Origin of the sequence: Thiomicrorhabdus marina (assembly GCF_017571465.1) — a bacterium.
Classification (GTDB): domain Bacteria; phylum Pseudomonadota; class Gammaproteobacteria; order Thiomicrospirales; family Thiomicrospiraceae; genus Thiomicrorhabdus; species Thiomicrorhabdus marina.
In genome coordinates this window covers 1-57671 of sequence record NZ_JAGETV010000005.1, presented here as the reverse complement: position 1 = coordinate 57671, position 57671 = coordinate 1, and the positions used below count along the sequence as shown (strand labels likewise).

53 protein-coding genes and 1 other RNA gene (1 of these 54 running past the window's edge) are annotated in these 57671 nt (G+C 43.6%); 18 read left to right on the top strand and 36 right to left on the bottom strand.

Features of this window, described 5'->3' with window-relative positions:
* The 3 genes from lepA to J3998_RS04280 form a co-directional block, all read right to left on the bottom strand.
* Positions 1 to 338, bottom strand: the beginning of a protein-coding gene (lepA, locus tag J3998_RS04290) for a translation elongation factor 4 (protein WP_208148234.1). Its footprint begins 1468 nt before the window's first position; only the first 338 of its 1806 coding nucleotides appear in the window; the start codon lies at positions 336 to 338; its stop codon lies off the left edge, out of view.
* 269 nt (positions 339 to 607) lie between these two features.
* A complete protein-coding gene (locus J3998_RS04285) occupies positions 608 to 2056 on the bottom strand; it encodes a DegQ family serine endoprotease (RefSeq protein ID WP_208148233.1) in 1449 nt (482 codons plus the stop codon).
* A gap of 75 nt (positions 2057 to 2131) precedes the next feature.
* Positions 2132 to 2665, bottom strand: a complete 534-nt coding sequence (locus J3998_RS04280; protein WP_208148232.1) for a SoxR reducing system RseC family protein — start codon at positions 2663 to 2665, stop codon at positions 2132 to 2134.
* 172 nt (positions 2666 to 2837) lie between these two features.
* Here J3998_RS04280 and nadB point away from each other — a divergent pair, with 172 nt between their 5' ends.
* Positions 2838 to 4463 carry an L-aspartate oxidase gene (gene nadB / locus J3998_RS04275; protein ID WP_208148231.1) on the top strand — a complete coding sequence of 542 codons (1626 nt, stop codon included), beginning with the start codon at positions 2838 to 2840 and terminating at the stop codon, positions 4461 to 4463.
* 50 nt (positions 4464 to 4513) lie between these two features.
* Here the strand turns inward: nadB and J3998_RS04270 are convergent, their stop codons facing one another.
* Positions 4514 to 5059 (bottom strand): chemotaxis protein CheW, encoded by a 546-nt coding sequence (locus J3998_RS04270; RefSeq protein WP_208148322.1) that lies wholly within the window; start codon positions 5057 to 5059, stop codon positions 4514 to 4516.
* Between the two features lie 243 nt (positions 5060 to 5302).
* On the opposite strand from J3998_RS04270, the gene ygfZ reads away from it, so the two are divergent.
* From ygfZ to J3998_RS04255, 3 genes are all read left to right on the top strand, one after another.
* Positions 5303 to 6388 (top strand): CAF17-like 4Fe-4S cluster assembly/insertion protein YgfZ, encoded by a 1086-nt coding sequence (gene ygfZ / locus J3998_RS04265; RefSeq protein ID WP_208148230.1) that lies wholly within the window; start codon positions 5303 to 5305, stop codon positions 6386 to 6388.
* A gap of 190 nt (positions 6389 to 6578) precedes the next feature.
* Positions 6579 to 9665: a hybrid sensor histidine kinase/response regulator gene (locus J3998_RS04260; protein WP_208148229.1), complete on the top strand. Its 3087-nt coding sequence runs from the start codon at positions 6579 to 6581 to the stop codon at positions 9663 to 9665.
* Between the two features lie 167 nt (positions 9666 to 9832).
* The gene (locus tag J3998_RS04255) at positions 9833 to 11029 is read left to right on the top strand and encodes an EAL domain-containing response regulator (RefSeq protein ID WP_208148228.1); all 1197 of its coding nucleotides are present in this window, start codon (positions 9833 to 9835) and stop codon (positions 11027 to 11029) included.
* Positions 11030 to 11114: 85 nt separating this feature from the next.
* Here J3998_RS04255 and lysS read toward each other — a convergent pair whose 3' ends face one another.
* Together lysS and prfB are read right to left on the bottom strand one after the other, a co-directional pair.
* Entirely contained in the window at positions 11115 to 12626 is a 1512-nt protein-coding gene (gene lysS, locus J3998_RS04250) for a lysine--tRNA ligase (RefSeq protein ID WP_208148227.1), read from the bottom strand.
* A gap of 122 nt (positions 12627 to 12748) precedes the next feature.
* Positions 12749 to 13844 (bottom strand): peptide chain release factor 2 gene (gene prfB / locus J3998_RS04245; RefSeq protein ID WP_208148226.1). Its coding sequence is split into 2 segments (ribosomal slippage): positions 12749 to 13771 and positions 13773 to 13844, totalling 1095 coding nucleotides; the frame shifts between segments, so codons are not numbered across the junction.
* A gap of 256 nt (positions 13845 to 14100) precedes the next feature.
* Here prfB and J3998_RS04240 point away from each other — a divergent pair.
* Positions 14101 to 14820 (top strand): DUF5610 domain-containing protein, encoded by a 720-nt coding sequence (locus J3998_RS04240; protein WP_208148225.1) that lies wholly within the window; start codon positions 14101 to 14103, stop codon positions 14818 to 14820.
* Positions 14821 to 15201: 381 nt separating this feature from the next.
* On the opposite strand, the gene J3998_RS04235 is transcribed toward J3998_RS04240, so the two are convergent.
* Positions 15202 to 15849 carry a response regulator gene (locus J3998_RS04235; protein ID WP_208148224.1) on the bottom strand — a complete coding sequence of 216 codons (648 nt, stop codon included), beginning with the start codon at positions 15847 to 15849 and terminating at the stop codon, positions 15202 to 15204.
* 442 nt (positions 15850 to 16291) lie between these two features.
* On the opposite strand from J3998_RS04235, the gene J3998_RS04230 reads away from it, so the two are divergent.
* The 3 genes from J3998_RS04230 (at position 16292) to J3998_RS04220 (ending at position 19208) form a co-directional block, all read left to right on the top strand.
* Positions 16292 to 17683 (top strand): class II fumarate hydratase, encoded by a 1392-nt coding sequence (locus J3998_RS04230; RefSeq protein WP_208148223.1) that lies wholly within the window; start codon positions 16292 to 16294, stop codon positions 17681 to 17683.
* A gap of 84 nt (positions 17684 to 17767) precedes the next feature.
* A complete protein-coding gene (trxA, locus tag J3998_RS04225; protein ID WP_208148222.1) occupies positions 17768 to 18142 on the top strand; it encodes a thioredoxin in 375 nt (124 codons plus the stop codon).
* Between the two features lie 205 nt (positions 18143 to 18347).
* Entirely contained in the window at positions 18348 to 19208 is an 861-nt protein-coding gene (locus tag J3998_RS04220; protein WP_208148221.1) for an SDR family oxidoreductase, read from the top strand.
* Here J3998_RS04220 and J3998_RS04215 read toward each other — a convergent pair.
* From J3998_RS04215 to J3998_RS04195, 5 genes are all read right to left on the bottom strand, one after another.
* The gene (locus J3998_RS04215; protein ID WP_208148220.1) at positions 19205 to 20287 is read right to left on the bottom strand and encodes an MBL fold metallo-hydrolase; all 1083 of its coding nucleotides are present in this window, start codon (positions 20285 to 20287) and stop codon (positions 19205 to 19207) included. The genes J3998_RS04220 and J3998_RS04215 overlap by 4 nt on opposite strands.
* Positions 20288 to 20298: 11 nt before the next feature.
* The gene (locus J3998_RS04210) at positions 20299 to 22473 is read right to left on the bottom strand and encodes a xanthine dehydrogenase family protein molybdopterin-binding subunit (RefSeq protein WP_208148219.1); all 2175 of its coding nucleotides are present in this window, start codon (positions 22471 to 22473) and stop codon (positions 20299 to 20301) included.
* 2 nt (positions 22474 to 22475) lie between these two features.
* Positions 22476 to 22934 carry a (2Fe-2S)-binding protein gene (locus J3998_RS04205; protein WP_208148218.1) on the bottom strand — a complete coding sequence of 153 codons (459 nt, stop codon included), beginning with the start codon at positions 22932 to 22934 and terminating at the stop codon, positions 22476 to 22478.
* Positions 22935 to 23047: 113 nt separating this feature from the next.
* The gene (locus J3998_RS13360; protein ID WP_208148217.1) at positions 23048 to 23521 is read right to left on the bottom strand and encodes a helix-turn-helix domain-containing protein; all 474 of its coding nucleotides are present in this window, start codon (positions 23519 to 23521) and stop codon (positions 23048 to 23050) included.
* Positions 23446 to 23937 (bottom strand): AraC family transcriptional regulator N-terminal domain-containing protein, encoded by a 492-nt coding sequence (locus J3998_RS04195; RefSeq protein ID WP_208148216.1) that lies wholly within the window; start codon positions 23935 to 23937, stop codon positions 23446 to 23448. The genes J3998_RS13360 and J3998_RS04195 overlap by 76 nt, the downstream gene beginning before the upstream one ends.
* Before the next feature lie 206 nt (positions 23938 to 24143).
* On the opposite strand from J3998_RS04195, the gene J3998_RS04190 reads away from it, so the two are divergent.
* Complete coding sequence (locus J3998_RS04190; RefSeq protein ID WP_208148215.1) at positions 24144 to 25292, top strand: (R)-mandelonitrile lyase; 1149 nt, start codon at positions 24144 to 24146, stop codon at positions 25290 to 25292.
* Positions 25293 to 25305: 13 nt separating this feature from the next.
* A complete protein-coding gene (locus J3998_RS04185; protein ID WP_208148214.1) occupies positions 25306 to 26478 on the top strand; it encodes an NAD(P)-dependent alcohol dehydrogenase in 1173 nt (390 codons plus the stop codon).
* A gap of 128 nt (positions 26479 to 26606) precedes the next feature.
* On the opposite strand, the gene J3998_RS04180 is transcribed toward J3998_RS04185, so the two are convergent.
* The 18 genes from J3998_RS04180 to grpE form a co-directional block, all read right to left on the bottom strand.
* Entirely contained in the window at positions 26607 to 27803 is a 1197-nt protein-coding gene (locus J3998_RS04180) for a sensor histidine kinase (RefSeq protein WP_208148213.1), read from the bottom strand.
* 42 nt (positions 27804 to 27845) lie between these two features.
* Positions 27846 to 28514, bottom strand: coding sequence for a response regulator transcription factor (locus J3998_RS04175; protein ID WP_208148212.1), 669 nt, complete (start codon positions 28512 to 28514; stop codon positions 27846 to 27848).
* Positions 28515 to 28868 carry a YgiW/YdeI family stress tolerance OB fold protein gene (locus J3998_RS04170; RefSeq protein ID WP_208148211.1) on the bottom strand — a complete coding sequence of 118 codons (354 nt, stop codon included), beginning with the start codon at positions 28866 to 28868 and terminating at the stop codon, positions 28515 to 28517.
* Positions 28869 to 29045: 177 nt separating this feature from the next.
* Entirely contained in the window at positions 29046 to 30497 is a 1452-nt protein-coding gene (locus J3998_RS04165; RefSeq protein ID WP_208148210.1) for a DUF5666 domain-containing protein, read from the bottom strand.
* A 182-nt stretch (positions 30498 to 30679) separates the two neighbouring features.
* Positions 30680 to 31021, bottom strand: a complete 342-nt coding sequence (locus J3998_RS04160) for a thioredoxin family protein (protein ID WP_243750588.1) — start codon at positions 31019 to 31021, stop codon at positions 30680 to 30682.
* A gap of 38 nt (positions 31022 to 31059) precedes the next feature.
* Entirely contained in the window at positions 31060 to 31983 is a 924-nt protein-coding gene (locus J3998_RS04155) for an ROK family protein (protein WP_208148209.1), read from the bottom strand.
* The gene (locus J3998_RS04150) at positions 31980 to 32645 is read right to left on the bottom strand and encodes a class I SAM-dependent methyltransferase (protein ID WP_208148208.1); all 666 of its coding nucleotides are present in this window, start codon (positions 32643 to 32645) and stop codon (positions 31980 to 31982) included. The genes J3998_RS04155 and J3998_RS04150 overlap by 4 nt, the downstream gene beginning before the upstream one ends.
* On the bottom strand, positions 32627 to 33424 hold the full coding sequence (locus J3998_RS04145; RefSeq protein ID WP_208148207.1) for a ferritin-like domain-containing protein: 798 nt from the start codon (positions 33422 to 33424) through the stop codon (positions 32627 to 32629). Before J3998_RS04145 ends, J3998_RS04150 begins: the two co-directional genes overlap by 19 nt.
* A gap of 91 nt (positions 33425 to 33515) precedes the next feature.
* Positions 33516 to 33893, bottom strand: a complete 378-nt coding sequence (locus J3998_RS04140) for a hypothetical protein (protein WP_208148206.1) — start codon at positions 33891 to 33893, stop codon at positions 33516 to 33518.
* Between the two features lie 114 nt (positions 33894 to 34007).
* On the bottom strand, positions 34008 to 34454 hold the full coding sequence (locus J3998_RS04135) for a DUF4149 domain-containing protein (protein WP_208148205.1): 447 nt from the start codon (positions 34452 to 34454) through the stop codon (positions 34008 to 34010).
* 20 nt (positions 34455 to 34474) lie between these two features.
* Positions 34475 to 34951, bottom strand: a complete 477-nt coding sequence (gene greA / locus J3998_RS04130) for a transcription elongation factor GreA (RefSeq protein ID WP_208148204.1) — start codon at positions 34949 to 34951, stop codon at positions 34475 to 34477.
* An 89-nt stretch (positions 34952 to 35040) separates the two neighbouring features.
* Positions 35041 to 38253, bottom strand: a complete 3213-nt coding sequence (carB, locus tag J3998_RS04125; RefSeq protein ID WP_208148203.1) for a carbamoyl-phosphate synthase large subunit — start codon at positions 38251 to 38253, stop codon at positions 35041 to 35043.
* Positions 38254 to 38268: 15 nt separating this feature from the next.
* Positions 38269 to 39402 carry a glutamine-hydrolyzing carbamoyl-phosphate synthase small subunit gene (carA, locus tag J3998_RS04120; RefSeq protein WP_243750587.1) on the bottom strand — a complete coding sequence of 378 codons (1134 nt, stop codon included), beginning with the start codon at positions 39400 to 39402 and terminating at the stop codon, positions 38269 to 38271.
* Positions 39403 to 39726: 324 nt separating this feature from the next.
* Positions 39727 to 40446, bottom strand: coding sequence for a C40 family peptidase (locus J3998_RS04115; RefSeq protein ID WP_208148201.1), 720 nt, complete (start codon positions 40444 to 40446; stop codon positions 39727 to 39729).
* A gap of 131 nt (positions 40447 to 40577) precedes the next feature.
* Entirely contained in the window at positions 40578 to 41378 is an 801-nt protein-coding gene (gene dapB / locus J3998_RS04110; protein ID WP_208148200.1) for a 4-hydroxy-tetrahydrodipicolinate reductase, read from the bottom strand.
* Positions 41379 to 41390: 12 nt separating this feature from the next.
* Entirely contained in the window at positions 41391 to 42557 is a 1167-nt protein-coding gene (gene dnaJ / locus J3998_RS04105) for a molecular chaperone DnaJ (protein ID WP_208148199.1), read from the bottom strand.
* A 325-nt stretch (positions 42558 to 42882) separates the two neighbouring features.
* A complete protein-coding gene (gene dnaK / locus J3998_RS04100) occupies positions 42883 to 44799 on the bottom strand; it encodes a molecular chaperone DnaK (RefSeq protein ID WP_208148198.1) in 1917 nt (638 codons plus the stop codon).
* A gap of 257 nt (positions 44800 to 45056) precedes the next feature.
* The gene (gene grpE, locus J3998_RS04095; protein ID WP_341829242.1) at positions 45057 to 45626 is read right to left on the bottom strand and encodes a nucleotide exchange factor GrpE; all 570 of its coding nucleotides are present in this window, start codon (positions 45624 to 45626) and stop codon (positions 45057 to 45059) included.
* Positions 45627 to 45842: 216 nt separating this feature from the next.
* On the opposite strand from grpE, the gene J3998_RS04090 reads away from it, so the two are divergent.
* Together J3998_RS04090 and recN are read left to right on the top strand one after the other, a co-directional pair.
* Positions 45843 to 46718 (top strand): NAD(+) kinase, encoded by an 876-nt coding sequence (locus J3998_RS04090; RefSeq protein ID WP_208148197.1) that lies wholly within the window; start codon positions 45843 to 45845, stop codon positions 46716 to 46718.
* 145 nt (positions 46719 to 46863) lie between these two features.
* Positions 46864 to 48534 carry a DNA repair protein RecN gene (gene recN / locus J3998_RS04085; protein WP_208148196.1) on the top strand — a complete coding sequence of 557 codons (1671 nt, stop codon included), beginning with the start codon at positions 46864 to 46866 and terminating at the stop codon, positions 48532 to 48534.
* Between the two features lie 116 nt (positions 48535 to 48650).
* Here recN and fur read toward each other — a convergent pair whose 3' ends face one another.
* Entirely contained in the window at positions 48651 to 49061 is a 411-nt protein-coding gene (gene fur, locus J3998_RS04080; protein ID WP_208148195.1) for a ferric iron uptake transcriptional regulator, read from the bottom strand.
* Between the two features lie 177 nt (positions 49062 to 49238).
* On the opposite strand from fur, the gene J3998_RS04075 reads away from it, so the two are divergent.
* Positions 49239 to 49655 carry an outer membrane protein assembly factor BamE gene (locus tag J3998_RS04075; protein WP_208148194.1) on the top strand — a complete coding sequence of 139 codons (417 nt, stop codon included), beginning with the start codon at positions 49239 to 49241 and terminating at the stop codon, positions 49653 to 49655.
* 65 nt (positions 49656 to 49720) lie between these two features.
* Here J3998_RS04075 and J3998_RS04070 read toward each other — a convergent pair whose 3' ends face one another.
* Together J3998_RS04070 and J3998_RS04065 are read right to left on the bottom strand one after the other, a co-directional pair.
* Positions 49721 to 49999, bottom strand: coding sequence for an RnfH family protein (locus J3998_RS04070; RefSeq protein ID WP_208148193.1), 279 nt, complete (start codon positions 49997 to 49999; stop codon positions 49721 to 49723).
* Positions 50000 to 50010: 11 nt separating this feature from the next.
* Complete coding sequence (locus J3998_RS04065) at positions 50011 to 50454, bottom strand: type II toxin-antitoxin system RatA family toxin (RefSeq protein ID WP_208148192.1); 444 nt, start codon at positions 50452 to 50454, stop codon at positions 50011 to 50013.
* 190 nt (positions 50455 to 50644) lie between these two features.
* On the opposite strand from J3998_RS04065, the gene J3998_RS04060 reads away from it, so the two are divergent.
* Both J3998_RS04060 and smpB read left to right on the top strand, forming a co-directional pair.
* Complete coding sequence (locus J3998_RS04060) at positions 50645 to 51382, top strand: hypothetical protein (protein ID WP_208148191.1); 738 nt, start codon at positions 50645 to 50647, stop codon at positions 51380 to 51382.
* A 141-nt stretch (positions 51383 to 51523) separates the two neighbouring features.
* Positions 51524 to 52003 (top strand): SsrA-binding protein SmpB, encoded by a 480-nt coding sequence (gene smpB, locus J3998_RS04055; RefSeq protein WP_208148190.1) that lies wholly within the window; start codon positions 51524 to 51526, stop codon positions 52001 to 52003.
* A gap of 75 nt (positions 52004 to 52078) precedes the next feature.
* Here smpB and J3998_RS04050 read toward each other — a convergent pair whose 3' ends face one another.
* A complete protein-coding gene (locus J3998_RS04050; RefSeq protein ID WP_208148189.1) occupies positions 52079 to 53455 on the bottom strand; it encodes a sensor domain-containing diguanylate cyclase in 1377 nt (458 codons plus the stop codon).
* Positions 53456 to 53741: 286 nt separating this feature from the next.
* Between J3998_RS04050 and ssrA the strand changes: the two genes are divergently transcribed.
* Positions 53742 to 54100, top strand: a transfer-messenger RNA (tmRNA) gene (ssrA, locus tag J3998_RS04045).
* 702 nt (positions 54101 to 54802) lie between these two features.
* Here ssrA and J3998_RS04040 read toward each other — a convergent pair.
* Positions 54803 to 55357, bottom strand: a complete 555-nt coding sequence (locus tag J3998_RS04040; RefSeq protein WP_208148188.1) for a recombinase family protein — start codon at positions 55355 to 55357, stop codon at positions 54803 to 54805.
* Positions 55358 to 55670: 313 nt separating this feature from the next.
* Between J3998_RS04040 and J3998_RS04035 the strand changes: the two genes are divergently transcribed.
* Both J3998_RS04035 and J3998_RS04030 read left to right on the top strand, forming a co-directional pair.
* A complete protein-coding gene (locus J3998_RS04035; protein ID WP_208148187.1) occupies positions 55671 to 56228 on the top strand; it encodes a hypothetical protein in 558 nt (185 codons plus the stop codon).
* 166 nt (positions 56229 to 56394) lie between these two features.
* Positions 56395 to 57060 carry a hypothetical protein gene (locus tag J3998_RS04030; protein ID WP_208148186.1) on the top strand — a complete coding sequence of 222 codons (666 nt, stop codon included), beginning with the start codon at positions 56395 to 56397 and terminating at the stop codon, positions 57058 to 57060.
* Between the two features lie 16 nt (positions 57061 to 57076).
* Here J3998_RS04030 and J3998_RS04025 read toward each other — a convergent pair.
* A partial coding sequence (locus tag J3998_RS04025) for a tyrosine-type recombinase/integrase (RefSeq protein WP_208148185.1) occupies positions 57077 to 57671 on the bottom strand: 595 nt, incomplete at its 5' end.

Below are 57671 nucleotides of genomic sequence, written 5' to 3'. Positions count from 1 at the left end.
TCTACACCTTGAGAAGCATCCACCACCAATAGAGCACCTTCACAAGCCGCTAGAGAACGCGACACTTCATAAGAAAAGTCCACATGTCCAGGCGTGTCGATAAAGTTTAACTGGTAGGTTTTACCGTCTTCAGCGTCGTAGTTCAAAGTCACACTTTGCGCTTTGATGGTGATACCACGCTCACGCTCGATATCCATCGAATCCAGAACCTGCTGTTCCATCTCACGATCCGTCAGACCGCCACATAGATGAATGAAACGGTCGGCAATGGTCGACTTACCGTGGTCGATATGCGCAATAATTGAAAAGTTACGAATTAATGATAAATCGCTAGACATTTATTCTCCGAAATTAGGTTCACCGGCAGGCTGGTTTTTATCGATTAACAATAAAGGTTGGTAATAAAAAAGGGGCGTAAATGCCCCTTTTGAGAATCATGACCAATTCAAGCTCTGCTTGTTTCCATCTTTAGCTGCTTTCCCAGATGGATAGGCTTTCAAAAGTTAGGCGGTATTTTACGATAAATTCGGTTTGGTTACATTATTTATCGTTAATAGCGTCTAACTAGATAAAAGCCTTTTTCAGGTCAGCTTTTAGTTTGTTAACGTTAATCCAATACCAATGGTAGGAATACCGAACGACCGTCGCGAATCACACGTACTGGAAGCGAACGCTTTTTCGGCAAACTTTTCATTAGTTCATTAAATTCACGTACGCTTTTCACCGGTTTGAAATCGATGGTAACAATCACATCACCGGTACGTACCCCCGCTTGTTCAGCCGGGCCGGAGAAAACATCAGTTACACGCACACCATACGGCAAACCTTTCGATTTCAGCCATTCAGGATCCAAATCCTCAATGGTTGCCCCCAACTGATTACTATTCAAAAGTCCGTCATTCGAAGACATTGCTAAATCTTTGGACTTATCCAGAGAAGTCAACTTAACGGTAATGTATTTGATTTCACCTTGGCGAATCAGTTTCACCTTAACTTTTTTGTTAATCGGCGTCATACCAACCACAGGTGGCAGATCAGACGACTTCGCAATCGGCTTGCCATCAAACTCCAAAATAACATCGCCCGCTTGAATGCCGTACTCTTTAGCTGGGGTATTATCATAAACCTCACCAACTAAGGCACCGGTCGGTTTTTCCAGACCAAACGATTCTGAAAGATCACTAGTAACTTCTTGGATCTGCACACCTAAGAAACCGCGCACAACCTTACCGTTTTTCTTTAACTGCTCGGCAACATTCATGGCGATATCAATAGGAATCGAGAATGACAGCCCCATTGAGCCACCGCTTTTCGAGTAGATTTGCGAATTAATACCAACCACTTCACCATCTAGGTTAAATAGCGGCCCACCTGAATTACCGGGGTTAATCGGTACGTCAGTCTGAATAAACGGCACATAAGTATCTTCAGGTAGCGAACGACCCAGCGCCGAGATAATGCCGTGGGTCACGGTATAATCCAAACCAAATGGCTCCCCAATCGCCAAAGCCCACTGCCCAACTTTCAAGTCTTTGCTAGTACCAATTTTCGCAAACGGCAGACCGGTGGCGTTAATCTTAATCAATGCCACATCGGTACGCGGATCAGTCCCGATCAATTCGGCTTTCAGCTCTTTGCGGTCACGCATGCGCACAATGATTTCATCAGCATCTTCTACCACATGATTATTTGTCAGAATATAACCATCTTCACTAATAATGAAACCTGACCCCAGCGAACTCACTTGCGGTTTGTTACCCTGACGACCGTCCGGCTGCTGCTGGAACATTTCCGGCGGAATGCCGAAGAAATGACGTAACAACTCTTCCGGCATGCCTTTAAATTGCTCCGGCATCTGCTGACGCTTCTTGTCAGATTTTTTTTGGATAGTGGAGATATTCACCACCACTTTATTATTCTGTTCGGCCAACTCTGTGAAATCCGGCAGGCCGTATTTATTAGTCTTGGCATAACTCAAGTTAGGTTGCAATAACATCACCGCCAAGACCAGCATTGCAGCAACCAAGGAGTTTTTAGAAACTAATTGAAGTCTCATTCGTACCACCTTTGTTTTTGATTCTTGTGTTGGAAATAATCTAGCTTTTTTGTTGTAAGGACAGTTAGTCCATTTTTAAAGTTGTTCAAAATCCGATGTAATTATTTTTTGCATTTCCGGCACAACCGGACGGTAGAATTTTCGGGTAATCCACCAACCGGAAAAAAGACCGAATCCGGCACCGGCAATTGCCCATAATTCTGCAAAATCCTGTGCCTTTTCCTGAGAGCCAACATCGCCGGAAAGCAGTGATAGCGCCAAGTTCTGTGCTAGGACAGCAAAAAGTAAAAGCCCGATTAATGGTAAGCCATAAGCCATAAAAGAATGTTTGATCAATCGTGACTGATCCATTGAGACCTCAACGCGGTCACCGACACGCGCGCCAATGTAATTTCGCACTTTAATCGGTTTTTTATGGGTTGAGACAAATAGCTGCGAGAGCGCCGATGTTCCACAGCCACCACTTGAGGCACAGCCGCTACAGCCGTTTTTTGGCTGAACCTCAAGCAAGGCAAAATGGTTTTCATCTGCATCGGTCTCCAGCGCGACTACTGTAGCGGTTTCAGTCAACATTGAACTCGGACGATTGATTGGTTTTTCTTGCTCCATTCATTTTTCTCTTCAGGGATTCAATGGAAAAGGTTATTTTGCTACAGAATACCCTTTCACCGACTATTTAAACAAGATTACTTGAATTATTAAGCGCGAGCCCTATAGTAAGCGGCAAAAATATCGCTATGATAGGAAACATCCCTGTTACCCACTTTTGCCGGAGATTTCAATGAGCAAAGAAAGCCCAAACCCATATTCCAAAAGCACCGAAGTATTGGTCATTGGAAGTGGTATTGCCGGACTCTCGATTGCCCTAAAACTGGCAAAAGAGCACAAGGTTATCGTCCTTGCCAAATCGTCGCTTGAAGAAGGCAGTACCAATTACGCACAAGGCGGCATTGCTGGCGTGCTTGATCCTTTTGACAGCATTGATGCGCATATTAAAGACACCGAAATTGCCGGCGCAGGCCTATGTGATGAAAAAGCGGTCGCCGTAGTCGCAACTCATGCAGCGGAAACCATTCTGGAGTTGGTGGAGATGGGGGTTAATTTCACCACCGAAGGCGCCAAGACCGAAAACTTCCCATATCATCTAACCAAAGAAGGCGGTCATAGCCATCGCCGAGTGATTCATGTCGCCGACCACACCGGCCAATCGGTTACCAATGCCTTAATTCGTCAGGTGAAAAATCATCCAAACATTGAGTTATTACCGGAACATATTTCTATCGACCTGATTCTCAATAAAAAACGTAAACGTTGCATGGGCGCTTATGTCCTCAATAAAGAAGAGAAACAGGTTTACGCCATTAGTGCCCATTTCACCGTTTTAGCGACCGGCGGAGCTTCCAAGGCTTATCTCTACACCAGCAACCCAGATACTTCGACCGGAGATGGTATTGCTATGGCATGGCGTGCTGGTTGTCGCGTAGCCAATCTGGAGTTCAACCAATTCCACCCGACCTGTCTCTATCACCCGCAAGACCGCTCTTTTTTGATTACCGAAGCGGTGCGCGGCGAAGGCGGTATTTTACGTCTGCCGAACGGCTACGCCTTTATGCAAGATTATGACGAGCGAGCCGATTTAGCTCCGCGAGATATTGTCGCTCGTGCCATTGACCAAGAGATGAAAAAGCACGGTATTGATTGCGTTTATCTGGATATTTCGCATAAACCGGCTAAATTTGTCAAACAACATTTCCCGACCATTTATCAGCGTTGCAAAAAAGTCGGCATCGACATAACCAAACAGCAAATTCCGGTCGTGCCTGCAGCCCATTACACCTGTGGCGGCATTGTCGCCAACCTTGAAGGCAAAACCGATTTAGAAGGCCTGTATGCCATCGGCGAGACCGCTTACACCGGTTTGCACGGCGCTAATCGCCTTGCCAGTAATTCGCTAGCCGAGGGCTTAGTATTTGCCAAAATGGCTTATCAGAGCATCGAAAATTCTTTCACTGCAATGGGCGAATATGAGTACATTGCCAAGCCTTGGGATACCAGCGGCATCACCGAACCGAAAGAGAAAATCATGGTCAGTCACGACTGGGATGAGTTACGCCGAGTGATGTGGGATTATGTCGGAATTGTGCGCACAGACCGCCGCCTGAAACGTGCTCGCAAACGCATTAAGAACCTGCAAGCAGAGGTCAGCGAATACTATCGCCAACACTTTATTACCAGCGACTTATTGGAACTACGAAATTTAACTATGGTCGCCGAACTGATGGTGATGAGCGCACAACGCCGAAAGGAAAGTCGCGGCCTGCATTACAACTTGGATTACCCTCATTTAAGCAAAACCGCTAAGCCGACAATATTAAAACCGAAAGGCCCTCGCAAACTAAAAAGCTAACGATATTCAATACCTTAGCTAACCAAAAAATAGCTCACTTAGAGCCTGAACTAACCGTTACCAACCGGCATATCTGTTGCCGAAATTTGCTCAATTAGACTTTCATTAACCAAACGGTCAATATCCACTAAAACAACCATTCCGGAAGTACTGCTTTGCAAAGAGCGCCCCGCACTATCTTGGGCATTCTTCACTTCATCCGACCCCAAATTCGCTAGACCGATAATAAACTGCGAGCTAACCTCAGTAGAGATATCCGGTGGCGGTTGCAAATTATCCATGTCAAAGGTCTGCACATCACTGACCGCATCCACAACCAAACCAACCGTCCGTTCCCCCTGCGAAGTAATAACGTGCACCACAATCACTACCGTAGTGGTTTTATACTCCGCTGTCAGGCGAAAACGCTCACGCAAATCGATAATCGGCACAATATTGCCACGCAGGTCAACCACACCTTTAACAAAATGCGGGACATTTGGTAAAGGGTTCGGCTTTTCCCAACCGCGGATTTCTTGTACGCGAAGAATTTCAACCGCAAAATGCTCACGGCCGATAATAAAAGTTAAAAATTCTTGTTTATTGGCCACGGCCATTCTCCATAGATCAGTGCTGGGCACCAAGCCCCTGCTTAAGAATGCTTTAATCTTAGCGAAATCAAACTAGGCCAACAATAAGAGTTTCCATCAGCAGGCAATTTGTTGACCACAAATTTTTTCAAATCAAGTGTATCAACGCTTGAAATTGTCATAAACGCCACTATATTGCAGTAAATAACTTTTCGATTCCTGCTCGCAAAATGGAAACGAACCCGAATTTAACTGTCTAAAGGAAATTTTATGCAAGCGACAGCGGCAATGGATGCAACTTGGTTGGCCTTCTTGGAATCTCAAAACGCTCAGTTTGACGAAACCGGAAAAATCAGCACTTTCGGCGAAGCCGAACTGGAACGTTTCCTGATTAAACACGGGCCGGTTTTAACCAACTTGACTCATCAGGCGTTGCTGAAAGTTTCCGGTTCGGAGGCAGAGTCGTTTCTGCAAGGGCAGTTAAGTAGCGATGTTAAACAAGTCAACGAAAACCGTGCGCAACTTTCTTCTTATTGTGATCCTAAAGGCAATGTACTTGCCGTTTTTCTAGTCTTTAAATATCAAGGCAATTTCTATTTAAGTTTTGACGGTTCTCTTGCTGAGACCATACAGAAACGCCTGCAGATGTTTGTTATGCGTTCCGACGTGAAACTGGAAAATGTCTCCAACAGCCTGATTCAGCTTGGCTTTGCCGGCGAGTTTGCTGACCTTGACGTACAACGTCGTTTAGACACTAAAGTAAAGGAAGCCTTTGAGGCTGAGATGTCGAAAGACGACGGTATGCAAGATGTGCTAATCATCAAAGTACCGGGGCCTTACCATAAGTATGCACTATTTGGCCCGGTCGAACAGATGCAGACCGTTTGGAATAATCTGCGCGTTAACTGTGATCTAACCAATAATTACGACTGGCAACTGCTTGACATCGCCGCGGCAGTACCCAATGTCACGGCCGCGAATAGCGGTCAATATACTGCACAATTTTTAAATCTAGACAAATTTGATGCCATCAACTTTAAAAAAGGTTGTTTTCCTGGACAGGAGATTATCGCTCGCATCCATTACCGCGGCAAAATCACCAAACGTATGTTACGCATCCGCCTAGAAGAAGAAATTCATCTGCAAGCCGGCGACACTTTAAAGCTACTTGACCCGCAAGCTAAAACCCATAAACTGGAAATTATTAACTGCCGTCCTGCCATTTTTGGCGGCACTCTCTGTAATGCCATCGGCACCTTAAAATCTCTGGATTCAATCGAAGGTGACTTAACGACCGAAAACGGGCAACCGGCAATTATCGAACCTTTACCATACTCAATCACAGACGAAGAGTAGGCTTTTACAAACGAGGGAAATAGCCAGACTATTTCTCTCGCTAAGCAGGCCACAAATATCGACAAAAATTATTACAGCTTAATCACGAAGTAAATTTCAATCTCAATCAACTTCAAATATCGGCTTACCGATTGCAGATAAACAGCAAATTCATTAATGTGTCTCAAGATGCAGATTAATGGAGAAAATCATGAAACAGACTAACGCTATGCAATATAGCCTGATAATCGGCCTGTTAAGCTTCTCCTTTGGAATTTTAATCTCGTTTTTAATTTTCGGTTATTTTGCTAATTTAGAATTTAAACAAAGCAATCAACGCAATCAGCAACTGATTACCGCAGAAAGCCGCTTTATTGAAACTCAAGTCCAACACAAACTGCATCATTTACAAAAACATCTGTTTCTATTACGCGATCTGGCTACAAGCCATCAAAAATTTAGCGAACAACTCTCTGCCGACTCAATGCAAAGACCTACCCCCTTAACATCGCTATTAAGCCAACAACTACAAACATTTCATGTAAAACAATTGCAAGAATTTGCCATAGCACATCCTCAATTTGTAGAAATCAACATTCTTAATGCTCAGATGCAAAACCAAGTCAGTATTTTCGCCGATCAAGTAAAAATCCATCCGCAAGATTCCGTTCAGCTGGAACGAAAGTTCCAACCGCAAATCGAGCAACTGCAAAACAATCAGCTATTTATTTCTCCGGTTCAATTTGGTGATATGCCGAATATGCCAGGCAACCATGCCTATATCATTATGGTCAGCCCCTATTCTGCTGGCCCTAATCAAACCATTGGTTATGTTTGGGCCAAAATCAGCCTGCAACCGATACTGGCGGAATTTTCCCAATCTCAACAAGCCATTAAGCAGATTGGAATCCCTTTGCCGGAACAACCGACTTTAATGTGGTTACTCGACTCAAGTTATCGTGCCCTAAGTGAAAACCCTTTAAGTGCTTTATGGCAACCGATGCAAGGTAACACTCCAATCGAGAGCCAGCTGACACTAATGCTAAGCAATGCCGAACAAAATGGCGTGCAAACCAGTCAAATCAATACCCATCGCTATTGGGTACAAGCTATTCAATTAGATCAGCGTCTTACCAAGAAACAAAATCCGCAGACAGTAACGGTTAACCAGCTAACGCCGCTTTTTCTAGTGGCACGCACGCAAACCGCCTCAAGCCTGACCAATTACATTCTCTCGAATAATTCTCTTCGTCCGGTGATTTACAGCATTCTGGCAGCCAACTTTTTGCTGACCATTTTTATCGGCTTACTTGCTTATCGCCATGCCTGTAACCGCTTTGAACACGAAAAAAACAATAACCTGCTGTTGCGCTTTATCCAAAAATCACCGCAAGCAATTATGATTGCCAGTCCAAACGGTGAAATCTTATTAAGTAACCAAGGCGCGGCGTCACTGATGCCGCGTTTAATGAACTACTTTGCCAAACCAAATGATGATGAAGTTCCAACTTACGTAAATGCAGAAAACTTCAATTTTCTACAGCAGTTAAGCTCTGAAGAACAGTACAAATTATTCCAGATGGAAACCATCTTCATGCGTCTGCATTTACCGGAAACCCGTCGCGAGCCGAGCAAATATTTTATCGGTAGAATTTTTGCCATTGAGCATGACAATGAACTGCTTGCCATTGGTGCAATCTATACAGATCAAACCCAAATAGAAGAAGCGGAGCATGAACTAAGATCCGCCGAAGAACGCATTAGTGCCATTTTTGACTCGGCCGCCGACGCGATCCTTCTGGTTGACCAAAAGGGTAGAATTATTGAACACAACATCACCGCCGAACACATGTTTGGCTACTCCGATGACGAGTTCAAAGAACTGACTGTCGAACAACTCATGCCGGAAGACTTTCGTAAAGCGCACGTTAACTTGCGCAGCAACTATATGCAACATCCTCATATGCGCTTAATGAGCGATGCCGCTCGCCTAACCGCACAAAACAAACAAGGCGATATTTTCCCTATCGAAGCGAGTCTGAACGCCATTGACGGTGAAGATAAATTAGTAGTCTGTACTGTTCGTGACATTCGCGAACGTCAACGCATTCAACAACAACTCAGCCAAGCGCAAAAAATGGATGCTATCGGTAAGTTGACCGGCGGTATTGCACATGACTTCAATAACTTATTGTCTATCCTGATCGGTAACTTAGATTTGGCTGAGATGAATTTAGAGCAACAAAAATCGGATAAAGCCCTTAAATCCATCCATACCGCACAAGAAGTAACCGAACGAGCTACTAACCTTACCAAGCGTCTACTTTCTTTCGCTCGCAAGCAAACCTTAACGCCCGAGTTAATCGATTTAAGATCGTTACTAGAGAAAGAACAGGACATGATCCAAAGGGTTATTAATAAAGACATTAAACTGCACTTAGAGATAGCCGAACAGCTACCACTGATCAAAGCCGATCCAATGGAATTGCAAACCGCGTTAATCAATTTGGCGGTCAATGCCAATGACGCCATGCCGGAAGGCGGCGATATATTTATTAAAGCCGAAGAGTGCCTTGTTGAAGACTCACAAAGTTTTCTTGGCGAAGGATTACAGGATGGCAGATATGCCTTGCTAAGTATTACCGATACCGGAACGGGAATTCCCAAAGATCGACAAGAAAAAATTTTCGAGCCTTTCTTCACGACTAAACCAGTCGGAAAAGGAACCGGTCTAGGTTTGTCCATGGTTTACGGTTTTATGAAACAAAGTGGCGGGCAAGTCAAAATTTATTCTGAACTCGGCATCGGCACCAGTTTTAAACTCTACCTACCTGCCATTGACGATGCCCAACAAGTTCAGTCGGAATCACCTGAAATGATTCAATCGATTGCAGATAACGAAGACGTCTTTCGAGGAGAAAATCAAAACTATCAAATTTTAATTGTCGATGATGAATACGAATTAATGCATTTGGCTGAAGAATATTTACAAAGTGCCGGTTACAGAGTCATTAGCACGAACAGTTCCCAGAACGCCCTTCATGAAATCGAAAATCACGGAGATAAAATTGATTTGGTTTTTAGCGATGTCATTATGCCTGAACAAAATGGCTTACAGATGGCACAGCAAATTCATAAACTCTATCCGAACATACCCGTCATTTTTGCATCCGGCTTCCCCGAAGAGGCCTTACAACATAATTACAAAACAGAACAACCAATTAATATTCTGAAAAAACCTTATCGAAAAATGGCACTACTTGAATTTATTGATGAGCATTTACCAAACAAGTCATAGCATAAACGATAGGTACTGAGTAACATTACTCAGCTAATAATTAATGCCAGCAATTGGATTTTTTCCTAAATTTGTTATCTTAATCAAGACTTTACAAAATACCTTGTGGCTTACAAGAACTTTGTATGGGCATCCTAGCAGATTCCTTTTTAGCAGGTAGGTGACCTATGCCAAATCAGAAATTACCCCGAGTTCTCATCTTGGATGATGAATCAGCGATCACCGAAATCATCGCCTCCAGTCTCGACTTTATGAACCTACCGACAAAAGAGAAAATTCACGACCCTCTGCAACTTCATAACCTAGACCTGTCGCATTATGATGTGATGTTTCTTGATTTAATGATGCCCAATATGGACGGAATTGAAGTAATGCGTCTGCTGAGTGAAAAAGCACCGCAAATCCAAGTCGTGCTGATGTCGGGAATGGACACAAATGTTTTAAATACAGCCAAAGATCTCGCCTGCGAGTCGCATCTACGAGTACTCGGACATTTGAACAAACCTTTTCGTCCTAAGCAAGTTATTGAAATTATCCAACTCTACTCTGAATATTCTCGCAGCAAAGCCGATAAAACCTCTATCGCAGCGATTCCTTTTAGCCTTGGAGAGTTGCGAAATGCCTTAAATAACAAAAAATTACAACTGTTCTACCAACCGCAATTCGATTTAAAAACTCTGCAATTGGTTGGCTTTGAAGCCTTATGCCGTCTGCAAATCGACAATAAGATTATCTACCCTGACCAATTCATTCAACTAGCAGAAAATAATCAACTTATTCACCCTTTAACTCAACAAGTTGTGCAATTAGCTTTTCAGGAGTTTGCAACTCTAACCAGTGCCACGCACTCAGGCATTAGCCTCTCGCTGAATATTTCCGGACATGACTTAAGCGACCTTGAATTCCCCGATTATGTAAGTCGTTTAGCCGACAAATACAACATTCCCAAACAACAAATCAACTTTGAAGTCACTGAAACCCAAGCGGTAGAAAACATGCGCTTTGGTTTGGACGTCATTAGCCGCTTACGCCTTAAAGGCTTCAAAATTTCTATCGACGACTACGGCACAGGCTATGCCATGCTAGACCAAATCAAACGCTTGCCGGCTAGCGAATTGAAAATTGACCGCACCTTTGTCAAATCAATTAGTGAAAAAGGTAAATCCGTTGTTCTGGTGCGCAAAATTCTGGAGATGGCTCAAGAACTGAATATGGAAGTCGTTGCCGAAGGTATTGAAGATGAGCTAACCGCTGACTGGTTACAGAAAATGGGCTGTGAAATCGGCCAAGGCTATTTCTTTGCTAAACCGATGCCTCTACAACAAGTTTCCGACTTCTATAGAGAGTTATTAGCAACGGCTTAGCTGAAAAAAGCCAAGTTTTCTAAAGAATTAATAACCAAAAACCCCGTAAAAACGGGGTTCTCGTAAGGCATCGTAATGTAACGTTTTACTGCTGACGCATGTGCGGGAAAAGTAAAACATCACGGATAGATGCTGAATCAGTGAACAACATCACTAAACGGTCGATACCAATCCCTTCACCAGCGGTAGGCGGCATACCATGCTCAAGCGCGGTGATGTAGTCATCATCATAATGCATCGCTTCATCATCACCGGCATCTTTCGCTGCGACCTGCGCCTTGAAACGGTCCGCTTGGTCTTCCGCATCATTCAACTCGTTAAAGCCGTTTGCTAGCTCACGACCACCAATAAATAACTCAAAACGGTCTGTGATGAATGAGTCTTCGTCATTACGACGCGCCAGAGGAGAGACTTCTGCCGGATATTCGGTAATGAAGGTTGGATTCATTAACTTGTGCTCCGCAGTCTCTTCAAAGATTTCAGTCAGAATCTTACCTAGACCGTAACCGTCATCGATCTTGATATTCAACGACTGCGCCAGCGCTTTCGCCGAATCAAAATCAGACAACTGTTCTGAAGTCACACCTTCGTTGTACTGCATGATCGCTTGTTTCATTGTCAAACGAGCGAACGGCTTACCAAAGTCAAACTCTTGCCCTTGGTAAGGAACCTTAGTTGATCCAACGGCCAACTCAGCAAGCTCTTTTAGAAGCTCTTCAGTGTAATCCATTAGCTGGTGATAATCAGTATACGCTGCGTAAAATTCAACCATAGTGAATTCCGGGTTGTGGCGCGTTGACAGACCTTCGTTACGGAAAGAACGGTTGATTTCGAAAACACGCTCAAAACCACCGACAACCAAACGCTTAAGATAAAGTTCCGGTGCAATACGAAGGAACAGCGGCATATCAAGCGCATTATGGTGCGTTGCGAAAGGCTTAGCCGTTGCTCCACCCGGAATCACGTGCATCATCGGGGTTTCCACTTCCATAAAGTTTTTACGAATAAGGAAATCACGAACGTGCTGCACGATTCTTGAACGTAGCATGAAAGTCGCACGACTCTCTTCGTTAACAATCAAATCAACATAACGCTGACGGTAACGCACTTCTTGATCTTGCAGACCGTGGAATTTATCCGGTAAAGGACGAATTGATTTTGTAATCAATTCGATGTTTTCAACGTGGATCGATAGCTCGCCGGTATTGGTTTTAAACAAATAACCTTCTGCACCGACGATGTCACCCAAATCCCATTTTTTGAATTGCGAGTTATAGAAACCTTCCGGCAACTCATCACGGGTTACATAAATTTGGATGCGACCCGAGTGATCTTGAATCGTCGCAAAACTGGCTTTACCCATAATGCGGCGTAACATCATACGACCTGCAACCTTAACACGTACCGGCTCTGCTTCTGCCATGGCTTCCTTGTCAAGTTCGCCATACTGAACTTGTAAGTCGGCGGCATCATTTTCACGACGGAAGTGGTTAGGATAAGAGTGACCACCTTCGCGGAGCGCAGCTAACTTTGCACGGCGCTCGGCAATGATTTTATTTTCGTCAACTTCTGGTACGTTGTTTTGGTTATCAGACATCTAATAAACTCGCTTAAAAATAAAAGACCGCTTGGGCTGCCCGCCCTCGCAGTCATAAAAATTTGAAATTCAATAATGCGCGCTATTTTACGATGTTTGCGCGCGCTTCGCTACCTTAGTTCTTACAATCCGGCTTTCAAACTGGCTTCAATAAACTGGTCTAAGGCACCGTCTAGAACCGCTGAGCAGTTTCCGGTTTCAACACTGGTACGCAAATCTTTAATACGTCCTGAATCTAAAACATAAGAGCGGATTTGACTGCCCCAACCGATATCCGACTTAGAGTCTTCTAAGGCTTGCTTCTCAGCATTTCGCTGCAACATTTCCAATTCGTACAGCTTTGCACGCAACTGCTTCATCGCTTCCGCTTTGTTTTGGTGTTGAGAGCGACCATTCTGACATTGCGTTACTGTGTTGGTCGGCAAGTGAGTAATACGTACCGCAGATTCGGTTTTGTTAACGTGCTGACCACCGGCACCGGATGCGCGGTACACATCGATACGTAAATCTGCCGGATTAATATCAATCTCAAAACTGTCATCAATCTCCGGTGAGATGAAAACCGATGAGAATGAGGTATGGCGCTTGGCATTCGAATCAAACGGCGACTTACGAACTAAACGGTGAACTCCTGTTTCCGTACGCGCCCAGCCATAAGCGTAATCGCCTTTAATATGAACGGTTGCCCCTTTGATACCGGCGACATCGCCAGCAGTAATTTCCACAATTTCCGCTTTAAAACCATGTGAATCCGCCCAACGCAGATACATACGCAATAACATATTGGCCCAATCTTGCGCTTCAGTTCCTCCCGAACCCGATTGAATTTCCAAATAGCAGTTGTTGGCATCCATATCGCCACTGAACATGCGCTGGAATTCCAATTTATCAATCAATGTACCAAGACGATCACACTCTTCAATAACATCATCGACCATTTCTTGGTCTTCTTCCATTTCTGCCAGTTCCAAAAGCTCATTGGCCCCTTCACAGCCCTCTTCCAAATCTTTAATGGTGGCGACGATATTATCTAGTTGAGATTTTTCTTTACCTAGGTTTTGAGCTTTTTCCGGATCATTCCATACATTCGGATCCTCAAGCTCCATATTAACTTCTTCTAAACGCTCAGCTTTGACATCATAGTCAAAGATACCCCCTAAGCACTTCGGTACGCTCTTGGTAATCTTTAATTCTGTTATATACCGGATTTAATTCCATCTTATTCAATTCCTTAACTTAATACGTTATGACGCATTCAAAATTTTGCGCGAATGATACCAGTTTTTAGCCAATCTTGCTGTCCAATCAACAGATTGGTCGAAAACTTTTTTCTAAAAAACTCACTCTTTTTCTTAAGTATTTCAATTAATTGCCGTTAACAACAATATCTAGCAAAGCGAATTATTCCTGCTCAAGCAGTCACCATCAAAACCCAGTACACTAAAGTTGTATAAAACAACTTGAGGAGCACAATATGGACATCAAAACATTTGGGGCTCTCAATGCCTATCAAAAAAGTGCAGACAGCGCTCAAGAAAATCGAGGCCGTGGAATCGACAAAACACTAACCTTACCTGAGCAAGCATCAGAACAAGCGCGTCAAAGAGTTGCCTCGAATCCGGCAGCAATCAAATTTGAACAGCAAGCGAATATCGTGGCCAACCTTTTTGGTAATGGTGAAGTTTCAACCCAATCAAGTTTGCAGATTTCATTTCAAAGCGCAATCGAAGAAATTAACAAGCAACTGCGCATTGACCTAGGCTTGGATGAATCAGCCGACGACCCAGTCAGCAACGAAGCATTGACGTCACAAGGAGGCATGGAATACTGGAGCCCGGAAAACACTGCGCAACGCATAGTACAAGGCACGACAGCATTTTTAAGCGGTTTTCAAAATGCTCATCCTGAATTGCAAGGTGAAGAGTTAATCAATCGTTTCTTAGATGTTATTGGTCAAGGTATCAGTGACGGTTTCTCGCAAGCCAAAGGGTTCTTAGGCGATATGAGTGTTTTATCGGAAGATATAGAAAGCACCATTGACCAAACTTACAGTTTGGTTCAAGAAGGATTACAAGGCTTTAAAAATGAATATCTCGGAATAACGAATGACCCAGAATCTTCTGATGCTGAAAATGTATCAACTGAAGGTGGAGTAGAAGCGGCAGCTGACAATAACGAACAAAGCAATAGCTAAGGAAACGCAGAACAAGTCCAAATGACTTCAGGCAAAGTAAAATTTAGGCTAAGCAAGGCGTCTGTTTGCAGTCATGTCAAGACCTGCCAAAAAACAGACAACACCGCTTAGATAAATTTTACAAAGCCCCTGTCTCGACTTACCCCTTCGGGCGTCGAGTTCTTCGTTTGGGCGAGGTTTTGAAGAGTCACTTCGTTGTTAGCGTTCTCAACCATAGCTAAGGCTATGCTTCTCAAACGCTGCCTAGAATTTATCTCCTCAAACTCCTCGCTGAAGTCAATGGGGACTTATTCTGTGTTTCCCTAAGAAAACAAACCAAAAAACGCAAAAGCCCGAATCTAAATTCGGGCTTTTGCGTTTTTAGCAGAAATCAAATATTGATTATTCAATCTCTTCCAAACCGACACGAGTAAGGCCGGATTCATTGGCGTACTTAGTTAGTTCGGCAGTCGAATCAATACCCAACTTAGACATTAAGTTTTCACGGTGTTTAGAAACAGTACGATCGGAAATTTCCAGCATTTCAGCAATTTCTTTAGTCTTATGCCCTTCAGCAACCAACTTAACCACCTGTTTTTCACGCACCGATAAGCGGCGGTTCTTCAAACCGTCTGCCGCTTCCAATGAAGGCTGGATTTCCGAATGAATAAAGCTACCACCGTTGTGTACTTCGCGAATACCGTTAGTCAACTCTTTTGGTGAAACCGATTTCATCGACAAACCGCCAACACCTAAATCCAAAACATCTTTCCAAACACTCAGCGTTTCCGCAGCCGTCAATACAATGACTTTAGTATCGGTATAACGTTTCTTAATATGATTGATAACATTCATACCACTTAATTTTGGCATTGAAAGATCAAGTAATAAGATATTCGGCGACTTACTGCGAACTAACTCCAGACACTCCAGACCATCTTCAGCTTCACCTACCACTTCCATATCTTCGTGAGCATCCAGAATGGATTTAAAACCCGCTCTAACCAATGAGTGATCTTCTGCTAATACAATCGTGATTTTTTCTGACATGAAAAATTCTCTTTAATTTTGCAGTGATGTCCTATTCAAGACAAAGCTACGCATTTATATTTATTTATTACTGAATTTTGGTTAAGTTTAACCAAATTAACAAGTATTGTTCAATTTTGATCAAAGTTTTGCTTTAAAAGCTGATTTTGTTCAAGTTTTCAGCTAAGCCGAGAATATTCAAGGTAATCAATTGAATACACCAAGGAGGTACCAAAAAGAAATGGCGTTAATCGGGACAAATTCAAGAAAAACCTTTACTCAGCTAAATTGCTCTAAGGTTTCGTAATTATAACACCATAAACATTATGGATTCAGTGATTTATCGATAACTTTAATTAATATCTATACATAAAACTAATAAAGGGATGTGCCACTCGTTTTTTTGGGCGCACCTGCGTAAAATAGCCAACAATTTTATGTTCCAGAATTGAGAGAGATAACAATGAGTAATACAACTCGCCAAGTTCAAGACAGCATGGGAACTTTGCAAGTTCCGGTTGATGCACTATACGGAGCTCAAACCCAACGCGCGATTAATAACTTTCCGATTTCCGGTACACCACTACCAGACAGTTTTATTAAGGCAGTGAGTTATGTGAAATTTGCCTGCTCAGAAGCCAATAAGGAACTTGGGTTAATGTCGGATGACAAAGCCGAAGCTATCCAGACCGCAGCCAAAGCGGTAATTCACGGCGAATACCTTGAACAATTCCCGATTGATGTGTTCCAGACCGGTTCCGGTACCAGCACCAATATGAATGCTAACGAAGTTTTAGCAACGCTTGCAGAGAAGCTAACCGGCACGGCAGTTCACCCAAATGACGATCTGAACATGAGCCAAAGCTCGAACGACGTTATTCCAACGGCTATTCACGTTGCCGCGTCCATCGCTTTGGAAGAACAACTACTGCCAGCGTTACGCCACCTTTGCGATATTATTAAAGACCGTGAAGAAGAACTGAAAGACGTCGTCAAAACCGGCCGCACTCACTTAATGGATGCAATGCCGGTGCGTATGAGCCAAGAGCTCCGTGCATGGCGTGCTCAACTGGAAGATAATATTGCTCGTCTGCAAGACACCCAGAAACGCATTCAGAAACTGCCAATTGGCGGCACCGCAGTAGGCACAGGTATTAATGCCGATCCGCAATTTGGACCTTTGACCTGCGCCAACCTTGCCACTATTACGGCGATGCATTTTGAACCGATGGGCAACCTATTTATCGGTCTAAGCTCGCAAGATACTGCTTTAGAATTAAGCGGCCAGCTAAATGTATTGGCAGCGAGCCTAATGAAAATCGCTAACGACCTACGTTGGATGAATTCAGGCCCGCTAGCCGGTCTTGGTGAAATTCAACTTCCTGCTTTGCAACCAGGTAGCTCAATTATGCCAGGTAAAGTAAATCCGGTTATTCCTGAATCAGTTTGTATGGTTGCCGCCCAAATTATGGGGAATCACACCGCTATTACTGTCGGTGCACAAGCGGGCAACTTCCAGTTAAACGTAATGTTACCGATGATCGCCTTGAACCTTCTACAAAGTTTGGAAATCGCCGCTAATGCGTCAACTCAGCTAGCGGATTTAGCTATTAAAGGCTTTACCGTTAACGAGAAAAATATTCTTAATGCATTGGAAGTTAACCCGATTCTAGTGACCGCCTTGAACACAGTCGTTGGCTATGAAAAAGGCGCCGCAATTGCGAAAGAAGCTTACGCATCCGGTCGTCCGGTTTTAGAAGTGGCTTTGGAAATGACCGACATGGATGAAGCGACGCTGAAACAGTACCTAAACCCGGCATTACTAACTGAAGGCGGCAACCCTAAAGTCGACTAAATTCAGCGGAATTTATACTCACAGGCGTTTTTTCAGTTGTTACAATGGCGCCTGAGTTTTTACAAAAGTTAGAAAGGAACCATTATGGCCGTTATCGACCTAAAAACCGATCAATTTGACGACATGATCAACGACAATGAAATTGTGATTTTTGACTTCTGGGCTGAATGGTGTGGTCCTTGTAAGCAGTTCGCTCCGACTTTCACTGAGATTTCTGAAAAACACCCAGACATCAAATTCTGCAAAGTAAACGTTGAAGAGGAAGAGCAACTAGCGGCGATGTTCCAAGTTCGTTCAATTCCAACTTTGGTGTTTATGCGTGAAAAGGTAGTGGTCTTCTCTAATCCTGGCGCGATTCCAGGAAACGCTCTGGAAGAAGGCATTAAACAACTACGTGACTTAGATATGGAACAAGTTCACAAAGACGTTGCCGCTGCTCAGCAGGAACAACAGCAATAATTAGCATCTCACTCGCTAATTTAACTGCTAAAAAACCGCTTGCCGGATTCTTTCCAGAAGCGGTTTTTTCATTTCAACTAAAAATTCTTTATACTCAAAAAACACCGATAAAACTTCATCACAAGTTTCATATATAAGGCTATAAACTTGTGTAAAATCAGCCGCATTGAAAACAGATTAAGCATATAGCACTAAGGGTCTTCTTATGCCGACAAAACTTCTGCCGCCAAGTACTGTTCTAATCACCGGCTGTTCTTCGGGGATTGGTTATTACTGCATGCAACAGCTTCACTCTGCCGGCTATCAGGTTATCGCCTCGGCACGCAAACTGGAAGATGTGCAACGCCTGCAACAAGAAGGTTTTCGAGCAGTTCAAATTGACTTAGCAGACAGTGATTCGATTAAAAAAGGACTGGAGCATGCTTTATCCTTAAGCGGCGGACGAATTGACGCTCTATTTAATAACGGCGCTTTTGGCTTACCGGGCGCGGTCGAAGACTTAAGCCGCGAAGCCATGCGGCACCAATTTGAGACCAATGTCTTCGGTAATCAGGAATTAACCAATCGAATTGTGCCGATTATGCGCCAACAAGGCCACGGCAAAATCGTCTACAACAGTTCGATCCTCGGCTTCGCTGCCATGCAATACCGCGGCGCTTATAACGCCTCAAAATTTGCAATTGAAGGGTTTGCTGATACTTTACGAATTGAAGTTGCCAAAGACAATATTCAAATCAGCCTGATTGAACCAGGGCCGATTCTTTCCAGTTTTCGCAAGAATGCTTTCGAGCAGTTTAAGCGCTGGATTACACCTGCTACTTCAGCACATCATGCCCAGTATCAAGCGATGATTGACCGCTTAGAAACCGTCGGCCCTTCAGCACCCTTTACTCTTGGACCGGAAGCGGTCTATAAAAATTTATTACACGCCCTACAATCTAAACAAGCCAAAATTCGTTATCGCGTTACCATGCCGACCAAAGTCTTCGCCGTGCTCAAACGCTTACTGCCAACTCGAATACTGGATAAATTACTGATTAAAGCCGGCGGCGACGGCAAACGTTAATTTTCTGAAGTTTGCCACCATCGTTCGGTTTCCGTCAACGGCTGCAACACGGAAATAATTTCGCCCATTTTGGGGAACACAATTTGTACATTTTGTTCTTTTGCGGCTTGTTCAACACGTTCAAACGGCTCTTGCCAAGGATGAGTCGACAGTTTAAAGCTGCCGTTATGCACAGGGAAAAGCCATTTGCCGGCTAAATCCAAATGTGCCTGTACGACTTCTTCGGGCATCATATGGATTTTGCTCCAACGTTGATTATAAGCGCCATCTTCCAAGAAGGTCATATCAAAAGGTCCAAAACGTTTACCAATCTCTTTAAAGCCATCGAAATAACCACTATCCGCTCCGAAATACAGATTTGCCTGTGTGCTCTTAATCACCCAAGAAGACCACAAAGTTTTATTGCGATCAAACATGCCTCGACCAGAAAAATGCTGAGCTGGCGTTGCGGAAATCTGCAAACTCTTATCATTAATACTCTCCCACCAGTCCAACTCTGTGACCTGCGAGTCGCTAAAACCGAGCTCTTGCAAATGCGATTTAAGACCGATGCTAGTATAGACATGACCAATTCGGCTTTGCATTACTTTTAAGGTCGCTTCATCCAAATGGTCGTAATGGTTATGCGATAAAATGACGATGTCGATAAACGGCATTTCCTCCAACTCAATCGGCAAAGGATGAAAACGCTTCGGCCCAAAAAATTGCACCGGCGAGGCTCTTTCGGAAAACACCGGATCGGTCAAAATAAAACGCCCGTCCAGACGAAACAACAAAGTCGAGTGAGCAAAACGCACCACCGAATTATTCGGCATATTCAGCAAATCGGCTTGAGTTAATTGATTAACAGGAATTTGTCCCGCCGTCGGCTCCAAACCGTCTGTTTCCTGCACAAATAACTGCCAGATTATTTTGACCGTCTCGCTAAAACCGATATTCTGATTATCCATGGCACTAACAAAAGTGCCGTCTTGATAAAAATCCGCGCTATAACGCGGATTCACCTCGCGACTGGCACAACCGATCAAGATTAATGGTGCCAAGAGTAATGACACGAACTTGAAATAAACATTTTTCATACTAGAGTCTGTTAAATTTTAATGGGTAATTCTCGATAAATTTTTCCGGTCAGTTGCCCCACGGCTGCAGCCAATGCCGGAGCGAGCGGCGGTACGCCGGGCTCGCCATAACCACCCGGAGCCTCATTGCTGTTAACGATTTCAACAATAATTTCCGGGGTTTCTTGCATGGTTAACATTGGGTAGTTATCGAAATTGCTTTCGGTCACCCGCCCATCGGCAAAATGCACCTTACCTTTCAAGGCCGCCGTTAATGCAAAAATAATCCCCGAACTCATCTGTCTTTTAACGATTTCCGGATTAACCACAATGCCGCAGTCAATCACACAGTACACCTTATCGATAACAATCTTATTGTTCTGTAAACGCGCTTCGATAACCTGTCCGGCAAAGCTACCAAAACTTTGCACCACAGCCACGCCTTTACCGACCGCACCATTTGAATTTTTCCATCCGGACAGTTTTTCCAATTGATTCAGTACACCAGTGGTTCTCGACTCTTTTTTCAACAAAGCATAACGGTATTCAAACGGATCGCGCTTGGCTTTCAGCGCCAGTTCGTTAAGCATGCCTTCCATAAAGAAACCGCTGTAAGAGTGACCGACCGAACGCCAGAAACCGACCGGAATTTTCATGTCTTCACGCACCACCGACAGTGAAACATTCTCTAAGCCATATTCCTGATCGGCGATACCGTCCGACATGGCATTATCAATCATCGTATCCGAACCATTGGTAAACTCCGCCATGGTCGAATCAGATACCACTTTCGATTGCCAAGAAAGCGGCATGCCTTGCGCATCGGTTTGTACCTTGAAGCCGCAGACTGCCGCTGGACGATAGAAGTCGTGCTGCATATCTTCTTCGCGCGACCAAATAACTTTCACCGGACGTCCCATCTCCATCGACAGAGTCACCGCTTGGGCGACAAAATCGACATAAGCTCGGCGTCCAAAACCGCCGCCTAAATAAGTCGTATGAATGATCACCTGACTTGGTTGCATCAAGCTGATATCCGCCGCCACTTGAGCGCTCATGGTTTGGTTTTGGGTCGGCGCCCACACTTCGCATTTAGCGTCGGTAACCTGTGCCGTCGCATTCATCGGTTCCATAGTCGCATGCGCAAGGTATGGTGCGCGGTAGATCGCATCGTACTCATGTGCAAAATCCGTTGCAACCTTGCCTGCTTTGACCGATTCACCGCTTTTCTGTAATCCAGACTGCAGACGTTTTTCAATGACTGCCGTATCCAAACCGGCTGTCTCGCCACCAGTAAAAGTCGGATTAAGCTTTTCTAGCCCTTTTTTCGCTTGCCAATAGGAGTCCGCGACAACAGCAATGCCATTCGGAATTTTAACCACCGCTTGCACACCGTTGACCGATTTCGCCGCCGCCTCATCAAAGCGGTGTAACTTGCCGCCAAACACCGGTGACTGCACCACTGTGGCAATCAACATATCTGGCAACTGCACATCCATCCCGAAAATCGCCGAGCCATCGGTTTTCGCAAAAGTATCGACGCGCGGCATCGGCTTGCCGATATAACGATATTGATCCGCTTTTTTAAGCGGCGGATTTTTCGGCGGTTGGATAGTTTGCGCGGCGGATATCAAATCCTGTAAGGCCACTTTGCGAGCAATGCTTGAATCCATGACAAAACCATTTTCAAGCGAACACTGTTGAGTAGAAACTTGCCATTGCTTGGCGGCAGCGGAGATCAACATCTCACGCAAGGTTGCCGCGACCACACGCATCGGTTGCCACCAAGCGCGTACTGCAGTACTACCGCCGGTAATCTGCATACCGTAAATCGGGTTGTTGTAGAGCGAATTATTGGTCGGCATTCTAATCTGAATTTTCTGGTAATCGGCACCCAGTTCATCTGCCAGAATCATCGCCACGGCAGTTTGTGAACCTTGCCCCATTTCCGAGACCGGAATCACCATCGCTAGCTCGCCATTTTCTGTGAGTTGTAACCAGCCTTTAACCGGATACTTTTTTGGTGGTGACGTTGCTGTGGCCGCGTAAGCTTTTTGCGCCGACGGCAGGCTGAAGCCAAGCACTAAACCACCTATTCCAAATAGACCGGCCTTTAATAAATCACGACGGCTCGGATTTTCCGGCGCAATGACTTCAACCTCAATATCTGTAGACGCAGCATTATGGTGTTTGATTAAATCTTGCATCTTTACGCCCCCTTGCCAGTTAAGTCAGTCGCCAATGCAATGGCGCGTTTGATTTCAGGATAGGTTCCGCAGCGACAAAGATTTCCCATACCGGCTTGAATCTGCTCATCAGTTGGATTTGGGGTTTTCTCCAGTAGTGCTACCGCCGATAAAATCTGTCCCGACTGACAATAACCGCATTGCGGCACATCCATCTCGCGCCACGCTTGCGCTACAGAGTGATTGCGTTCTAAACCTTCTATCGTCATTACTTGCTGATTATGGAGATTCTCAATCGGATAAGAGCAACTGCGTACCGGCTTGCCGTCAATTAAAACAGTACAAGCGCCGCACAGTCCTGCACCGCAACTAAACTTAGTGCCGTTCATCTGCAATTGATCCCGTAACACCCACAACAAAGGCGTATCGGCATCCACTTCTACTGCATGGCTTTGACCGTTTACCAAAATCGAATATTTCATCAGCGCAAATCCTTAATCAATATTTATTTGAGATTCATCCTAAATAGCAAAGCAATTTAAGCAAAGGCAATTTCTACAACTTTCTTGCCTAATACTCCAAAAAGGCTTTTCCGTTAAACGGCAGGAACTTTCATTGCATCGGCTTTTGGCGATACCCCATACATACGCGAATACTCGCGACTGAACTGTGACGGACTTTCATAACCCACCTTATAAGCAGTTTCATTGACCGGAAGGTTATTGAGAGTCAATAGCTGTTTAGCAGTCTGAAGACGTAGCGTTTTCTGGAATTGCAATGGGCTCATATTGGTGATTTTCTTAAAAATCGAATACAGCGAAGACTCGCTCATTCCGACTTGATCGGCTAAATCACTGACATTCAAGCTTTCGGTAAATTGATCTTTAATCAGTGTAATGGCCTGCACCACTTTTTGCGCGGAACTGCCTTCCTTCATATAGTGGCGAACGAATTTTCCGCCTTCGCCTTTAAGCAGATAATAGAGAATTTCTTTTAGATAAACCGGTGCCAATACTTTGATTTTTTCCGGCGACTCCAAGGTATTGACCAAACGACATACCGAGTCCAATAAGGTCTCCTGCAACTCACCAAAATAGAGTCCGCCTTGAGCATCTCCATTCCTTCGTCTAAGACATCCATATCCTTTAATACATCGAGAATCTGCTCCATAGAGAAGGTAAGCGTGAAGCCCATATAAGGTTTTTGCGGACTGGCATCGGTCACGCGAACTTGCGCCGGAGTATGCACTGAAGCAAGCAAATATTGATCCGGATTGTAGCGGATTAAATCACCATTAATGCCAACCTCTTTTTCGCCTTGCACGATGACGCATAAAGATGGCTCATAGAGAATTGACAACATCTCCGTCGGCTTATCATTAACAAAAAAGCTTAAGGCGGTAAATGCGGTTTGGATATTTGACTCCCCCTGATAAGAGGCACCAATAAATTCAATAAGCGCTTGTCGCTGTTGTTCAAGACTCACTTTATTTCCTTGTTTTAATTCTGGAATTAGAGAATCAGGCAGACATTTTCGAGAATCGTTCTACCTGTTTTCTTCAGCAAAAAGGTAAATTAAAAAACACGTTTTAAGAAGCGCTCGCAACAATTTTTAAAACGATAGCAGAGAACAGAAAAGCAAAATGCTTTTTTGATAGTACCAAAAAGTGAATCGAATTGGTGAGGTTGAAAATGAAATCAAAACCGTTTTTACACAGACGCATTCTGGTTGCAATCAAAAGTTGTTTGGCGGCATTCAGCTTTTCAGCCGATGCCGCCGAGCCACAAAAAGCAGCGCAAATCCATTACCCGCTGGATTCACAAGAAACCTTTACCGGACCGGAAGCGCTTTTTAGCGGAGAGGTGCAGGTCAAGATGTTGTTTCCAGAAAACGACACCGCACATTACTCCGGCGCTTATGTCACTTTCCAACCGGGTGCGCGAACCGCATGGCATCAACATCCGGCCGGTCAACATATGGTAGTCACCGACGGCACGGCGCTGACCGGAACACGTGACGGCAAAGTGATTGAATTTCATCAAGGGGAAACCGTCTGGTGTCCAAAAGAGATTGACCATTGGCACGGTGCGACACCGCATTCGGCGATGACGCATTTGGTGGTTACCGGCAGCAAAGACGGTGCCAACGTTATCTGGAAAGAGAAGGTCACCGACCAACAATATTTGGCGGCACAAAAACAGCAAACGGTTGATATCAAAATACTCAATAAACCGCAACAAGCGATGGTCGCGATTGCCGCTTTCACCGCCAGTGGTGAATTGCAAAAATTACAGAAAGCGGTTGCCGATGGTCTGGACAGTGGGCTGACGATTAATGAAATCAAAGAAATCCAAATGCATCTTTACGCCTATGCCGGTTTTCCACGCAGTCTCAATGCGTTGGCAACCACCATGCAAGTGATCGCAACGCGCAAATCAAACGGCATAGCAGACGCGGTAGGCGTAGAGCTTGATCCGCTAGCAGGCCCGCAAGACAGTTTAGCAATGGGGATAAAAGTGCAAACTCAATTGGCCGGCCAACCTGTAACCGGTCCACTGTTCGATTTCGCACCTTACAGTAATGTGTTACTGCAAAAGCATCTCTTCGGCGATCTTTTTGCCCGCGATATTCTGGATTTTAAAAGCCGCGAGATTGCCACAGTTGCCGCCTTGGCGAATATGCCGGCGGTCACCCCGCAATTAACTGCGCATATCGGCATTGCCGTTAACGCCGGTTTAACTCACAAACAGTTACAAGCGATTGCCCAAGTACTCGCCAACAAGGTCAATCAAGCTAGCGCTGACGCCGTTACCCAAGCGCTCAACAACAGTAACCAATAATCAAGGAAATACTATGTGCAACAAATGTAATACCAGCACGCTTACTCGTAGAAAATTTATTCAAACCACAACCTTAGCAGGAGCAGGACTCATGGTCGCCAATTCAAGCAATGCAGCAGCTGCAGATAAAAAACCGCAAAATATTAAAACCCGTGGTTATGCCGCTACCGATGAATCCGGTGTTTTAAGCCCGTGGGAATTCGAACGCCGTCCGGTCGGTGACGACGATGTTTTAATCAATATTACTTTCGCCAGTATCTGTCATTCGGACATTCACCAAATGAAAGGCCACTGGGGCCCGCAACAGTATCCGCAAGTTCCAGGACATGAAATTGTCGGCGTGGTTGCCGCAGTCGGTAAAAACGTCAGCAAGTTTAAAGTGGGCGACCGTGCCGGTGTCGGTTGTATGGTCGATACTTGTCTAGAGTGCGAACACTGCCAAGGACAAGGCGAGCAATACTGCCCAGAAACTACTTTCACTTACGGTTATCCGGAAAAAACGTCGCCAAGCGGTATTTCGCAAGGCGGCTACTCAACCAATATCGTTGTGCGTGACCATTTCGCGGTGCATATTCCAGATCACATTTCAGACCAAGAAGCAGCACCGTTACTTTGTGCTGGGGTCACTACCTACTCGCCAATTATGCGCGCCGATTTCAAACCGGGCGATAAGGTTGGCGTCGCCGGCATCGGCGGTCTAGGTCATATGGCCATCAAACTGGCGGTTTCTAAAGGAGCGGAAGTCTACGCTTTTACTACGTCACCGGACAAGGTTAATGACATTATTGCTTTCGGCGCCAAAGAAGCGATTGTAGTCGATGATTTAAGCAAACTTGCACCCTATAACGGCACTCTGGACTATATGATTGCCACCTTGCCAGTGCACTACAATGTCGCCGCCTATGCCGCCACCGTCAAACCTTACGGTTTCTACACGCAAGTCGGTATGCCGGAAAGATTTGAACTGACTATGAACGCCATCGGCCTATCATTCAGCCGCGCGAACTTTAACGCTTCACTGATTGGCGACATGCAAGAAACGCAAGATGTGGTGAACTACTGTGCAGAACATAATGTCCTGCCGCAAATTGAAGTGATTAAAGCAGAAGACGTTAACAAGGCTTGGCAGAACGTAGTTGAGAAAAAAGCGCGCTATCGCTATGTGATAGACGCCTCAACCATCTAAAAAATGCAAACAAGGGAGAAAATACCAACAAGCAAGACTAACTTACGGGAAACAAACCACCGGCCGAATGCAATGCACTCGCGCCGGTTTTTCATTATCAACTATCGGTTTAATGACGAGTAAGTCTTTCAGCTAAAGCCCAATTGCAGAGAGAAGCGGTTATTTGCTTGGGTTTTGGTAAAGGTCCAACCCATTTTATGGCAAATACGCTCAACGATAATCAGCCCATAGCCAAAACTTTCTGCCGAGTGCACCGATGACTGCAAAGGATTACTAAACAAAATGCCCTCTTCATCAACTCTGATCAACAGCGATCTATCGGTATGCGTCATCGCATTTTGAATTAGGTTTTTAAAAATCATTATCAGAAAACTTTCCGGTGCCTCTACATAAATCGGCGACACTTTATGCAACTCTACACGTTTAGCGTAAGGCTCGGGCAATTTAGCAATCACTGCAGTTAAAACTTCAGTAATGTCTATTCTTTGAATATGGTGCTCATCAAGCTCCGTTTGCCCTAACAATAGCAAAGCATTCACCAATTGCTTCAATTCTTGGCTTGCACCGGTAATACGCTGCGAAATCTGCCGATTTTTTGAATCCGTAGGTAAAAGCTCGGTCAATAATTCCGCAGAACCTTGAATAACCGTTAATGGAGAACGAATTTCATGCGCCGCAAATTGATTAAACTCTCGCTCTCTTTGAATCGATAAAAGAATGGTATTTTTAGCCGCTACTAATTGCTCTTCTAACTGTCGAATATCATCCAAATTAGATTCCACCTTAAAGGCTGGCTTATCCGGCGGCAGACAATCAATTTTATTTTCAATCCCTCTTAACGAGGCTCGGAAAATATGCAGTACCCACAAACTATAGCCTAAAATCAATAACATCGCGAAAACGCCTAATAATCCAGAGACCCACTGCAAGCGTTCTTCATAGGCATCCAGATAATCATCTGCATCATCTTTAAAAACGATGTAATAAGGCTGCTTACTGTTGGAATTAATGGAAACGAGGAAATGTTTGTCTTCCGGCCCGAGCTGGTGTTCATAAAAACCCGGTTTGCGATATTGCGATAACCACTGAGGTAACCTATCGTCAGCAGTGAAAAGGTCAAACTCCAGAGGGTTCGGGACTCGTCGATAATCGGATAACTGGTAACTCTTTGACTCGGATTCCAGCCAGTTATGCAGACTGATCAGTTCCATCGTATCTTCTGCGACATAAATCAGTAGCCAAAACAGAAAGCTGAAAATTAAAGCCGTTATCGCGGTAATAACGGTGATTCGCTGGCGCAGATTTTTGATTCTTAGGAAGCGCATAAATATATTCAAATAATAGCAAAGGTTTTATTGTCGAGATTCTTAAAGGAGAACATAACCTGTCCCCGGGCGATTTTCGATGACAGCGAGCGAACCTTCCTGTTTCAATAGCTTCCTTAAACTATAAATATGACTTCGTAACGACTCTCGATAATCCCCTTCTTGATGCCAAACTTTGTCAATTAGTTGCTGTTGAGAATGTATCTGTTCCGGTTGCTGCATCAACGGCTTAAGTAATGAATAAAGCGTTTTCGACAGCGTTATCTGCCGACTGCCGACCCACAAAACCGGTTGTGACGCTGAAAGTTTGAGGTTTTTATATTCCCAGTACGACTGATGGTTACCGACACCGCAACGTTTTATCAGTGCTTGAGCACGTAACATCAACTCTTCGAGCTCAAACGGCTTGACCAGATAATCATCTCCGCCCGCCTCAAATGCTTGAGTCTTGTCACCTAATGCATCGCGCGCCGTTAGGAAAAGAATCGGTGTTTGGATTTTAAGCTGTTGACGAATTCTACGTGTCGCTTCGATGCCGCTTAAACGCGGCATCATAATATCCATAATAATCAAATCAAAGAGGTTAGACTCCAAGAGGTGTAAAGCTTCATCCGCTGTATAGGCAGAATCAACCTCAATCCCCTTGAATTCCAAATAACTGCTAATGGTCAATTGAATATCAAAATTATCATCTACAATTAAAAACTTCATCTAGCGATTCACTATGGTAATTTTTTCAACGTCTAATTCGATTCCCGACGGCCAATCAATGTCGATTTCACCCTCTACTTCAATGAGAGTCGACTCATCAAAAGGTTGTACTGGAAACACATACTGATCAATTTCAACTTCAAGTTCACTCGTTCCCATTTTCAGCAAATACGAGTCATGCGACAGGCGTTTAACTAAATAACCACGAGTCTTCACCCATTGATCGTCTTTTGCTTGATTGACCACTTCCGCTAGCGGCATCAACTTGGTCGTACTAGACCACTGTGCATTAGCACTCGCAATATTAAATGAAGATAACAAAACCATGCAGCTTATAATAACTTTCGAACGCATTTTATTTCTCCTATTAAAGTCTATTGGACAAATGAGTGGCTAACATGCTGACTGTTTATCGACAGTTCGTCCGTCCATTGCTGAATATAATCTTCGATATCAAACTCACTCGGCATCGGACACGCAGATGCGCTAATCGGAGCTAAGCATAAAATAAATAAAACGATTTTTACTGAATTATTCATCATCCACCTCTATCCCTGTTACCAAACCGGAACGGTCATATTCCAGTTCAACCAAAAGTGCCGGAGAATTATTAATGTCATAATCTAGAAATGCGCGCAATGTTTGGGGGCCGCTACGATTGTCATTTTCAAAGTGTGCATTTTCACTAACGGTAAACGACACATTTGAAACTTTTATCTCGTTGCCTTGCGCGCCTTGGTAGATCCCTTGGAACTCATTTTCATCATCAGTACCGCCAACGACTTTACCATTTTCAATCTCAATCTCTAATGCAAAGATTTGCCCGCTTGCATTCTGCACCGCATCCACTTCAACAAATTCGCCAACTGATAAGGATCGACTTCGGCTATTTTCACGGTCAAAAATCGTTTCATAACCACTATTCACAGTCACGGTTTTACCTGCGATAGCTAAGTCAAAGGAACCAACCCCATTACCGTCTAAGTTGACGGCAAGCACTTGCCCATCCAACTCAATTTCGGAATTGCGAACCTCAATTTCAGTAGCCAACAGAGTTTGTGTAGTACGGTCATAGACGCCTTCTACTTCAACCCAAACATTATCCGCTAGGTTGTTATAGCCTTTCGGCAGAGCAACCGCAGAAGCGTCTACCTTAACGCCACGCAATTCAAACCTTTGCGTGTTTTCATCGTAATTTGCGATATAACCTTCAATATCGAAATCATCGCTAGATGAGTGTTTAAATACCTCATTGACGCTCTCTTCAAGATCAACCTCTGAGGCAAGCAAAACGGCATTGACAATTTGTCCTTCAACTTCGACTTGCATGCCATTTGCCAACGGAGAGTGAACAAAATCATCATCTAATTGTGCATTCGAATAATCAATTTGCTGGCCGTTAATCTCAAAAACGGTGCTGTCTGAATTTAACTTACTCACTGTTCCTCTAATTTTGCTTTCACGACTATCCTTTTCCTGATCAATATAGGTTGCAATCAAGATACCATCGGCATTGTAGTAACCGCTTATTTCAAGAACTTGCCCGTTGGCAAGCGTTTCAAAGGTAACATCTTCATACTGAGTGCGGGTGCGACTCACTTGAACCTCTGTTCCAAACAGAGTGAATGTTTTTAGACTCGCATCATTTACGTCGTTTGCGAGATTGGCAATGACTCCTTGTAAATCCTCATCGAAAACAATACGTTTGGCGACTCCGGTTTTGCCATCTGCATTAATTGTCCCTTCGACTCGCACCACCATACCGACACTTAACGCGTCTTGCGTTGCAGTTTGACGGTCTACCTGAAAATCGGTATTTTCAGTTTCATATTTCACTCCGCCAACCATGACACTGCCGAAGCCACTAATTGTGCCTGTCGCGACATAGTCCGAGCCGGATGTAGACTGATCAGAGCCTCCGCCACCGCAGCCAACCAAAGTTAAAGCAGTAGCCAGAGCAGTAAGTTTGAAAAGATTTTGCATTAGATTTCTCCTGTTAGAAAGCGCCACTTAAAGCAACTATTTATCAGCCGCTTAGTGATTTTTACAGGAGGTTATGATGAAAGATGAGCTGTGAAAAAAGTGTAAAACAGAAGAACTTATTTATTGATTGATGCAAAAACAGACACGACCGATAAAACCATTATCGGCCTGAGAAAAAATGCTTAAACTTCATCAAAACACATTAAATATGGACGTTGAATATCGTTCATCAGTTTCCCGACACTGAAACTACGAACCTCTTCAATAAACTTCTGGCCGGTGAAATAGACCTGCACCACCGGCAGGCTGAAAATGCCGTTTTGAGAACAGATGTCGGTAGTTTTATGACAATCCACATAAACCATGCGCATCTTCGGATATTTTTCCTCAACCTGAGTAATGATTTGTGGTTTGACCACATCACAAACATTGCATTCGCTGCCGCCATATAGCACTAACAGCGCTTCCGATTCATATTGCAGCGTCTGCAACGCTTCTAAGGTTTCAACAGTGTGCACGTGCATTCCTTCTCTTTATTATGTTTATAAATTCCATTTGCTCTTTATTTAGCGTGGGACGCATTCGGTAGTCGTGCCGCTCCGCGTACCCCACTGGAATCACCGAATCTCGGAGCAACCAGTTTGGTTAGGGTCGCTTCATTGCTGAAAATCCATTTGTCCCACAACTTTGGAACCTCAGTGTACAAGCGCTTGATATTCCCCATTCCACCACCCAAAACAATCACATCCGGGTCAACTACATTAATCACGCTCGCCAAGCCTTTCGCCAACCAGACACAATAATCCTGTAGCATCTCCTCAGCATCGACAACACCTTGTTCAGCCAAATCTACAATCTGTTTTGCCGTTAATTGCTGGCCGGTTCTTTGCTGAAAATGCTTCTGCAAACCCGTGCCGGATAAAAAGGTTTCCGTACAGCCTTGCAAGCCGCAATAGCACTCATGCTGATCATCAGCATTTGACCACGGCAAAGGGTTATGCCCCCACTCGCCGCCAATCCAGTTAATGCCTGTCAGCACCTGACCATCAACAATAATTCCACCTCCGCAGCCGGTACCGATAATGACGCCAAAAACCACCTTGGCGCCTTTAGCACTGCCATCAATCGCTTCCGACAGTGCAAAACAGTTGGCATCATTGGCAACAAAAATCTCGCGTTGTAAATGCTGTTGTAAGTCACCTTTTAAATCTTGACCGATTAAACAGACCGAATTGGCATTTTTTACTAGACCTGAGCTATTCGATAAAGCCCCCGGAATACCAATGCCGACTGAACAGATCTGCTGGAATTGCTGCTCAGCGGTCTTCACCAAACCGACAATCGCATTGATCGTCCCTTGGTAATCGCCTTGCGGTGTATCAATGCGTTTACGATAACGTTCACCACCAACTGTATCGAGCACGATAATCTCGATTTTGGTGCCACCTAGATCAATACCGATGTGCAAATTTTCATGTGAGATCATTTATACAAATACACCGTAAAATCATTATCCAGATAATCATCACGCCATTCGACTTTAGACGCAAAGGTTTGGCAAAAACTAACCATTTCTTGTGGCGCAAAACTCTGTAAATCAGGCCGCGAAGCCGTCCATAGATCACGACTATCTAGTAAATTAAAAGCCACGCCAACACGACAAAGGGCATACATCTTTTCAATCACCGCCTTAGCATAAGCGCCCTGCTGTTCGCACTCGACCACTTCATTTAGGGCGCCGGATAACACCACAAAGTCAAAGCTTTCATCGGCAAAATCCATATCAAAAAGATCACCGCAGTGGAATACGCTTTTCGGATGTAGGCTTTTTGCTGCGGTCACCATTGCCGGAGCCAAATCCACACCAACATAGTCTGTATTGAGCCGCTGCTGTTGTAGATAATCCAGTAGGTCAGCAAATCCGCAACCGACATCCAGCAATGAAAATCCATCAATGCTTTTTAGCTGTTTTGGGATACCGTCTAATAACGTCTGAAAACGGATATCTTGAATCGCTTTCGAACTCCAAAACAGTGCCTGCGGCTTATAACCGTGGCGCTGAATCGAATCTTCATGGCGACGCGCAATGCGCTGTCTTTGTTTATTATCTAAGCGCGAATGCTCAAACATTACAGCGTTTTCAACCATGCAATCTCTTCATCGGAAAAACCGGCTTCTTTACGCGCCTCAAAATTGAAAGGTCCGCGTAAATTACCATGAAAATATTGATCGACCACGGCTTTGAATTGCGCAAACGGATTTTCATTACGCTGTTGGCAAAGGTAGCGGAACCATCGCGTACCAACTTCAACATGACCAATCTCGTCACGTAAGAGAATCTTTAAAATTTCTACTCCGCGCTTATCGCCAATGGCTCGCAACTTCTGGATCATTGCCGGAGTAACATCTAATCCACGCGCTTCCAGCGTTCTCGGCACTAATGCCATTCTGACGAGAGAATCATGGTCAGTTTGATAAGTCGTCATCCATAAGCCGTCATGTGCCGAAAAATCACCATATTCATAACCGAGATGGAATAGGTGCTCGCGAATCATCTGGAAGTGATAAGACTCTTCACCGGCTACGCCAAGCCAGTCGCCATAATACTGCTTCGGCATATCTTGAAAACGATACACGGCATCCAGTGCTAGGTTAATGGCATTAAACTCAATATGGGCAATGGAATGCATCAGTGCGGCGTGCCCTTCAATGGAGCCTAGACCGCGGCGCGGTAGGTCTTTTGGCGGAACTAAGTCCGGTTTTTGTGGTCGCCCCGGATCGGGAATACGGACGATTTCATGCGAAGGGGTAAAATCAAACCCGTCTTCGGTCCAAATTTGTAACAGCTGATCGACTTGCTGCATTTTTTTATCTAAATCAGGCTCTTGCAGACAGTGCAAGGTTAAAGCGAATAGATTGTGCGACATGCAAAACCCTAGTTAATGAATCTCTATAAAATCAAAAAGCCGGAACAAAGTCCGGCTTTTAGCGCAATAACTGTTTTTTGTATGTCTTTTCTTAGAAAGACATGTGAGGCATAGAACGATAGTATGCCGCGAAGCGGTATTCTTGGCCTGTAAATTTCTTCGCGTCAATCGCGTTGAAAAGTTTAGCCCACTTCAGCTTATCTTCAGCACTCATAACTGATGAAGGATTCACTGCACGAGTTTTATCGCCGTATTTCGCTTCAATTTTGTCAAGTTCTGCAAAACATTGTTCAACAGTTGTTTTTTGCTCTAGCGCTTTAGCAGCGGTAGAACCGTCTTTTACAGTTGTTTCAACAATAGTACGTGCATCTGCTAGACACTGGCCATAAACATCGTCTGCAGCTTGTACGTTAGCTGAACCAGCTACCGCAGCAGAGATGAATAGAGCTTTTAAAGTCATAGTTTTCATTTAAATTAAACTCCGAGGTTTTAATCGTTTTCGCTTAAACGGGTCAATTCTGCCCCTTTTCATTGCAAATTGCAACCCGCTTAATAGCAGAAAATAATGAAATGCTTATAAACTTTATTTATCCAATTTAAGCAAACGCCACAGCCATCCAAGAAGCACAAATAAAACAACAACATACAGAAGTTGGTAAACGCCATGCACTTGCATGAACAAAGCCCAGTCGGCCGAATGACTATCCAAACCTTGCGGATAGCGAGCTTTGATTTGCGTCATCCAGCCGCCTAAACCGAAATGTGACGATGCAGTTAGGAGCAAAGTAACCATAATCGGCCATTTCGGCAACTTCGCTAAGTTATCGATAAACTTAATCAACAACAAACTAAGCACGGCTGCCGCCATTCCAAAGTAGCTGAAAATTGCAAAAAGAACGCCGGCAATATCACCGGCACTTTTACTATCGATTTGCGTAAACAGGATTGGCGTAACAACATAACCCATGGTTATCTGCAAACTAAGAGCCAATAAAGTCAGGCTAAACAAAAACAGTCGCCACTTGGTCATACTCAATCCTTAACAGCCAGTTATAGGTATTGCACTTCAACGATTTCGTAATCGATATTACCGCCTGGTGCTTGAACCTGAACTTCGTCGCCCTCTTCTTTACCAATTAAGGCACGAGCGATTGGCGAGCCTACTGAGACCTTATTGTGCTTAATGTCTGCTTCTTCATCACCAACAATTTTATAAGTCACTTCAGCATCAGTATCAAGATTTAGCAGCGTAACCGTTGTTCCGAAAACCACTTTACCGGTTTGCGGCAGTTTGGCTACATCGATGATTTGCGAATGCGACAAAACCCCTTCAATCTGTTTAATGCGCGCTTCCACCAAGCCTTGCTGTTCACGTGCAGCATGATATTCAGCATTTTCTTTCAAGTCGCCATGCTCACGAGCTTCAGCAATCGCCTCGGTAATTTTCGGACGCTCTTCTTTTTTTAGCTTATTCAGCTCCGCCTGCAGCGCGTCTGCACCTTCTTTGGTCATAGGATGTTTATTCATAAATCTTACCTATTCTTTAAATTCTTCTTTAAAAAACAAAAACGCCAGAGTTGATAAACTCTGGCGCTATTTTGCCACGAATTAGAAAATTAGTGGATGTCTTGCAGACGAGTTACCGGCTGGTCATCCAAATAATCCATGGCCGCAACCATTGCGAAAGCGCCGGCGATGGTCGTGGTGTAACAGGTTTTGTGCATCAGTGCTTCACGACGAATGCTTGATGAATCCTGGATACTAGTTGAACCGTCAGAGGTATTAACAATCAGGTCAATCTCTTCGTTAACAATCGAGTCAACGATATTCGGACGCCCTTCGGTTACCTTATTAACGGTTTCGCACTCAATACCTGCTTCAGTCAAAGAATTAGCCGTACCGCGAGTCGCTACAATCTTGAAGCCCTTGTCGACCAGTTGTTTCGCTAAATCCAGTACACGAACACGATCTGCCTTACGTACACTTAGGAAAGCCGTACCCGAACGAGGCAAAACCGTACCTGCCGCTAGCTGCGCTTTCGCGTAAGCTTGCGCAAAGTTATCGCCGATGCCCATAACTTCACCGGTCGATTTCATTTCCGGCCCAAGAATCGGGTCAACACCCAAGAACTTGATAAACGGGAAGACAGCTTCTTTAACCGAGAAGTTAGTTGGCTTCACTTCAGAAGTAAAACCTTGCGCTTCCAACTTTTGACCGACCATGCAGCGTGCTGCAATCATCGCCAACGGCTGACCGATTGCTTTTGACACAAACGGAACGGTACGCGATGCACGAGGGTTCACCTCAAGTACATAAATATCGTCGCCCTTAACCGCGAACTGCGTATTCATTAGACCAACGACACCAAGCGCTTTTGCCATCTTAGCAACCTGCTCACGGATACGGTCCTGAATCTCGTCAGAAATACTGTAAGGAGGAATCGAACAGGCCGAGTCACCCGAGTGAATACCCGCTTGCTCGATGTGTTCCATAATCCCACCGATTACCACATTTTCGCCGTCACAAACCGCATCAACATCTAACTCAACCGCGTCATCTAGGAAACGATCCAGTAGAACCGGTGCATCGTTAGAAACCTTAACCGCAGCGCCCATATAACGGCGTAGGTTAGTTTCGTCATAAACGATTTCCATGCCACGGCCACCAAGAACGTATGATGGACGTACTACGAGCGGATAACCGATTTCATTTGCCAAGGTTACCGCTTGCTCTTCAGAAGTCGCTGTACGGTTAGGCGGCTGAAGCAGACCTTCTTCATTTAGAATCTGTTGGAAGCGCTCACGGTCTTCCGCCAAATCGATTGATTCAGGTGAAGTACCGATAATCGGCACACCGGCTTCTTCCAAGTCTTCGGCCAATTTCAATGGCGTCTGACCACCGTACTGAACGATAACGCCTTTTGGCTGTTCAACTTCAACGATTTCAAGAACGTCTTCCAGCGTTAGCGGTTCGAAATACAGACGGTCAGAGGTATCGTAGTCAGTGGAAACCGTTTCCGGATTACAGTTAACCATAATGGTTTCATAACCGTCTTCGCGCATCGCCATAACCGCGTGAACACAGCAGTAATCGAATTCGATACCTTGACCGATACGGTTTGGACCACCGCCCAATACCATAATTTTATCTTTGTCTGTCGGACGCGCTTCACACTCTTCATCATAAGAAGAGTACATATAAGCAGTCGAGGTTTCGAACTCCGCTGCACAGGTATCAACACGTTTGAAAACCGGACGAACATTCAAGGTATGACGGAACTTACGGATAAACGCTGCATCCGTATTCATCAAGGCTGCTAGACGGTTATCCGAAAAGCCTTTCTGTTTTAGCTTACGCAAAGTGGTTTCATCCAACGCGTCTAGACCGCGCTGCTTAACGTCGTCTTCCAGGTTAATCAGCTCTTCGATTTGCGCTAGGAACCAAGGATCGATTTCCGATGCATCAAAGACTTCTTCAATCGTCCAACCGGCACGGAATGCATCCGCCACGTACCATAGACGCTCAGGGCCTGGATTACGTAATTCTTGGCGAAGTGTATCTTTAACTTCACGCTCATCCATGCTCGGGTCAATAATTTCGTCAAAACCGTTTTTATCGGTTTCAAGACCACGCAATGCTTTTTGTAGCGACTCTTGGAAGTTACGACCCAGCGCCATAACTTCACCTACTGATTTCATCTGAGTCGATAGACGCTGTTGCGCTTGCGGGAATTTCTCGAAAGTGAAACGAGGAATCTTGGTTACCACATAATCGATAGTCGGTTCGAAAGACGCCGGTGTCGCACCATTGGTGATGTCGTTCTGTAACTCGTCAAGGGTATAACCCACTGCCAGTTTTGCCGCCACTTTCGCAATCGGGAAACCGGTCGCTTTTGATGCAAGCGCCGATGAGCGCGATACACGCGGGTTCATTTCGATAATGATCATACGACCGTTTTCAGGATTCAAAGCAAACTGAACGTTTGAACCACCGGTCTCAACACCGATTTCACGCAATACCGCTAAAGAAGCGTTACGCATAATTTGATATTCTTTATCAGTCAGCGTCTGCGCCGGTGCAACCGTGATTGAGTCACCAGTGTGTACACCCATTGGGTCTAAGTTTTCGATTGAACAGATAATGATTGAGTTATCGTTTTTATCACGGATAACTTCCATCTCGTACTCTTTCCAACCGATGATAGATTCTTCGATTAGCAACTCATCGGTTGGCGAAAGATCAAGACCGAACTTACAGATTTGTTCGAATTCCGCTTTGTTATAAGCGATACCGCCACCTGAACCACCTAGAGTGAAAGATGGGCGGATAACAGTCGGGAAACCAACACGCTCTTGGATTGCCCACGCTTCTTCCATATTATGTGCAACATCAGAGACCGGCATATCCAGACCGATTTTCTGCATAGCAGAACGGAAACGATCACGGTTTTCCGCTTTATCAATGGCATCAGCATCGGCACCAATCAATTCAACACCAAACTTCTCTAGAACACCTTGCTCGTTCAGTTCTAGAGCACAGTTCAATGCAGTCTGACCACCCATTGTTGGTAGAATCGCATCTGGGCGTTCTTTCTCAATAATACCGGCAACGGTTTTCCATTCAATTGGCTCGATGTAAGTTGCGTCCGCCAGATCAGGATCGGTCATGATAGTCGCTGGGTTAGAGTTAACCAAAACGACTCGGTAGCCTTCTTCCTTAAGCGCTTTACACGCCTGTACACCTGAATAGTCGAATTCGCATGCTTGGCCGATAATAATAGGCCCAGCACCAATAATCATAATACTTTTGAGATCACTTCTTTTTGGCATGGTTATGTCCTATTACTATGCGTTCTTTGCAGATTTAATGTTATCGATAAACTGATCAAACAGTGGCGCCACATCGTGTGGACCCGGGCTCGCTTCCGGGTGTCCTTGGAAACTAAACGCTAATTTATCAGTGCGCGAGATTCCTTGTAGCGTGCCATCGAAAAGTGATTTATGAGTGGCTTGTAGATTAGAAGGCAGTGAATTTTCATCAACCGCAAAACCATGGTTCTGCGCGGTAATCATGACACGACCTGAAGCGGTGTCTTGAACCGGGTGGTTACCACCGTGGTGACCGAATTTCATTTTCACGGTCTGCGCACCAGAAGCGAGTGCCAGTAATTGGTGGCCTAAGCAGATACCAAATACAGGCACTTCGGTTTCTAGAACATCTTGGATTGCTTGGATAGCGTAATCACATGGCTGTGGATCACCTGGACCATTCGAAAGAAAAACACCGTCTGGGTTCATCGCCAGCACTTCTGCCGCAGGTGTTTTCGCCGGCACAACCGTTAGCTTACAACCGCGATCTGCCAACATACGTAGGATATTTCGTTTAACACCATAGTCGTACGCCACTACATGGAATTGCGCATCCGCTGCCTTATCCGGATGGCCTTCGCCTAACTTCCAGGAACCTTCAGTCCACGTGTAAGTTTCAGCGGTCGTCACTTCTTTCGCTAGGTCTAAACCTTTAAGACCGCTGAAAGCTTTCGCTTTGGCAATTGCGTCATCAGCATCGATATTTTCACCGGCAACAATCACACCAGACTGCGCACCTTTATCACGTAGAATACGAGTCAGCTTACGAGTATCGATATCGGCAATCGCTACTACGTTTTGCTCTTGCAGATAATCCGGCAAGCTTTTTTGCGCACGGAAACTGCTCATGCGAGGTGGACAGTCTTTAACAATCAGACCCTGAGCCATAATACCTGGAGATTCTTCATCTTCATCGTTGACGCCAACATTACCGATATGCGGGTATGTCAAGGTAACAATCTGTTTAAAATACGAAGGGTCAGTCAGAATTTCCTGATACCCCGTTAGAGAAGTGTTGAAAACAACTTCTCCAACGGTTTCACCTTCAGCACCCAGTGAAGTTCCCCAGAAAAGGGTTCCATCTTCTAATGCGAGCAAAGCCTGAGTCATTGATACGTCCATCCAAAATCAATAGGTGATTAAAATTATGCCAGCGGCGTAAGGAGCTGTGTCTATTTTCATTGGTTTACAACCAACTCTTGAGCGTTTTACATAAAAAAACGGAGCCAGTTCCCGCAAGAACTCGCTCCGTTTCTTAGAATGCTGCATGACTAAATGCCATCTCCGCTACATACCCCATAATTCACGCCCAACGGCATAATTTTTAGTCATTTAAAAGTTACGCGGATTTTACTGTATTTAACCGACATTGTCCACACACTCATCAACAATAAATCAGGGGCCACTTATGCAATTCACTCCAAGCGTTTCTAGCTAATTTAATAACCGCCGTGCCTCGATAAAACGACTACGCCAATAGTTTTGATTAATTTTAGAAACAATCACTCCTTTAGACGAAGAAGCATGCATAAATTCTTGGTCGCCAAGATAAATCCCATTGTGGTAAGTCGACCAACCGGTTTTGAAAAAAACCACGTCACCCGTCTTCAACTGATTGTAACGCACTTTCTTACCGCGCCGAATTTGGTCTTCGGTCGTTCTCGGCAAGTTGACTTTAAATTTTTCCGCATAAGTGATTTGCACAAAGGCCGAACAATCAACACCGGACTTTTTCTGACCGCCATATTGATAAGGTGCTCCCTGCCACTCATTAAAGTGTTTGAGCAAACGTCCATATACAGATTGCTCGACGGTTTTCGTTGGAGACTGCTGCTGCACGAAAGTTTGCGAATGAGCTAAGTCACTACTCGCCTTTAATGCCAAAGCTTCCAGCTGCCGCCAAGCTTCTTGGCTGACCTGTGCTTCAGTCCTAGCTTGCTCAGGTTGTTTCAAAACGATAGGCTGCTGTTTCGGTGGCACGACAGGCTCCACCATCTTTTGGCTAATCGCAGATTGATTAACCGACTGCTCAACTTTCGGCTGAACCGGATTGGAGCAAGCGGACAGATGCAGGCCAACCACAGCAATCAATATCACCGCACAACGTTTAGCAATGAATCTATCTCGGTGGATTATGCGACTGAAAACCGTCAACTGAGAAACTCCTGTACACTTTATAGTCTGATTTTACCCATCAAGCCGGTTCTGTACAGAAAAAAGCAAAAAAGCCGAGCGGAAAATCCCAACTCGGCTTCTTGTTTTATGCTTTATAGGTTTGTAAATATTTAACGTAAATTCAAAACGTCTTGCATATCGAACAGACCGGTTTGTTTATCAGCAATCCAGTTACAAGAGCGTGCAGCACCTTTCGCAAAGGTCATACGACTTGAGGCTTTATGGGTAATTTCAACGCGTTCGCCTTCTGTAGCAAACAAAACCGTGTGATCACCAACAATATCACCAGCACGCACCGTTGCAAAACCGATGGTATTTGGATCACGTGCGCCGGTAATGCCTTCACGACCGTAAACCGCGCACTCTTTTAAATCACGACCCAACGTATCGGCAACCACTTGCCCCATACGCAGTGCCGTTCCCGATGGCGCATCGACTTTGTGGCGGTGATGGCCTTCGATCACTTCAATGTCGTAACCTTCATTTAGCACTTCTGCTGCTTGCGCCAATAGTTTCAAACACAGGTTTACACCAACAGAGAAGTTAGCAGCGAAAATAACCGCAATTTGTTGTGCCGCCGCATCAATTGCCGCAAGGCCTTCGTCATCAAAACCAGTGGTACCGATCACAATCTTTTTATTGTTAGCAACACAAACATCTAAGTTATGAACGGTAGTTGCCGGCGTCGTGAAATCGATGAGCACGTCAAAGTCATTCACGACGTCTTCAATAGCCCCGACAATCGATACGCCAATTTTACCGATACCGGCTAACTCACCGGCATCTGCACCGATTAATGAACTATCCGGACGTTCGATTGCCGCCGAGACTTTAAGCCCTTCCGTTTGGTTAACGGCTTCGATCAGGGTTTTCCCCATTCGCCCGGAGGCACCAATAATTGCTACATTCATTTGTGCCTCCGCTTATTTCCAAGGACCGTCATTATCTTGTTTATCGTTATCATCGCCAGTGAAAAAATTTTTCACCGAATCCAACCAACTGTGTTCTTTTGGTGAATGCTGTTTACTGTGCTTGCCTTTCAACGATGCGTCAAATTCTTCTAACAACTCTTTCTGACGTGCATTCAGTTTAACCGGCGTTTCAATATGCACCTGCACAACCAAATCACCCACCATTGTCGAACGCACCGATTTAACCCCTTTACCGGAAAGTTTAAAACGCTGACCAGATTGCGTACCCGCAGGAACTTTCAAGTTTGCTTTGCCGTTTAAGGTCGGGACATCTAGCGTACCGCCAAGCGCAGCCGTGGTAAAACTTAAAGGAATCTGGCAATACAAGTTATTACCATCACGCTCGAACACCTTGTGCTGTTTTACGTGAATACGCACATACAAATCACCTTTTGGTGCACCCGGCTCACCGGCTTCACCTTCGCCTTGCAGACGAATACGATCTCCCGTATCGACACCGGCAGGAACCGAAACCGACAGCGTTTTATTGCTGTGTACATAGCCTTCACCATGACACTTCTTACACGGGTTTGTGACCTCTTTGCCAGTTCCATTACAGGTCGGACAAGTGGTATTAACCGCGAAGAAACCTTGCTGCATGCGCACTTGACCAACGCCACCACAAGTTGAACAGGTTCTAACATCACTTGCGGATTCAGCGCCTGTACCGTCACACGCATCACAAATATCTTTGGTCGGAATCTTGATGTCGATTTTCGCACCGGCAACCGCTTGTTCTAGGGTAATTTCCAATTCATATTGCAAATCCGCGCCTGGGCGTGGTCCGCGACGACCGCCGCCACCGAAACCGCCGCCGCCAAAAAGGTCTTCAAAGATGTCACCGAAGCCGCCGAAACCGCCGCCGCCAAAGCCGCCATGCCCACCAGCTTGACCATCAACGCCAGCATGACCAAACTGATCATAAGCGGCACGTTTCTGCGCATCCGATAAGACTTCATAAGCTTCCGACGCTTCTTTAAACTTATCTTCCGCTTCTTTATTATCTGGGTTACGGTCTGGGTGATACTTCATCGCCATTTTGCGATAAGCTTTTTTGATTTCGCCTTCCGAAGCGCTCTTAGAAACACCAAGGACTTCGTAATAATCTCTTTTCGACATATTCTTTTCTTTGTTTGGTTAAACAACAAATTAATAAACCAAAACGCACGTCAAAATGTGCTTTCGTTTACTAACTTTTCACAATTTTAAACAAGTAATAAATTCCGCGGTATTTAAACACAAAAGCACGAAGTTCGCGAAAATTCCAAACCGAAGTTTAAACCTTCGTTACTCCGTGCCATTGCATTCAGACTTTAAAAAATTAACGTCATTCCGTTTTTCACGAGAACTTGCAGGGGCTAGGCGAAGAATGTGAGCCTACAATTAGTAGGTGACCATTTTTTTAACAACGCCCCTGCTCTGTTATCGAGGAAAACTCCCTGACTTATTTTTTATCGTCATTGACCTCTTCAAACTCCGCATCCACGATATCATCATCGTCAGCTTTGCTTGAACCCTGCTGCTGAGCTTCTTCACCACCGGCTTGCTGTTGAGCTTGTGCTTTTTGAGCGATACCTTGGCTCGCTTCTGCAAGTTTTTGCACCGACTCTTCAATCGCCGCTTTGTCGTCACCTTTGATTGCGTCTTCAACTGCTTTAATTGCCGCTTCAACCGGTGCCTTCTCTTCAGCAGTGACTGAATCGCCAGCATCTTTAATCATCTTATTGGTTGCATGCACCATGCCGTCAGCTTGGTTACGCGCTTCAACAAGCTCTTTCATTTTCTTGTCTTCTTCAGCGTGCGCTTCCGCATCCTTAACCATTGCTTCGATTTCATCGTCGGATAGACCAGAAGAAGCTTGGATAGTGATGTGTTGTTCTTTACCTGTATTCTTATCTTTTGCAGAAACACTTAGGATACCGTTCGCATCGATGTCGAAAGTTACTTCGATTTGCGGCATACCACGTGGTGCTGGTGGGATTTCATCCAGATTGAACTGACCTAGTGATTTATTACCAGAAGCCATTTCACGCTCACCTTGAAGAACGTGAACCGTCACTGCTGCTTGGTTATCTTCCGCTGTTGAGAACACTTGCGACTTACGCGTCGGGATAGTAGTGTTTTTCTCGATTAGCTTCGTCATCACACCACCCATTGTCTCGATACCTAGAGACAGAGGCGTAACGTCTAGAAGAAGAACGTCGTTTACGTCACCAGAAAGTACACCACCTTGAATCGCAGCACCCATCGCTACCGCTTCATCAGGGTTTACGTCTTTACGTGGTTCTTTACCGAAGAATTCTTTAACCGCTGCTTGCACCATAGGTACACGAGTCGAACCACCAACTAGGATTACGTCATCGATTTCAGAAGCAGATAGACCTGCATCTTTCAGTGCGATACGGCAAGGCTCGATTGAACGCTTAACTAGGTCTTCGATTAGTGATTCGAATTTCGCACGCGTGATTTTCATATTCAAGTGCTTAGGACCCGTCGCATCAGCCGTTACATAAGGTAGGTTGATGTCAGTCTGCTCTCGCGAAGACAATTCAATTTTCGCTTTCTCTGCCGCTTCACGAACACGTTGTAGAGCTAGTTTGTCTAGTTTTAGGTCAACGTTTTGGTCTTTTTTGAATTCTTCAGCAATGTATTCAACGATCACATTATCGAAGTCTTCACCACCTAGGAAAGTATCACCATTGGTAGAAAGCACCTCTACTTGCTTCTCACCGTCTAGATCCGCAACTTCAATGATAGAAATATCGAAAGTACCGCCACCTAAGTCGTAAACCGCAATTTTGCTGTCATCTTTAACTTTATCCATACCGTAAGCCAGTGCCGCTGCGGTTGGTTCGTTAATGATACGCTTAACCTCTAGACCCGCGATTTTACCGGCATCTTTAGTTGCTTGACGCTGTGAGTCATTGAAGTAAGCCGGAACCGTGATAACCGCTTCAGTCACTTCGTGACCTAGGTAATCTTCGGCTGTTTTCTTCATTTTCATTAACGTACGCGCTGATACTTCTTGCGGTGAAAGCTTGTTGTCTTTTACTTGAACCCAAGCGTCACCATTGTCAGCCGCGATGATTTCATAAGGAACCATATCCTTATCTTTGGCAACCACTTTATCGTCAGCACGACGACCGATTAGACGCTTGATTGCGAATAGTGTGTTTTCAGGGTTAGTAACCGCTTGACGTTTTGCAGAATCACCAACCAAAATTTCGTCGTCAGTGTAAGCAACGATAGATGGCGTTGTACGCGCACCTTCAGCATTAGGAATAACCTTAACTTCTTTGCCTTCCATTACTGATACACAAGAGTTTGTTGTACCTAAGTCAATACCAATAATCTTACCCATTGATTTTCTCCAATTTCTCTCTCAACTGAATGAGGATTTAATTATTAAATTCTGTGAATTTTTGTAAGTTGTTTTGTTTATAGGGATGGCTAAGTTTGTTTCAAGGGAAACATTCAAAAAAATTAAAAATATTTTCAATCTTGAACAAAATCGGTAACTAACCCATTGTTTTATTTAACTTTTAAGCAACCTAAAAAAACAAAAAAGCCAGTTAAACAAAATCGTTAACTGGCTTTTATTCAAGCGAATAACCGAGGTTATTGAGCGACGATTACACGCGCCGGACGAACCAAGCGCTCGTTTAGTTTGTAACCTTTCTGGATAACATCGACAATCATTTGTGATTCGTGATCCGGTGATGGAATCATGGTCATCGCTTCGTGATCCTGCGGATTGAACTTCTCGCCTTTTGGATCGATACGCTCAACATTGAACTCACCAAGAACATCTAGCATCTGCTTAAAGGTCATTTCAATTCCTTCACGAATGCTCTCTTTGGTCGCTTCTTCTTTGGCAGCGGCGTCCATTCCCATTTCCATAGAATCCATTGCCGGAATCAGAGCATCAACAAATTTTTTCAGCGCAAACTTATGCGCCTCTTCCAAATCCAGACGGGTACGACGACGTAGGTTTTCCATATCCGCTTGCAGGCGTAATGCTAAATCTTTATTCTTAGCCGCCTCGTCCTGAGCTTGCGCTAACAATGCATCAAGGTCGCTTTCAACTTGCTGCTGCGCTTGCTCTAAGTTTTCGTCTGCTTGTTGTACCGCTTCTTCCGCTGATACGTCTTGCTTCATTTCTTCTTGTGTTTGATTTTGTTCAGCCACAATACAATTCCTATTTATCTGTATTTAAAATCTAATGAATTTTTTAACTACCCAATGCATGGGGTCGACAATTATTTTTTCAAGTCCAAAAACAATTTTTTTCTTGTCCTGCCGATATCCAAACAATCCCTTATCTTCATGCTCAGGTATAATGCGAATTTATACATAGCGCAAATTATAGATTTATCATTCTCGTATTCAAGGGGAAGCTTTACCATGTTTCAGCGAATCGGCATTTTTGGAAAATACAACGGAATCGCCTGTTGGGATACGATTGATAAACTGTTACAGCACTTAATCAATGCGGATAAAACCGTCTTGCTTGATTCGGCATCTTGCTCTGATTTCCCGCATCAACGCTACGGTGTCGAAGTTATTGAACGCGAAGAACTTGGTAAGCAAATTGATATTGCTATCGTCGTCGGTGGTGATGGAACTTTCTTAGACGTTGCTCGCTCAATTGTCGATTATGAAGTTCCAATTCTCGGTATTAACCTTGGTCGCCTCGGCTTCCTGACTGATATTTCACCAAAAGACATGCTCAATATCGTTGATGAAGTCATGCAAGGTCATTACGATTGCGAAGAGCGCAACCTGATTCGCGTCCGCATTGAAAAAGACGGCCTACAAGAATTCGATGAACTGGCATTAAATGACGTGGTTATTCACAAAACTGAATCTCCGCGAATGATTGAGTTCGAGACTTGTGTTGACGGACGATTTCTCAATAGCCAACGTTCCGATGGAATGATTATCACCACGCCAACCGGTTCGACCGCTTATTCACTCTCTGCCGGAGGGCCTATCCTTGACCCGCGCTTGGATGTTTTAAGCCTAGTTTCTATTAACCCGCATACCATGAGCACGCGTCCTTATGTGGTTCCAGGGGCAAGTACTGTCACCATTTTCCCACATGAAAACTGTAATGGTCAGGCACAAATTATCTGTGACGGCCAATTGACTCATCACATCGGCACCGGCCATAAAACAAGCATCACTCGCCATGAAAAATTCATTAAAATGCTGCATCCGCAGGGTCATGATCACTTTGAACTACTGCGAGCTAAACTGCATTGGGGCGACAAACTCTAAACCCTCTGGCTTTGCGACATAACCTTTTGTTTTAATTTGGTTTTAAAATCATCCTTAGCGCAACCTTAATATTTATTTGGATAATGTAACACTTTTCAAGTAAGCTATTTAACCATAGACAGCTTGTGTATTTTGAGAGTGAAGCATGTTAAGCGAACTAAGCATCCAAAACTTGGCATTAATTGAAAAACTGACCCTAAATTTTCAAAACGGTTTTAGTACCTTAACCGGAGAAACCGGCGCGGGAAAGTCCATTCTCTTAGATGCTTTGGGACTGGCACTTGGTGAACGAGCTGACAGCTCCTTGGTTCGTTATGACACCAAGCGCGCCGATATTAGCGCTCGCTTCGATTTGTCGCGCTTACCACACGTGCAAACTTGGCTGGAAAAACAAGAACTCGACGAAGCCGGAGAAAGTGAGTGCTTTCTGCGCCGTACACTGACTGCTGAAGGTCGCTCTAAAGCTTATATCAACGGCATTCCGGTCTCTCTGAATCAATTAAAAACGCTCAGTAGCATGTTAATTGATATTCATGGTCAACATGAGCATCAATCACTTCTTAATCCCGTCAAGCAGCTAGAGCTTTTAGACGCCTTTGCCGCACATCCTAAGCTCGTTGAAAACTGCCAAGAAAGCTACAAAATTTGGCAAAAGTCCAAACAACTGCTCGCCAAATTAGAAACGGAAAAAGAAGACTATCAAAACAAATTAGAATTATTGCAATTCCAACAGCAAGAATTCGCCGACCTTGCTCCACAAGAAGGTGAATTTACACAACTTGAGCAAGAACAAAACACCTTGTCACACGCCAGTGAAATTAAACAAAATGGCGAACTGGCTTATCAACTGCTTGAAGAAGAAAATGGTGCCAGTGATATTATTAACCGAGCAATGCACGCCTTAGAGCAAATTTGCGACTATGAACCGAAATTCTCAGCACCACTTCAACAGCTAAACAGTGCCTTAATCGAAGTGCAAGAAGCCGCATCTGAAATTCAGTCATTCAGCGACCATATCGAACTCGACCCTCAACAATTGGCACAAATTGAGGAACGCTTATCATCGCTGTTTGCAACCGCTAAAAAATACCAAGTTGAACCATCCGAGTTACCGCAAAAGCAACAACAAATTGAGCAAACTTTGGATGAATTGCAACACAACAATGACTCGGCAGATGAATTAAGGATTGCTGTCATCCAGCAACAAGAACAGTTTTATCAGACCGCGGGAAAACTAACACTTTCTCGCCAAAAAGCCGCTAAAAAACTTAGTAAGCAGATTACCGAAGGCATGCAAGAACTGGGAATGGCAAATGGCCAATTCTCAGTCGAAATCAGCACAGCCAAATCGCCTTCTATCCTAGGAACAGACGCTTGCATTTTTGAAGTCAGCGCCAATAAAGGGCAGCCATTACAGGCTTTGGCAAAGGTCGCTTCAGGCGGTGAATTGTCACGTATTAGCTTAGCAATTCAAGTCGCAACGGCAGAAGTGGCAGAACTTCCGACCTTGATTTTTGATGAAGTTGATGTTGGCATCGGAGGAGGTATTGCCGAAGTGGTTGGTGAAAAAATGCGTCAACTTGGCGAGCACAAACAGATTCTGTCAATCACCCATTTAGCTCAGGTAGCTTCGCATGGCAATCAACACCTGCGTATCAGCAAACATGATAAAAAATCGGTAACCCACACTCAAGTACAGCCACTGGAGCCAGAAGAACGAATCGATGAATTAGCTCGAATGCTAGGGGGAATGACCATTACCGAACAGACTCAAAAAATGGCTCAGGAAATGTGGCAACAGGCGCAAGCAAAGTAACCGCTTAATAACCATTACAGAAACATATCCCAAAAACAGAAAAGCCGCTAAAGTTTTCTTCAGCGGCTTTTCTATTCGGAATGAATCACCAATGGTTTCGGTTAGCTTAACAAAGACTATTCGTCTTCTTTATATGCACCGTAAATAACCAAGCTGTGGCTCGATAGTTCATAACCCAACTCTTTCGAAATTTCTTTAATACGATCTTCAATCACAGGATCAACAAACTCACGAACATGACCGGATTTCATGCAGACAATATGATCATGGTTATCGCCAGTATCTAATTCGAAAATAGAAACATTGTTCTCGAAATTAAGACGACGGACGATGCCGGCTTGTTCAAACTGCGTCAAAACACGATAAACCGTTGCCAAACCAACTTCTTCACCCTGCTCTAAAAGGATCTTAAAAACATCTTCAGCAGAAAGATGGTGGTCATCTCCCGCACTTTCTAAAATTTCTAAAATTTTCAGTCTTGGTAAAGTGACTTTTAAGCCAACTTTTTTTAATTCCGCACCGCTCATCGCACCCTCTTATACTCTCTAATTCGGCCTCGCCGAAGCGAGTTTACAATACCATCGACTTAAGCGGCACTGCAAACGCTTGAAATCCGCTTAACGAGATTGAAAATCAAAATTACGGTGTATAATAACGCAATTCAAAATTTTTTGACGAAAAACCAACCAAAAGAGATCAACCTAATGCGCCCAACCTCTCAGGCTCCTTCTCACGGTAAACCGCTACCTAAACGCAATTTTTTCGCTTCACTATTGATTGTCGGCAGTATTGCTTCACTCGGTCTTAGCGGCTGCTCTTACCTAGAACCATACAAAGCTCCGGTAACGCAGGGGAATGTTATGACGCAAGAGTCGGTTGACTTACTTCAAGAAGGCCTCAATCAAGCCCAAGTTCGTAAACTGCTTGGGCCTCCAATGGGAGCCAATGCATTTAACCCTTATCATTGGGAATACATTTTCTACACCACGGATGAGGCATCCAAGGTAGAAGTAAGAAAATTATTGATTCTGAACTTCGATAATAATAAGTATCTGAAAGATTGGAACATCAAAGCAGCCAATGTTGATATGATTGATGAAGAGACGTTCTTCGGGCTGTAACTCAACTAATACAATCTAATAAAAAGCAGTCTAAAGACTGCTTTTTTGCTACATAACAAACCGTATTATTTTTGTTCACTACGCTCTTTATTAACTTTTTCCCTACGCCGATCACGCGGGTCAGCTTTCAACGGACGATAAACCTCAATCCTGTCCATCTCTCGTAAGACTGTATCTTGACTAACCAGCTTGCCGAAAATACCAACCTTATCAATATTTAAATCCGGTATGCGCTTCAATAATTCGGAAGCCTGCAATGCTTGCTGCACCGTAGTCCCCTCACTAACATCCTGGACAAATAAAAACTGTTCTTCTTTTAATGCATAGGCAACTTCGATTTTCATAAACTGAACACCTAGCTGAAAGGATTTGGATAAATCTGTTTGGCACGTTCGCAGAACGAATCGACCATAGTACTGGCAATCTGTTCAAAAATTGGTCCTAACGCCATATTCAGAATGCCGTTACTGACTTCAAATTCAATTTCAAACAGAATTTTACATGCATCTTCATCGAGAACCTTAAACTCCCATTCACCATGCATGCTCTTGAAAGGACCATCAATCAACTGCATCTCGATTCGCTTACCGTCAACCAAATGATTGTTAGTCGTAAAAGTTTGCTTAATACCTGCCTTAGCAATGGTAACCGACGCCTGCATTGAGGAAGCATCCTGCTGCAAAACTTTAGCACCGCCACACCAAGGTAAAAATTGCGGATAAGAAGGAACATCATTCACTAAATCATACATTTGCTTTGCTGAATAAGGTAAAAGCGCTGTCCGAGTTATTGTTTTCATCTCACCTCAGGTTACTGGATTCAAAATTAACATTTATATTTAAGCTCAATTACACGGCTTAAATGGGCAAATAAGCGCTTTAAATGGTCGCGCTACAACAAAAGCATTATTATAACAAGTCGTAACGTAGCTCGCGTTGCTGAGACATAAACTATTCTAGAAACGAATTCATCAACGTTAAGAGGTCAGCATGAGTAATATTTTCGCTAAACTCACTCTTCCAAATATAATCGTCGGCATGCTTTTCGCAATGACAAGCCAAAACACATTGGCCGGCAGTGATAACTATGCCGAAAATAATTCTTGGCCAAACGACTCTTGGCATCTTGAATATGAGTATGACGATTTTAGTGACAAGATTCACAGTGCGAAACTCGTCTATGCACCACAAAACTATGGTCCAGAGAAAGCTTTCTTGTTGCGTTGCCAACCTTATTACACCAACTTTTCCGTCGCTTTCTTGGCACTTCAAAAAGACATTATGGAAAATGGTGAATTCCACAACAACGCCGAAAGGTTTGAAAAACACGGTTTTCTCTACTCCGAAGAACGTAATATCAAATTTAAAGTAAATGGCGAGAAGTATAGTGACGATGTTGAAGTCGGCGGTCAGGTTCGTGGTATTAGTCAGTGGATTGGTGCTGCCAAAAAAGATTTACCGAACGATAGTTTACAATTAAACCTGTTTTCCACCTTGGTCTACAACGACATTCCCTCCTTCCTAGGAAAACAAAATACTGATTTAAGTGAAAAACTTTATACCGCTTTAAAAACAGCACTACAGCAAGAAACCGTTATTCAATTTACCCTAGAAATGCCAAACGGCATTGATCATAAATTCAGTTTAGATGGCAAACGTCTAAAATCCTTTGCTCCTCCTGAAGTACTTGATTTCTGTTTACTTAAACGAACGCTTCGAGACGATTAGCCAAGGGCGAGATAAAAGAGAGAAAACACTTCTCTTGTACCGCAACCGTTTCAGCGGTTGTGACCTTGTCCAACTGTGGTGTTATAATCCTGCGCAATTAGAAATAAATGCGTACAACACGACAAGTAAATAGGGTTAAGCATGGCCAAAGGAAAAAAGAAAAAAACGCCTGCCAATGTCATTGCACAAAATAAAAAAGCGCGCTTTGACTATTTTATTGAGCAGGAATTTGAAGCCGGATTAGCTCTAGAAGGCTGGGAAGTAAAAAGCCTGCGCCAAAGCAAAGTGCAAATTAATGAAAGTTATATTTTGCTAAAAAATAATGAAGCATGGTTGTTTGGGGCTTTAATCACACCATTGATTTCAACCTCATCACACATCAAAGCAGACCCACTGCGTTTACGTAAGCTATTGATGCACCGCCGTGAAATTGATCGCTTAGTTGGCTCAGTCGAAAAACAAGGCCTAACCTTAGTGCCGCTCAATCTTCATTGGGCTAAAGGTAAAGTAAAACTTAGCCTAGGCTTGGCTAAAGGTAAAAAACAACATGACAAACGGGCAACCGAAAAAGAACGTGAATGGAACCGTGACAAACAACGCATTATGAAAATGACTCGTTAATCCACCTTTCCAAAAAATGAAAGCCCTTGTTAAGGTGAATTTAACAAGGGCTTTTTATTTGATCGAGAAATCACTTCACTTATTGCTTGTCTGACACTCAACCACTCTGTTCCTGCCGTACTCTTTCGCTTGATACAAGCAGCTATCAGCCTGTTCAAACCACTTTGATTGATCCCAGCCTTCTTGTAACTGACAAACACCGAAACTAGAAGTTAATTTTATCTGTTTTGGCCAAGTAGATGCTTCAACTTTTGCACGCACCTTCTCAATCGCCATAACCGCCTCATTTTGTTCTGTCATTGGCAACAAAATGGCGAATTCCTCTCCTCCCCAACGCGCAAGTAAGTCGGTTTGGCGAATCGTATCTTTAACCAGATTATAAAAATGTTTCAAAACTTCGTCACCGACCAAGTGCCCAAAAGTATCATTAATACTTTTAAAATGATCCAAATCACAGACAACCAAACAAACAGGGTCTTTATGGCGTTGAAATTCATGAATTGCCTGATAGATAAATTCATCAAAAACACGTCTGTTCAAAGCACCAGTCAATTGATCATGATTCGCTTGATTCTGTAAAGACTGTTCGCGAGTAATATTTTCAGCAATCATCAAAAAGCCCGTTTTATCGCCGAAAGCGTTAAATTCAGGTTTAATCACAGCATCAAGCCAATAACTTTTCGCCCCCATCTCAATATATAAAATACCATCCCACGCCTTACGTTCATTAATCCAAATCCGAGGATCAGTACTTAAAGAAATCAGATGAAGATCAGTAAAGTTACTACCGATAATCGCATTCACCCCCTTACCAAGCAACTGTGCAATCGCTAGGCTTGCATAATTGATGGTTCCATCAAGTGAAATCTTTAACATTGGAATACTGCTATCAACAATTTTCTGTTGATACTGTAATTCACGATTGACTTCACTCAGATTCAATTCCGCCTTAATGAAAAACTCTTTCACCAAAATTAATAAAAGCGTAATCGCCACCAACGCCAAAGCAATCCCGTCATAACTAACTTCTTCAATCGGGAAATTCCGATTCGGAAAAGGAACCAAAAGCGGGATGAGAAAAAGTGCTAGCCACCCCATCTGCAAAGCAAAGCGGTTTAGGAAAATATTTAAAATGGGTAAAACCAAAATCCAATAATACAGTTCCGGAGAGATACCGAAATCAACGAATAAATTGGCTAGATACAGAAGATATAGGGAAAGCAAAACAAGCTGAGAAGAGACATTACCGCGTCGCATTCGGTGCGCTTGAAAGCTAAATAAGAAGCCTAACAAACTAACAACAAACACACCGGCCATTAAGTACTTTTCAACGATCAAGTCATGGAAAATAATCAATAAGGTAATCGGAATAAATATCAATAACGCGAACCATCGAATTCGAGCTGCAAGTTGTTGCTGATAACTCAAATAATCCTTATCTATCGTTGGCATATTCTGGCAATTCCCTTCAACGTTTTAACCAAAAGTACAAAAAAGGTCTACGGCACAATACTTGACTTGAAACCTTGAACTTTCGACCCCATTCTACTACCGTCTAGACAATAGTTTAAGCTGTAAAAAAGACCAACTATTTTTATTTGCAAAACTATTAATCTAAACTAATAAATCAACTGGCTGAATACTTACAAATTTGCACAATAGCGATGGCCTAAAATAATTGCAAATTTTGGCATTAAATCCACTATAATGCGCTGTTCTAAAACTTTACTTCTACTATGGGGCTGTACTGGTTTCGACGGGGAGTTCAAAGTTTAAAATGCATGTCGTGCCTGAATGATGCACGTAAATCTTTATTTCACTTTTGTTATAGTTGCAAACGACGATAACTACGCTCTAGCTGCTTAATCCAGCTAGTGCAGGCTAGAACCGTTGCCTGTGGCCTCTAGTCTGTATCGACTTACACTAGGATCGTGTTGACTGCGTGTTTGGGTGGCTCAACATTAAACTTAACAAACTCGCTTGATGTGATCCCTGCTGGTCGGGCAGCATTCAAGTTAAATCAATAGACCAAATAAACATGTAGATTTTTAGATGGCGGCTTTGCGGACGGGGGTTCGACTCCCCCCAGTTCCACCACACACACAGGCTAAGTTATTGATTTTAAAGTAACTTGGCCTTTTTTATTTCTAGTAATGTGATACGGTTGTGACACGCTTTCGCAACTCTACGACTTTAGTGTGTTTTCAGAAAATATAGCTAATTCAAACCAACCTACACACAACTCCTAACACCCAAGAACTACAAAAGTAGCAGCTGATAAAACAGATACTCCTGTTAGCTAGTGTTGAATACCTAAACATAAGATCAAGAAGGTAAGCTTATTGCTTCGCAAAGGTTGTAGTTATGATTAGCAAACTAGCCATGTCCTAAATGACCTGCATAGAACTGTTGATATTATGCGAGAGCTTGGACAAGCCTCTTGAACAAGATACCAACTACTTCTACGATAGTAGAGAGCTTATTTAACAAGAGACTATTACAAGTAACTATAGAGAGTAACCTCTGCCCCTCCAAGTGGGAGGGACTACTTTTCCTACGTACTATTCAGCAGGCTTAGGTTCAGGCTTCTTAGCACTAGGTTTACGCTTCACAGGAGCTTTTACTGGTTCTACAGGAGCTTCTGGCTCTGGCTTTGCAAGTTCTTCTGCAGGTTCTTTAAAAACACACTGTGATACCCTGCCAAAATAGACCATAGAAGCTCCATAAATCCCCTACAAGCGGTTATCTCGGCAAGGATGAAGGTACTGGGTTAGTGATTTCCCACAAAACTTAAACCAGTCAGTTTTCAAGATATTTATAAACAGATGTTCTACCAATACCGTATTTATCAGCAAGTTTAGTTTTTGGTATGCCTAGCTCTGCATCAGCCTTAAGGGATTGAACCTCTTCCTCGGTTAAAGCTTTACTACGGCCTTTGTACTTTCCTTCTGCCTTAGCTTTTGCAATGCCTTCTGCTTGCCGTTCTCGTATCAGTGCTCGCTCGAATTGAGCAATAGCACCTAACACATTCAGCATTAGTTCATTAGCTGGGTTGCTGGTGTCTTTGGTAAAGGTTAATCCTTCTTTAATGAACTTTACCGTAACCCCCTTAGTTGTTAGCTGTTCAATGATTTTGGTTAAATCCTGTAATGACCTAGCCAAGCGGTCTATGCTATGAACCAGAAGCGTGTCACCTTCTCGCACATAATCCAAGCAGGCTTTTAGTTCTGGTCTGTCTGTATTAGCACCACTCGCTCTATCTTCGTAAACCTTATCAATGGTTATCCCTGCAAAATCCTGTCTATCTGCATTTTGTGAAATTGAACTCACTCGTTTGTATGCAACTATCGCCATGTCTATCACTCCTGTCCGCCTAGACTATACCCTAACTATACACAATGACTTGTGTTCGCATAGAGTCTATCTTATTTATTTGTGAACATTTTTGTTTTCATATCTAAGAGTCTAAGTGGAGTTATTCAGGGGAATATGCTCAGGTGATTTGGTAAATTGATTAAACAAGGGAGTACGGGGGAATTTTGAAAAATGCTTGAACGGGGGATGCCTGACAGGGTTCTGACCCATTAAAACTTTTTTTACTGTTGATATTTTTTGTACCAATATGCTCTACTAAGTTCCATACATATAAAACTCTATGGATAATAATGTGTTCAATTTAATTAATGTTCTAACTGTTATTTTTCTACTTTCTTCTTCTGCCTTAGCTAATGACAGAGCCCCTTGGAAATACCAAGACTGGCAAGTCGAAGATGGTGATATAGGATTCATAGCGTCGACCAACGGAAAGGCTGTGCATGGGCATAGTTTTGGAATAATGATGCCTAAAGGAAGCTGTAACAAAAATATATTAGTCCTATCTTTGTCTTCAACAGAAGAAGATGTAAGAACCCTATTAAATAAAGAGGTTTCCTTCGAATTCAAAGCTTATCACCGAACTTATCCAGCGAAAATAAAACTCATTTATATAAATGATTCACTACCTATTACCAAAATACTTGGATTTAATTTTGTTCAACTCAGTGATGAATTTATAGAAGATTTAAAGTACGGAGAAGAACTTAGTGTAGAGATAATGGATAACTACGGCTTGTTTGGTTTTAAAGAAGAGTTTTTTAGCCTAAATGGGTTTGTGGCAAATTACACTAAATTGGTTGAATCTTGCAAAGATATTGAACAATTAAATATTCCCCCATCAATAAAATAAGGGCTAAAAAATGCTTAAAATAATTTTAGACAATCCTTTCTATTTACTGCTTCTAATCATCGTTGTTTCGTCTCTATTTGTATTGCTTGGCGGTGAACTCCCAGAGCTCATTAATGACGACAGAGCTTACAGAAAATAAGTCAATCAATTAGAAAGAGAGTTATTTATGAATATTAAATTTTTTTTAGCGTTACTCGTTTTACTTCAATTATCTGGGTGCATGACTACATCTATGAAAGGAGGTTACTCTTCTCAAGTTGATCCTGAATATTCATTTTCAAAAGATAAAAGTATTGCTGTTAGAGTTTTCCGAGGAGAAGGAAATAATAGCCTTGAAACCAAACATTATGTAGGACAGATAGTAGACTCTTTAAAGAAAAAAGGGTTTAAAAATGTTTACTTGTATAAAGATTTAAAGCAAACTGAGAAGAGTACAGACATTGAATTGATTGTTAATGTTTATAAAAGAACAAAAAGTTATCAGTATCAAAGTGCAAATTACGGGATGGTAAACAGTGGCCAGTCACATACTAATTGTACTGGATACGGTAATACTCTGAGCTGCACCAATACCAACCTAAAAACATATGGGGTAACAGGGTATTCACCTGCCACAGGTCATCTAACAGGTTATTATTTTATGGGCTATTGGATTGATGACAAGAAAGACGAAAAAATAATGTTTACACTCGGATCTTCATATGAAAAAGGTTGTTCAGATAATGCAATGTATAAATTCTTAATTGAACAAACAATTGAAAGGCTGGATTTTGATAAGCCGAATAAATACGAATACTCCGTAGAAATGCCAGAAAATTACAGTTGTAAATAATACTTAATTAAAAGGTTTAAACTCTAATTATAGGCACACTCTCAACCGCCTGTTCCAATTTCTCTAAACCATAGCCGTGAAAGTAACTATGAAAAGTAACGTCACCGGAACGGCTATGACCTACCAGCCATTTCACCAAATCAGCATTGCCAAGTTCACTAACCAAAGTGGTTGTGAAGGTATGTCGTAGGCTGTAGGTGTCGTGGTTGTTGGCAAAGTCTTCACCGTAGCTCTCAATAACTGCTTTCCTTCTTCTTTTCTCAAAAGTTCCCTGCGATATTGAGAACCCTTTGAAGTCTTTTAAATCATTAATCAATTCAGAATGTACAGGAATTAGGCGAGTAGCGTTTTTGGTTTTTCCGTCTCCCTTTGGCGCGATACTCAAGCAAGTAACATACTTACTCTTAGCTTCAACTTTTTGTATATCTTCTGGTTTAAGATTGAATAGTTCTTTAGGCCGTAACCCTGTGTAATAAAGAGTTTTCCAAATCAGTTTTGAGTCATCTGGTAAGGCAGAGTGGTAATCCCCCCGAAAAATAAACGCAGTTAAAAGTAGAATTTTCTCGTAATCTACACGCAGGAGATTCTGCATGAAAAAATCAAAATTCAGT

Coding starts and splice junctions, on each gene's coding strand:
- J3998_RS04285 (WP_208148233.1), bottom strand. CDS start 2,056: ATGAGACTTCAATTAGTTTCTAAAAACTCCTTGGTTGCTGCAATGCTG.
- J3998_RS04280 (WP_208148232.1), bottom strand. CDS start 2,665: ATGGAGCAAGAAAAACCAATCAATCGTCCGAGTTCAATGTTGACTGAA.
- nadB (WP_208148231.1), top strand. CDS start 2,838: ATGAGCAAAGAAAGCCCAAACCCATATTCCAAAAGCACCGAAGTATTG.
- J3998_RS04270 (WP_208148322.1), bottom strand. CDS start 5,059: ATGGCCGTGGCCAATAAACAAGAATTTTTAACTTTTATTATCGGCCGT.
- ygfZ (WP_208148230.1), top strand. CDS start 5,303: ATGCAAGCGACAGCGGCAATGGATGCAACTTGGTTGGCCTTCTTGGAA.
- J3998_RS04260 (WP_208148229.1), top strand. CDS start 6,579: ATGAAACAGACTAACGCTATGCAATATAGCCTGATAATCGGCCTGTTA.
- J3998_RS04255 (WP_208148228.1), top strand. CDS start 9,833: ATGCCAAATCAGAAATTACCCCGAGTTCTCATCTTGGATGATGAATCA.
- lysS (WP_208148227.1), bottom strand. CDS start 12,626: ATGTCTGATAACCAAAACAACGTACCAGAAGTTGACGAAAATAAAATC.
- J3998_RS04240 (WP_208148225.1), top strand. CDS start 14,101: ATGGACATCAAAACATTTGGGGCTCTCAATGCCTATCAAAAAAGTGCA.
- J3998_RS04235 (WP_208148224.1), bottom strand. CDS start 15,849: ATGTCAGAAAAAATCACGATTGTATTAGCAGAAGATCACTCATTGGTT.
- J3998_RS04230 (WP_208148223.1), top strand. CDS start 16,292: ATGAGTAATACAACTCGCCAAGTTCAAGACAGCATGGGAACTTTGCAA.
- trxA (WP_208148222.1), top strand. CDS start 17,768: ATGGCCGTTATCGACCTAAAAACCGATCAATTTGACGACATGATCAAC.
- J3998_RS04220 (WP_208148221.1), top strand. CDS start 18,348: ATGCCGACAAAACTTCTGCCGCCAAGTACTGTTCTAATCACCGGCTGT.
- J3998_RS04215 (WP_208148220.1), bottom strand. CDS start 20,287: ATGAAAAATGTTTATTTCAAGTTCGTGTCATTACTCTTGGCACCATTA.
- J3998_RS04210 (WP_208148219.1), bottom strand. CDS start 22,473: ATGCAAGATTTAATCAAACACCATAATGCTGCGTCTACAGATATTGAG.
- J3998_RS04205 (WP_208148218.1), bottom strand. CDS start 22,934: ATGAAATATTCGATTTTGGTAAACGGTCAAAGCCATGCAGTAGAAGTG.
- J3998_RS04190 (WP_208148215.1), top strand. CDS start 24,144: ATGAAATCAAAACCGTTTTTACACAGACGCATTCTGGTTGCAATCAAA.
- J3998_RS04185 (WP_208148214.1), top strand. CDS start 25,306: ATGTGCAACAAATGTAATACCAGCACGCTTACTCGTAGAAAATTTATT.
- J3998_RS04180 (WP_208148213.1), bottom strand. CDS start 27,803: ATGCGCTTCCTAAGAATCAAAAATCTGCGCCAGCGAATCACCGTTATT.
- J3998_RS04175 (WP_208148212.1), bottom strand. CDS start 28,514: ATGAAGTTTTTAATTGTAGATGATAATTTTGATATTCAATTGACCATT.
- J3998_RS04170 (WP_208148211.1), bottom strand. CDS start 28,868: ATGCGTTCGAAAGTTATTATAAGCTGCATGGTTTTGTTATCTTCATTT.
- J3998_RS04165 (WP_208148210.1), bottom strand. CDS start 30,497: ATGCAAAATCTTTTCAAACTTACTGCTCTGGCTACTGCTTTAACTTTG.
- J3998_RS04160 (WP_243750588.1), bottom strand. CDS start 31,021: ATGCACGTGCACACTGTTGAAACCTTAGAAGCGTTGCAGACGCTGCAA.
- J3998_RS04155 (WP_208148209.1), bottom strand. CDS start 31,983: ATGATCTCACATGAAAATTTGCACATCGGTATTGATCTAGGTGGCACC.
- J3998_RS04150 (WP_208148208.1), bottom strand. CDS start 32,645: ATGGTTGAAAACGCTGTAATGTTTGAGCATTCGCGCTTAGATAATAAA.
- J3998_RS04145 (WP_208148207.1), bottom strand. CDS start 33,424: ATGTCGCACAATCTATTCGCTTTAACCTTGCACTGTCTGCAAGAGCCT.
- J3998_RS04140 (WP_208148206.1), bottom strand. CDS start 33,893: ATGAAAACTATGACTTTAAAAGCTCTATTCATCTCTGCTGCGGTAGCT.
- J3998_RS04135 (WP_208148205.1), bottom strand. CDS start 34,454: ATGACCAAGTGGCGACTGTTTTTGTTTAGCCTGACTTTATTGGCTCTT.
- greA (WP_208148204.1), bottom strand. CDS start 34,951: ATGAATAAACATCCTATGACCAAAGAAGGTGCAGACGCGCTGCAGGCG.
- carB (WP_208148203.1), bottom strand. CDS start 38,253: ATGCCAAAAAGAAGTGATCTCAAAAGTATTATGATTATTGGTGCTGGG.
- carA (WP_243750587.1), bottom strand. CDS start 39,402: ATGACTCAGGCTTTGCTCGCATTAGAAGATGGAACCCTTTTCTGGGGA.
- dapB (WP_208148200.1), bottom strand. CDS start 41,378: ATGAATGTAGCAATTATTGGTGCCTCCGGGCGAATGGGGAAAACCCTG.
- dnaJ (WP_208148199.1), bottom strand. CDS start 42,557: ATGTCGAAAAGAGATTATTACGAAGTCCTTGGTGTTTCTAAGAGCGCT.
- dnaK (WP_208148198.1), bottom strand. CDS start 44,799: ATGGGTAAGATTATTGGTATTGACTTAGGTACAACAAACTCTTGTGTA.
- J3998_RS04090 (WP_208148197.1), top strand. CDS start 45,843: ATGTTTCAGCGAATCGGCATTTTTGGAAAATACAACGGAATCGCCTGT.
- recN (WP_208148196.1), top strand. CDS start 46,864: ATGTTAAGCGAACTAAGCATCCAAAACTTGGCATTAATTGAAAAACTG.
- fur (WP_208148195.1), bottom strand. CDS start 49,061: ATGAGCGGTGCGGAATTAAAAAAAGTTGGCTTAAAAGTCACTTTACCA.
- J3998_RS04075 (WP_208148194.1), top strand. CDS start 49,239: ATGCGCCCAACCTCTCAGGCTCCTTCTCACGGTAAACCGCTACCTAAA.
- J3998_RS04070 (WP_208148193.1), bottom strand. CDS start 49,999: ATGAAAATCGAAGTTGCCTATGCATTAAAAGAAGAACAGTTTTTATTT.
- J3998_RS04065 (WP_208148192.1), bottom strand. CDS start 50,454: ATGAAAACAATAACTCGGACAGCGCTTTTACCTTATTCAGCAAAGCAA.
- J3998_RS04060 (WP_208148191.1), top strand. CDS start 50,645: ATGAGTAATATTTTCGCTAAACTCACTCTTCCAAATATAATCGTCGGC.
- smpB (WP_208148190.1), top strand. CDS start 51,524: ATGGCCAAAGGAAAAAAGAAAAAAACGCCTGCCAATGTCATTGCACAA.
- J3998_RS04050 (WP_208148189.1), bottom strand. CDS start 53,455: ATGCCAACGATAGATAAGGATTATTTGAGTTATCAGCAACAACTTGCA.
- J3998_RS04040 (WP_208148188.1), bottom strand. CDS start 55,357: ATGGCGATAGTTGCATACAAACGAGTGAGTTCAATTTCACAAAATGCA.
- J3998_RS04030 (WP_208148186.1), top strand. CDS start 56,395: ATGAATATTAAATTTTTTTTAGCGTTACTCGTTTTACTTCAATTATCT.